This is a genomic window from Lactobacillus xujianguonis, from assembly GCF_004009905.1.
GTDB classification, from domain to species: domain Bacteria; phylum Bacillota; class Bacilli; order Lactobacillales; family Lactobacillaceae; genus Lactobacillus; species Lactobacillus xujianguonis.
Genome location: NZ_ML136879.1, coordinates 1 through 57,671, shown reverse-complemented (window position 1 = coordinate 57,671; position 57,671 = coordinate 1). Strand labels below are relative to the sequence as shown.

The 57,671-nt window shown below is 40.2% G+C and carries 55 protein-coding genes and 4 pseudogenes; 10 read left to right on the top strand and 49 right to left on the bottom strand.

Annotated features, from left to right (window positions below; all coding sequences use genetic code 11):
* Positions 1-61 precede the first annotated feature (61 nt).
* Both hflX and EJK17_RS05080 read left to right on the top strand, forming a co-directional pair.
* Entirely contained in the window at positions 62-1,345 is a 1,284-nt protein-coding gene (gene hflX / locus EJK17_RS05085) for a GTPase HflX (RefSeq protein WP_103661368.1), read from the top strand.
* Between the two features lie 8 nt (positions 1,346-1,353).
* Positions 1,354-2,388 carry a CAP domain-containing protein gene (locus EJK17_RS05080; RefSeq protein WP_210403765.1) on the top strand — a complete coding sequence of 345 codons (1,035 nt, stop codon included), beginning with the start codon at positions 1,354-1,356 and terminating at the stop codon, positions 2,386-2,388.
* A gap of 118 nt (positions 2,389-2,506) precedes the next feature.
* On the opposite strand, the gene EJK17_RS05075 is transcribed toward EJK17_RS05080, so the two are convergent.
* The 4 genes from EJK17_RS05075 to EJK17_RS05060 form a co-directional block, all read right to left on the bottom strand.
* Complete coding sequence (locus tag EJK17_RS05075; RefSeq protein WP_103661367.1) at positions 2,507-3,385, bottom strand: C40 family peptidase; 879 nt, start codon at positions 3,383-3,385, stop codon at positions 2,507-2,509.
* Between the two features lie 232 nt (positions 3,386-3,617).
* Positions 3,618-4,358 carry a C40 family peptidase gene (locus EJK17_RS05070; RefSeq protein WP_103661366.1) on the bottom strand — a complete coding sequence of 247 codons (741 nt, stop codon included), beginning with the start codon at positions 4,356-4,358 and terminating at the stop codon, positions 3,618-3,620.
* A 289-nt stretch (positions 4,359-4,647) separates the two neighbouring features.
* Positions 4,648-5,133, bottom strand: coding sequence for a C40 family peptidase (locus EJK17_RS05065; RefSeq protein ID WP_103661365.1), 486 nt, complete (start codon positions 5,131-5,133; stop codon positions 4,648-4,650).
* Between the two features lie 167 nt (positions 5,134-5,300).
* Positions 5,301-5,849 carry a guanylate kinase gene (locus EJK17_RS05060; RefSeq protein WP_103661364.1) on the bottom strand — a complete coding sequence of 183 codons (549 nt, stop codon included), beginning with the start codon at positions 5,847-5,849 and terminating at the stop codon, positions 5,301-5,303.
* Positions 5,850-5,944: 95 nt separating this feature from the next.
* Here EJK17_RS05060 and EJK17_RS05055 point away from each other — a divergent pair, with 95 nt between their 5' ends.
* On the top strand, positions 5,945-6,256 hold the full coding sequence (locus EJK17_RS05055; protein WP_103661363.1) for a DUF2187 domain-containing protein: 312 nt from the start codon (positions 5,945-5,947) through the stop codon (positions 6,254-6,256).
* A gap of 81 nt (positions 6,257-6,337) precedes the next feature.
* Entirely contained in the window at positions 6,338-7,843 is a 1,506-nt protein-coding gene (locus tag EJK17_RS05050; protein ID WP_103661362.1) for an O-antigen ligase family protein, read from the top strand.
* Positions 7,844-7,861: 18 nt separating this feature from the next.
* Here the strand turns inward: EJK17_RS05050 and EJK17_RS05045 are convergent, their stop codons facing one another.
* Positions 7,862-8,482, bottom strand: a complete 621-nt coding sequence (locus tag EJK17_RS05045; RefSeq protein WP_103661361.1) for an LVIS_2131 family protein — start codon at positions 8,480-8,482, stop codon at positions 7,862-7,864.
* 116 nt (positions 8,483-8,598) lie between these two features.
* Here EJK17_RS05045 and nrdI point away from each other — a divergent pair, with 116 nt between their 5' ends.
* Both nrdI and EJK17_RS05035 read left to right on the top strand, forming a co-directional pair.
* Positions 8,599-9,045: a class Ib ribonucleoside-diphosphate reductase assembly flavoprotein NrdI gene (nrdI, locus tag EJK17_RS05040; protein WP_127796256.1), complete on the top strand. Its 447-nt coding sequence runs from the start codon at positions 8,599-8,601 to the stop codon at positions 9,043-9,045.
* 2 nt (positions 9,046-9,047) lie between these two features.
* Positions 9,048-9,980 (top strand): ribonucleotide-diphosphate reductase subunit beta, encoded by a 933-nt coding sequence (locus tag EJK17_RS05035; protein ID WP_103661360.1) that lies wholly within the window; start codon positions 9,048-9,050, stop codon positions 9,978-9,980.
* Between the two features lie 69 nt (positions 9,981-10,049).
* Here EJK17_RS05035 and EJK17_RS05030 read toward each other — a convergent pair whose 3' ends face one another.
* Positions 10,050-10,601, bottom strand: coding sequence for a hypothetical protein (locus EJK17_RS05030; RefSeq protein ID WP_103661359.1), 552 nt, complete (start codon positions 10,599-10,601; stop codon positions 10,050-10,052).
* Positions 10,602-10,745: 144 nt separating this feature from the next.
* On the opposite strand from EJK17_RS05030, the gene EJK17_RS05025 reads away from it, so the two are divergent.
* The gene (locus EJK17_RS05025; RefSeq protein ID WP_127796253.1) at positions 10,746-11,459 is read left to right on the top strand and encodes a C39 family peptidase; all 714 of its coding nucleotides are present in this window, start codon (positions 10,746-10,748) and stop codon (positions 11,457-11,459) included.
* Positions 11,460-11,550: 91 nt separating this feature from the next.
* On the opposite strand, the pseudogene EJK17_RS05020 reads toward EJK17_RS05025, so the two are convergent.
* The 8 genes and pseudogenes from EJK17_RS05020 to EJK17_RS04990 all read right to left on the bottom strand — a co-directional run.
* Positions 11,551-11,850: pseudogene (locus tag EJK17_RS05020) on the bottom strand (PBECR4 domain-containing protein); the annotation flags it as partial.
* Positions 11,810-12,016: pseudogene (locus EJK17_RS12130) on the bottom strand (PBECR4 domain-containing protein); the annotation flags it as partial. The pseudogenes EJK17_RS05020 and EJK17_RS12130, both read right to left, overlap by 41 nt.
* A gap of 433 nt (positions 12,017-12,449) precedes the next feature.
* Positions 12,450-13,529: a Fic family protein gene (locus EJK17_RS05015; protein WP_168180739.1), complete on the bottom strand. Its 1,080-nt coding sequence runs from the start codon at positions 13,527-13,529 to the stop codon at positions 12,450-12,452.
* 264 nt (positions 13,530-13,793) lie between these two features.
* Positions 13,794-14,264 carry a threonine/serine exporter family protein gene (locus EJK17_RS05010; RefSeq protein ID WP_103661356.1) on the bottom strand — a complete coding sequence of 157 codons (471 nt, stop codon included), beginning with the start codon at positions 14,262-14,264 and terminating at the stop codon, positions 13,794-13,796.
* A 2-nt stretch (positions 14,265-14,266) separates the two neighbouring features.
* The gene (locus EJK17_RS05005; RefSeq protein ID WP_103661355.1) at positions 14,267-15,040 is read right to left on the bottom strand and encodes a threonine/serine exporter family protein; all 774 of its coding nucleotides are present in this window, start codon (positions 15,038-15,040) and stop codon (positions 14,267-14,269) included.
* A gap of 16 nt (positions 15,041-15,056) precedes the next feature.
* Positions 15,057-16,601 carry an ABC-F family ATP-binding cassette domain-containing protein gene (locus EJK17_RS05000; protein ID WP_103661354.1) on the bottom strand — a complete coding sequence of 515 codons (1,545 nt, stop codon included), beginning with the start codon at positions 16,599-16,601 and terminating at the stop codon, positions 15,057-15,059.
* A gap of 18 nt (positions 16,602-16,619) precedes the next feature.
* Complete coding sequence (locus EJK17_RS04995; RefSeq protein ID WP_103661353.1) at positions 16,620-16,991, bottom strand: hypothetical protein; 372 nt, start codon at positions 16,989-16,991, stop codon at positions 16,620-16,622.
* A 104-nt stretch (positions 16,992-17,095) separates the two neighbouring features.
* Entirely contained in the window at positions 17,096-17,995 is a 900-nt protein-coding gene (locus tag EJK17_RS04990; protein WP_103661352.1) for a prenyltransferase, read from the bottom strand.
* A 54-nt stretch (positions 17,996-18,049) separates the two neighbouring features.
* Here EJK17_RS04990 and EJK17_RS04985 point away from each other — a divergent pair, with 54 nt between their 5' ends.
* The gene (locus tag EJK17_RS04985; RefSeq protein WP_127796252.1) at positions 18,050-19,039 is read left to right on the top strand and encodes a polyprenyl synthetase family protein; all 990 of its coding nucleotides are present in this window, start codon (positions 18,050-18,052) and stop codon (positions 19,037-19,039) included.
* On the opposite strand, the gene ubiE is transcribed toward EJK17_RS04985, so the two are convergent.
* The 7 genes from ubiE to EJK17_RS04950 all read right to left on the bottom strand — a co-directional run bounded on the left by ubiE (position 19,019) and on the right by EJK17_RS04950 (position 27,974).
* Complete coding sequence (gene ubiE / locus EJK17_RS04980) at positions 19,019-19,741, bottom strand: bifunctional demethylmenaquinone methyltransferase/2-methoxy-6-polyprenyl-1,4-benzoquinol methylase UbiE (RefSeq protein ID WP_103661350.1); 723 nt, start codon at positions 19,739-19,741, stop codon at positions 19,019-19,021. The genes EJK17_RS04985 and ubiE overlap by 21 nt on opposite strands.
* Complete coding sequence (cydC, locus tag EJK17_RS04975) at positions 19,742-21,493, bottom strand: thiol reductant ABC exporter subunit CydC (RefSeq protein WP_103661349.1); 1,752 nt, start codon at positions 21,491-21,493, stop codon at positions 19,742-19,744.
* Positions 21,483-23,201, bottom strand: a complete 1,719-nt coding sequence (gene cydD / locus EJK17_RS04970) for a thiol reductant ABC exporter subunit CydD (protein ID WP_103661348.1) — start codon at positions 23,199-23,201, stop codon at positions 21,483-21,485. Before cydD ends, cydC begins: the two co-directional genes overlap by 11 nt.
* A gap of 3 nt (positions 23,202-23,204) precedes the next feature.
* On the bottom strand, positions 23,205-24,221 hold the full coding sequence (cydB, locus tag EJK17_RS04965) for a cytochrome d ubiquinol oxidase subunit II (protein ID WP_103661347.1): 1,017 nt from the start codon (positions 24,219-24,221) through the stop codon (positions 23,205-23,207).
* On the bottom strand, positions 24,222-25,658 hold the full coding sequence (locus tag EJK17_RS04960) for a cytochrome ubiquinol oxidase subunit I (protein WP_103661346.1): 1,437 nt from the start codon (positions 25,656-25,658) through the stop codon (positions 24,222-24,224).
* Positions 25,659-25,964: 306 nt separating this feature from the next.
* Positions 25,965-26,657: a DUF554 domain-containing protein gene (locus EJK17_RS04955; protein ID WP_103661345.1), complete on the bottom strand. Its 693-nt coding sequence runs from the start codon at positions 26,655-26,657 to the stop codon at positions 25,965-25,967.
* A 99-nt stretch (positions 26,658-26,756) separates the two neighbouring features.
* Positions 26,757-27,974 carry an LCP family protein gene (locus EJK17_RS04950; RefSeq protein WP_103661344.1) on the bottom strand — a complete coding sequence of 406 codons (1,218 nt, stop codon included), beginning with the start codon at positions 27,972-27,974 and terminating at the stop codon, positions 26,757-26,759.
* A 163-nt stretch (positions 27,975-28,137) separates the two neighbouring features.
* Between EJK17_RS04950 and pepF the strand changes: the two genes are divergently transcribed.
* Together pepF and EJK17_RS04940 are read left to right on the top strand one after the other, a co-directional pair.
* A complete protein-coding gene (gene pepF / locus EJK17_RS04945; RefSeq protein WP_103661343.1) occupies positions 28,138-29,934 on the top strand; it encodes an oligoendopeptidase F in 1,797 nt (598 codons plus the stop codon).
* 180 nt (positions 29,935-30,114) lie between these two features.
* Positions 30,115-30,681 (top strand): hypothetical protein, encoded by a 567-nt coding sequence (locus EJK17_RS04940; protein WP_103661342.1) that lies wholly within the window; start codon positions 30,115-30,117, stop codon positions 30,679-30,681.
* An 81-nt stretch (positions 30,682-30,762) separates the two neighbouring features.
* Here the strand turns inward: EJK17_RS04940 and EJK17_RS04935 are convergent, their stop codons facing one another.
* The 28 genes and pseudogenes from EJK17_RS04935 to EJK17_RS11785 all read right to left on the bottom strand — a co-directional run.
* Complete coding sequence (locus EJK17_RS04935) at positions 30,763-31,989, bottom strand: lactate oxidase (RefSeq protein WP_103661341.1); 1,227 nt, start codon at positions 31,987-31,989, stop codon at positions 30,763-30,765.
* A gap of 126 nt (positions 31,990-32,115) precedes the next feature.
* Positions 32,116-33,648 carry an L-lactate permease gene (locus EJK17_RS04930; protein ID WP_103661340.1) on the bottom strand — a complete coding sequence of 511 codons (1,533 nt, stop codon included), beginning with the start codon at positions 33,646-33,648 and terminating at the stop codon, positions 32,116-32,118.
* A 213-nt stretch (positions 33,649-33,861) separates the two neighbouring features.
* Positions 33,862-34,659, bottom strand: a complete 798-nt coding sequence (locus EJK17_RS04925; protein WP_103661339.1) for a metal ABC transporter permease — start codon at positions 34,657-34,659, stop codon at positions 33,862-33,864.
* A complete protein-coding gene (locus tag EJK17_RS04920) occupies positions 34,659-35,306 on the bottom strand; it encodes a metal ABC transporter ATP-binding protein (protein ID WP_103661338.1) in 648 nt (215 codons plus the stop codon). The genes EJK17_RS04925 and EJK17_RS04920 overlap by 1 nt, the downstream gene beginning before the upstream one ends.
* A gap of 20 nt (positions 35,307-35,326) precedes the next feature.
* A complete protein-coding gene (locus EJK17_RS04915) occupies positions 35,327-36,217 on the bottom strand; it encodes a metal ABC transporter solute-binding protein, Zn/Mn family (RefSeq protein ID WP_103661337.1) in 891 nt (296 codons plus the stop codon).
* 263 nt (positions 36,218-36,480) lie between these two features.
* On the bottom strand, positions 36,481-36,759 hold the full coding sequence (locus EJK17_RS04910) for an ArsR/SmtB family transcription factor (RefSeq protein WP_103661336.1): 279 nt from the start codon (positions 36,757-36,759) through the stop codon (positions 36,481-36,483).
* A 208-nt stretch (positions 36,760-36,967) separates the two neighbouring features.
* On the bottom strand, positions 36,968-38,944 hold the full coding sequence (locus EJK17_RS04905) for a PTS fructose transporter subunit IIABC (protein WP_103661335.1): 1,977 nt from the start codon (positions 38,942-38,944) through the stop codon (positions 36,968-36,970).
* A gap of 27 nt (positions 38,945-38,971) precedes the next feature.
* Positions 38,972-39,886: a 1-phosphofructokinase gene (gene pfkB, locus EJK17_RS04900; protein WP_103661334.1), complete on the bottom strand. Its 915-nt coding sequence runs from the start codon at positions 39,884-39,886 to the stop codon at positions 38,972-38,974.
* Positions 39,883-40,641 (bottom strand): DeoR/GlpR family DNA-binding transcription regulator, encoded by a 759-nt coding sequence (locus tag EJK17_RS04895; RefSeq protein ID WP_127796251.1) that lies wholly within the window; start codon positions 40,639-40,641, stop codon positions 39,883-39,885. The genes pfkB and EJK17_RS04895 overlap by 4 nt, the downstream gene beginning before the upstream one ends.
* 173 nt (positions 40,642-40,814) lie before the next feature.
* Complete coding sequence (locus EJK17_RS04890) at positions 40,815-41,177, bottom strand: hypothetical protein (protein ID WP_127796250.1); 363 nt, start codon at positions 41,175-41,177, stop codon at positions 40,815-40,817.
* A 6-nt stretch (positions 41,178-41,183) separates the two neighbouring features.
* Complete coding sequence (locus tag EJK17_RS04885) at positions 41,184-41,384, bottom strand: hypothetical protein (protein ID WP_103661331.1); 201 nt, start codon at positions 41,382-41,384, stop codon at positions 41,184-41,186.
* Position 41,385: 1 nt separating this feature from the next.
* Complete coding sequence (locus tag EJK17_RS04880; protein WP_103661330.1) at positions 41,386-41,598, bottom strand: hypothetical protein; 213 nt, start codon at positions 41,596-41,598, stop codon at positions 41,386-41,388.
* 219 nt (positions 41,599-41,817) lie between these two features.
* On the bottom strand, positions 41,818-42,039 hold the full coding sequence (locus tag EJK17_RS04875; RefSeq protein WP_103661329.1) for a helix-turn-helix domain-containing protein: 222 nt from the start codon (positions 42,037-42,039) through the stop codon (positions 41,818-41,820).
* 17 nt (positions 42,040-42,056) lie between these two features.
* On the bottom strand, positions 42,057-42,599 hold the full coding sequence (locus EJK17_RS04870) for a DUF2975 domain-containing protein (RefSeq protein WP_103661328.1): 543 nt from the start codon (positions 42,597-42,599) through the stop codon (positions 42,057-42,059).
* A gap of 129 nt (positions 42,600-42,728) precedes the next feature.
* Positions 42,729-43,256, bottom strand: coding sequence for a DUF3278 domain-containing protein (locus tag EJK17_RS04865; RefSeq protein ID WP_161494900.1), 528 nt, complete (start codon positions 43,254-43,256; stop codon positions 42,729-42,731).
* A complete protein-coding gene (locus tag EJK17_RS04860; protein WP_103661326.1) occupies positions 43,243-43,452 on the bottom strand; it encodes a helix-turn-helix transcriptional regulator in 210 nt (69 codons plus the stop codon). Before EJK17_RS04860 ends, EJK17_RS04865 begins: the two co-directional genes overlap by 14 nt.
* 2 nt (positions 43,453-43,454) lie before the next feature.
* A complete protein-coding gene (locus tag EJK17_RS04855; RefSeq protein WP_103661325.1) occupies positions 43,455-43,688 on the bottom strand; it encodes a hypothetical protein in 234 nt (77 codons plus the stop codon).
* A gap of 12 nt (positions 43,689-43,700) precedes the next feature.
* Positions 43,701-44,924: an ABC transporter permease gene (locus tag EJK17_RS04850; RefSeq protein ID WP_103661324.1), complete on the bottom strand. Its 1,224-nt coding sequence runs from the start codon at positions 44,922-44,924 to the stop codon at positions 43,701-43,703.
* The gene (locus tag EJK17_RS04845; RefSeq protein WP_103661323.1) at positions 44,917-45,813 is read right to left on the bottom strand and encodes an ABC transporter ATP-binding protein; all 897 of its coding nucleotides are present in this window, start codon (positions 45,811-45,813) and stop codon (positions 44,917-44,919) included. Before EJK17_RS04845 ends, EJK17_RS04850 begins: the two co-directional genes overlap by 8 nt.
* Positions 45,814-45,950: 137 nt before the next feature.
* Complete coding sequence (locus tag EJK17_RS04840) at positions 45,951-47,225, bottom strand: ATP-binding protein (protein ID WP_103661322.1); 1,275 nt, start codon at positions 47,223-47,225, stop codon at positions 45,951-45,953.
* 162 nt (positions 47,226-47,387) lie between these two features.
* Complete coding sequence (locus EJK17_RS04835) at positions 47,388-47,705, bottom strand: bacteriocin immunity protein (RefSeq protein ID WP_103661321.1); 318 nt, start codon at positions 47,703-47,705, stop codon at positions 47,388-47,390.
* Between the two features lie 135 nt (positions 47,706-47,840).
* A complete protein-coding gene (locus EJK17_RS04830) occupies positions 47,841-50,315 on the bottom strand; it encodes a mucin-binding protein (protein WP_161494899.1) in 2,475 nt (824 codons plus the stop codon).
* Positions 50,287-53,649 (bottom strand): MBG domain-containing protein, encoded by a 3,363-nt coding sequence (locus tag EJK17_RS04825; protein ID WP_103661319.1) that lies wholly within the window; start codon positions 53,647-53,649, stop codon positions 50,287-50,289. Before EJK17_RS04825 ends, EJK17_RS04830 begins: the two co-directional genes overlap by 29 nt.
* 54 nt (positions 53,650-53,703) lie before the next feature.
* Positions 53,704-54,356 (bottom strand): annotated as a pseudogene (locus EJK17_RS04820) (transposase family protein).
* Positions 54,357-54,516: 160 nt separating this feature from the next.
* A complete protein-coding gene (locus EJK17_RS04815; protein WP_236629317.1) occupies positions 54,517-54,975 on the bottom strand; it encodes a DUF234 domain-containing protein in 459 nt (152 codons plus the stop codon).
* 141 nt (positions 54,976-55,116) lie between these two features.
* Entirely contained in the window at positions 55,117-56,406 is a 1,290-nt protein-coding gene (locus tag EJK17_RS04810; RefSeq protein ID WP_127796249.1) for a transposase, read from the bottom strand.
* Positions 56,407-56,563: 157 nt separating this feature from the next.
* Positions 56,564-57,352, bottom strand: a complete 789-nt coding sequence (locus tag EJK17_RS04805; protein ID WP_342769165.1) for an AAA family ATPase — start codon at positions 57,350-57,352, stop codon at positions 56,564-56,566.
* Positions 57,353-57,525: 173 nt separating this feature from the next.
* Positions 57,526-57,671, bottom strand: a pseudogene (locus EJK17_RS11785) (IS110 family transposase); the annotation flags it as partial.

The window sequence follows — 57,671 nt, the reverse complement described above, 5'->3', positions numbered from 1 at the left end:
GCTTTTTAAATTGTAGATGTAATACAATTAATAATACATACTAAGTGAAAGCAGGTGGATTATGATTAATAACCAAATACCCAAAACTAAAGCATTTATTGCTGGAGTCAACTTAAAAGATCCTAACTTTGACTATTATATGGCAGAACTAGTAAACTTAACTGAAGCAAACAACATGGAAGTTGTCGGCCAGGCTCGCCAAAATGCTGAAAATATTGTTGTCGGCACTTACTTCGGACTCGGAAAAATTAACGAAATTAAAGCAATGGCTCACGGCTTAAAAGCCAAAGTTTTAGTTCTTAATGATGAGTTAACACCTGTACAAATTCGCAATTTAGAAAAATTAACAAAATTGCGCATCATTGATCGAACAGAATTAATTCTAGAAATTTTTTCTAATCGAGCACGTACTAAGAAAGCTAAATTGCAAGTTGAGTTAGCACGATTGCAATATGAATTACCTCGTCTGCACCCTTCCGAAAACACCTTAGACCAGCAGCGAGGCAATGGTGGTTCTACCGGTGGAGGATTTGCTAATCGTGGAGCTGGTGAATCCAAACTAGAATTGAACCGGCGAACCATCGGCAAACAAATCTCTGCCATTAAGAAAGAACTGAAAGCTGTCGCCAGCCAAGAAGAAATCAAAGCTAGTCGCCGTAATCAAAGCCGCCTACCCAAAGTTGCTTTAGTTGGCTATACCAATGCAGGTAAATCCACCACGATGAATGGGTTATTGCAAGTATTTAACAAGCAAAGTGACGAAAAGCAAGTTTTTGTCAAAAATATGCTCTTTGCCACACTTGATACAAGTGTACGTCGAATTGAGATGAAAAATAATTTCAGCTTTATTCTTTCTGATACCGTCGGTTTTATTTCTAAATTACCTCACAATCTGGTTGAATCCTTTAAAGCAACCTTACAAGAAGCTAAAGATGCTGATCTTCTTATTAACGTAGTAGACGCAGCCGATCCAAATATGATTCAAATGATTCGAACTACTCAAAATGTTCTAAAGGAAATAGGTGTTAAAGACATTCCAATGATCACAGCTTATAATAAAGCTGACAAAACTGAGCGCCAATACCCAGAAATTGAAGGGAATGATATCCTGTATTCTGCTACCGATTCCCAATCAATCAAAGTCTTAGCAGATTTAATTACTAAACGCGTATTTGCCAGTTACAAATCCTTTAACTTGAAATTACCACTTGATGCGGGAGATTTATTAGCTTATTTATATGAGCATGCCCACATAACCAAAAAAGATTACCACGATGACTGTATTTACCTAACTGCTAATATTGCACCTGCTGATCAGGCAAAGTTTAAAAACTATATTAGATAAGGACTATCATGAAATTAAACCAAAAATTATTCTTGCTAACTGCTATTAGTGTGCTTACTTTCATAATGCGATTAAGTACCCAACCTGTTTGTGCCGCAAAGTATTCTAAAAGCGAAGCTACACAGGTGCGATCTTTTCAAAAACAGTACCACAAACTAAGCCTGATCGTTTATAGCAAAGACAACCTGTATCAGACTCCACCTAATTTCAGTAGACCATTTCATCCTGGATTGCTAGAGGTACATTATATTTCAACTAGTATGGCCTTCATTAACTATTACCGCCAACTTTGTGGCTTACCTACTGAAAATAATTTTGCAAAAGATAATTTCGATGCTCAGCTTGGCGCAGCGAGCCTAGCAGCAGTCAACGCAGCTATTAACTTAAAGGCACATGGACTATTAGGATACAGGCGCCCAATCTATATTTCAAAAACTGATTGGTATACTGCCGAAAGTGCGACTTTAGGAAATATCAACTTTTTAGATACAAATTTTTCGGCTACTGCTGGTCAGATTGTGACTGATTTATTGCAAGATACTAATAATTTGGCAGGTCCAACCAATACGGGACACCGAGCTTTGCTTTTATCAGCTAAAGCCACACATATGGGGATTGGAGCAGCATATGGTAAAGATAACAATATCTTATACTCTGTGGAAAACGGCGTTTTTGCTGATGATATTTTGCGCCAACCAGCAAAGAAAATCGTTACTTTTCCAAGTAAAACGGTCTTTCCTTATGAATTACTTACAAATAAAACCCGTTGGTCTGCATATTTTGCCTACTCCCAATTTACGACTGTGCCAAAAATTTATATCACTGATTTAACTACAAATAAAAGGTACCGCGCTCAAGATGTGCAAAATTCCTTAACTTGCTTTTACAGTGATGGGTATGCAACTAGCTTATCCTTCACTCCAGGTAAGACTAAACTCATCAATACTCACAAATATCAAGTAAAAATTGGTAATTGGTATTCTTATTCTTTTAGATTATTCCGCGAAAAGAGTGTTTTGACCAAGAAACAGATAAGTAAATAATGCTACAGTGTTAACCTTTTAAGGCATATTTAAGTTGCTAATAAGAATAAAATTGGCTAGCAAAAAAATCTGAGAAAAATATTTTTCTCAGATTTTTACATCCGCTATTCCAGAATCACTAGATCACTCTCTTAGCTACTGTTGGATAATAATATGAGCTTAACTGTTGTAAAATTACTCCTTGATCTGGTGTTGCTGCATTGACATACTGATTATTGCCAATATATACAGCTACATGGTATGGAGCCGTAGTTGACCCCCAAAATAGCAAATCTCCTGGTTGTAAGCTGCTCATTGACACACTCTGTCCCATCTTGACTTGATCATAAGTAGTTCGCGGCAAAGTTACACCAGCTTTTTGATAAACATATTGCACTAAACCCGAACAATCAAAACTGTTTGGCCCTTCAGCACCCCAAACATAAGACTTGCCTACTTCTTTTTTAGCGGCATTAGCAATTGTTTTGGCTTTTTGGGCAGTATTTTTCTTAGCTGCCTTATTCAAAGTCTGAGCAACAATTTGCTTCGCTTTAATAATTTTCTCTTTTTTAGCAGCGGTAGCTGTTTTTTTCTTTTGACTAGACGTAAGCTTTACTGCTTTAAGCTTAGCCTTACTTGTTAAAGTTGCAAGCTTCGACTTTTTACTCTTAGTATCTACATTTGCAGTTTTACCAGCATTTTCAGTTCCAACATCAATAGTATAGCGAGCTTGAATCCATTCATTATCGCCTACCATGTACCAGAGCTTGCCACTCTTATCAAGGGCAGTTTTCACAACATTCCATTCTGTACCGGCTTTAGCACGAAAACCCATGAACCGCCCTTTTTCGTAGCTAGTCCAAATTTTAATACCTTTGCCTGGCAAATAGTTAATTTTTACACGTTTAATAGCCGTTTTAGAGGTGGAAGCAGCAACAAGCTTGGCATTAGAAATAGTACTCATCCCAGTAACAGTGATGGCCGCCGCTGCTCCTAGTTTAAAAAATTTATAGTTCATATGTCTTTCCCCTTTTGGTAGCGAAAACAGCGACTAACAACGTTAGCGCCTCCTATACAGAATCTATTCTAGCGGAAAAATCATTACAGTTGTATTACAAATCTTGAATTTTTCAAATATAATTCATACTGTTTAGCAAAATGCTCTTTGATAGCTTAATTCTAAACGGCAAAAAAATAACCAAGAACTTTCTTCTCAGTTATTTTTCTTAGATATTTCTGTTAATTGTTAATTAATTAAGCACACGTTTAGCAACTGATGGGTAGAAGTATGAACTTAAAGTTTGAACTACTACACCTTGTTTAGGAGTAGCTGCATGAATGTATTTGTTATTGCCAAGGTAAATACCTACGTGATATGGAGCAGTTGCAGAACCCCAGAACAATAAGTCACCTGGTTGAAGATTATCCATTGACACTGAAGTTCCTGATTTAACTTGTGCATAAGTAGTTCGAGGTAAGTTAACACCGGCAGCTTGTGAGAAAACATATTGAACTAAGCCTGAGCAGTCAAAGCTGTCTGGACCTTCAGCACCCCAAACATAATTTTTACCTGCTTCAGCCTTGGCTAAAGCAATAATCCCTGCGGCATCGCCAGTTGCTTGCACTGACTTCTTGTTAGTCTTAGCCTTCTTGACCTTAGCAGCCTTAGGAGAGTTAGCCTTAACCGTGTACTTAGCCATAATCCATTGGCCTTCACCAATTTCATACCAAGTTTGGCCCTTCTTATCAACGGCAGTTTGGATAACGTTCCAAGTAGTACCGTGTTGAGCACGATTACCAGTGAAGTGACCACCATTGTAGTTGTCCCAGATGTTAATGCCGTAGTGAGGAACGTAGTTGATCTTCACTTGCATGGTTGCAGCTTGGACATGGTTAGTCGTACCACTAGTTGCTGCATTAACTGCGGAAACACCGACAATGGTCAAAGCCGCCGCAGCGGTTGCTTTTACAAAATTACTCTTAATCTTCAAAATGTGTTCTCCCGAAAGTATGTCTTTTTTATTTGGTAGCGAAAATATTTAACTAGCTACATTCATTCTTGCTGTTATGCTTAATAAAAACTTATAAATGTTTACGTTTTCTATAATACTCCGTCAATGTTACATTTTTGTTACAATTTCGTTGCCTGCATGTAAAAAAGCCCTAAAACGGTTGTTTTAGAGCTTTTTCTTATTTGGGATTTAATTAAGAGTTTTATTCAATTGTTATTTAGTTGTTATTTAGTTGTTATTTAGTTGTTATTCAGTTTCAGACTCAATCTTATAAAACACGCTTAGCTGCTGATGGGTAGAAGTAACCACTTAAGGTTTGCTTGATAACGCCTTGGCCTGGAGTTGCGGCGTGAACGTATTGGTTGTTACCAACGTAAATACCTACGTGGTAAGGAGCACTAGCAGAACCCCAGAATAAAAGGTCACCCTTCTTAAGCTTCTTCATTGAAACACTCTTACCAACATTAACTTGTGCGTAAGTAGTTCTTGGTAAAGTAGTGTCGGCAGCGTTCTTGTAAACGTATTGAACTAAGCCTGAGCAGTCAAAGGCTGAAGGACCAGTAGCGCCGTAAACGTAACCCTTACCTACTTGCTTCTTAGCAAGCTTAACGATTGCGTCACGTTTGTCGTCTTTGGAATCATTTTCAGCGGCTTGAACAGTGTTGTTAGTAGTTGGGATGTTAATTGCGGAAACCCCAGTTAAAAAGACTAATAAAACTGCTGCGAACTTAACTAAATTACGTTTAAAACTCAAAATTATTTCTCTCCTTGATTTCTGTTCTTAATTTTCTTATTTCTGTGATAACAAATTGCTTTTGTATCAATCAACGATTTATATAATACCGGCTGAATGTTACACGAATGTTTCAAAAGAACTACCATCACGTTAAGAAAGAATACAAGGAGTGAAATATTTAGTAATCATTTGCCTTGAAGCCTTGCTACAATCGCATCTAGCGCCTTAGTTGTTTTTTCCCAAGAATCATTAATTAAAATATGGGCTGCTGGTTTTAAGTCACTTGGCAAGTCGTTCAATTGCGCGCCAGATAAGCGTTCGTTGACACTTTTCACATCATCCCCGCGGGCAATTAAACGTTCACGTAATTCATCCCTGGTCGAAGTTGTAATGTAAAGAAAGTACACTTCTGAACCTAATTGTTCCAAATATGACTTCACGCCGTTAATCTCAACAATTAAGGAAACGAGGTCACTTTCTTGCCAGGCCTTGTCTAAAGCTTCTTTACTAGAGCCATACTGGTGAGGGCCGTATTTTACATGTTCGAAAAAGTGCAAGTTAGCAAAGCTCTCATCTGTTTCAAAATAGTAACTTTTTCCATCAACTTCGCCTGCTCGCATCGGCCGCGTGGTGTGCGTAATGACCCGCGGAATGCCGTATTTTTTTTGTAAATAATTAGAAATTGTCGTCTTGCCCGCCCCACTTGGACCAGCAATTAAAATAATTTTCTTCATTATGGAGGTTACTTCCCTTGTAAAAATACAATTTTTATAATAGTATTCTACTATTGTAAAAGAACGAATTAAAAATGGGAAGGAAGACCGAGTCAATGAAAAAATCAAGTGTTAAATTGGGCGCCATTCTTACAGGTAAATCCGAAGAAGAATTGAAAAAGCCATTCCAAGGCAAAGTTGAAAAGATTTACGAAAATTCCGCTCTCTTAGCGATTACTTCTTATGATCCCGTTGACGAAACCGCCATTAGCGATTTAAACAATAAGATCGTTGTTAACTTCAAGAACTTAAAGCCAGGTAAGGCTGCTAAGAACAGTAAGACTGCTGCTACTAATGAAGTTAAGGTTGAACGCATGAAGGATACAGAAAAGAAAACCGAGACTAAGAAAAAGAGTAGTAAAAAATAATACGTTAAATTTTAGTAGGGACTTGCATCCCTGCTATTTTTTTGCCTAAAATTGAGAAACGAGATTTTTAGGGAGTTATTTATGAAAGAAAAAACACGCACCATTTTATTTTGGTTTATTCTCATTCAGCCCTTCTTAGACCTGTACTGGTTCTATAACGGCAAGTTAGCGGAAGTCTTGCCTTTCACCTTGCCAACCATTATCCGGATCTTAGCCATGCTGGTGATCTTCGGCTTGTATTTCAGTCAGAAACAAAACTGGCAAAAGCTCGGCCGGGACAAGTGGCTGATTGCCTATATTGCCTTATTAGTCATCTATTCGCTCTTGCACTTGTGGCATGTTAAAGACTTCAACCGCGTTAATCCCAATGACTACAACTATTCCACAGTTAGCGAATTGTTCTACTTAGTGCGGATGGTCTTGCCCCTGCTGGTGATTTACTTTGTCAAAGAATTGGAATTTAACCAAAAGCAATTACGGCAAGTGATCATGACCATCTCTGGGCTGTTCTCCGGCACGATCGTGGTTACCAACTTGTTCGTCATTTCTTTACGTTCCTACGAGACGGGCTTTATTTCCGCCAACATCTTTGAATGGTTTTTCAACCCTAACATCGGCTATTCTCACATGGCCTCAAAGGGCTTTTTCAACTTCTCTAACATGGTTTCGGCAGTTCTGTTCATGTTGCTACCGCTCATGCTCTACTACTTGTTCAGCCACTATAATTGGCAGATCGTGACCTTAACCAGCGTGCAGGCCCTAGCCATGATTGAGTTAGGAACCAAAGTGGCAGCGATCGGTTTACTCGGCGGCATTATTATTGGGATTTTACTTTACTTAGTGCACCGCTTCTTATTCCAAAACATCAAGAAGAACTTGAAGGCCCTATTAACGGCCCTGATCATTGAAATTGCGGCTTGCGGAATCTTACCCTTTGGCCCAGCCATTCAACGTTACAATTACGAAATTTACTTGGCTCAGCAGTCTGATCATGATTTAACGAAAGAAAATCAAGAGTTAAACGCGGGCCTAAAGAAATACCATGGCGCCAAACGGAAAGAATTTTTACGTAATTTTATTAAAGAAAATTACCAAGCTTATGCCTTGAACAAAAAGTTTGTCTTCAAGTCCTATCCGTACCAATATGACCCCGAATTCTGGCTCGGTGTGATGCGCGAAGATGGACAAACTCGGATGCAGAACCGCCACTTGGAACAAGAAATGTTAAACCGGGTGGTGGCCACTAACAACAACAAGTTAGATAAGTTCCTCGGCATTTCTTACACGCGGGAGACCAATATTTTTAACCTAGAGCGGGACTTTACCTCCCAGATCTACTCCTTGGGCTGGATCGGGATGGTGCTCTTCATCGGCCCTTATGTCGTCTTCATGCTGTACGGCGTTTATAAGTGGCTAACTAGTAAAAAACTACGCACCTACTTGAATTCCTCGCTCTTAGCAGCCGTAATCTTCATGTTAGCCGCAGCCTTCTTCTCCGGTAACGTGATGGACTTCTTAACGGCCAGCTTCATCTTGGCCTTTGTCGAAGGAAATTTGTTAATTCAGATGAAACAGAAAAAGAGTTGAGCCTTTGCTCAACTCTTTTTATTTAACTTGCTTAATGAAACTTTGATCAGGAACTCTAATTAAATAATATTTAGTGGCCAATCTCCCAGCGTGCATCCCCAAGCCATTTTGCCAGTTTTTCTTATATCTGGCGGTGTAGATGGCGACATAGGCGCGTTGATATTTTTGATCCATGGCTTTCAACTTTTTCTTCTGGTAAGGAATCCGAGCCGCATTGACATCACTAGGATGCTCGCCGTAAACAATGGACGCATCATTGCCCGACACCGTCGTCTTCGAGCCTGGCCGGTAGTAAGTATAAGTCTGCGAGCCCATCTTCTTTTTCGCTGAGCTCACCGTGACATAACTAGAATTACCCGTCCCCGTATTCATCACCAAGGGTTCATACTTAATATTAGCGCTAATCCGACTATTATCTTCGAGGTCTGGATTGTCCCACACGCAGAGGTTGAACATCCCCACCAGGGCCACGATAAAGATGACAATTTCGGCCAAATCAATGCCAAAATTCATCCAAGTGAACCGCTTATGCTGCTTAATGATCATCTTAATCCGGCGCCGGCGAATATTTTGCACAATAAAGACCAAGTACAAAATAATGACTACCCATAGTAAAACGCCTAGTAAGTTCCAACTCATGGCAATTCCTCCTATTAAATTAATTATAAGTGAAAAGCGCACTTTTTTGAATACTTAGATATATACTAGAAAGTGTGCAATGTAATTGTCGCATGACAGATATATTAGGTAAGATTATGGTAGCTATAGCATTTTATTCAATTACAGGACAAACGAAAAAGTTCGGCGTGAAAACTGGCCTTGAAGCTCATGAAATTACCGATGAGTTTCCACAGTACGACATGAAGGAAAAATTTATTTTGATTACGCCTTCCTACCAGGATTTCATGATGGATTCACTTGTTGACTTCCTGAATTACAAAGATAATAAGAAACTGTTAATAGGACTGAGTGGCTGTGGTAACCGAAACTTCAACGATTTGTTTGCACAAACCGCCAAGAAAATCTCGGTTACTTTGAACGTTCCGATACTATACCTCTTGGAATTTAGTGGTACGGAGAAAGACGTCCAAAATGTCCGTAAGATTGTTAAGCAACTTTCCGCTGGTGAAACGACTACTAGAAAAGTTGAGAAGCCGAAGGAATTACGCGGAAATATTAGCTTTTTGAGTGATTATAGGTAAAAATGACTGAAAAATTTGAAGCAATTAACTGGAACAAGATTCCAAATCGAGTTGATTACTCAGCTTGGTCACGTTTAAACGACTTTATTTGGGAACCTGAACGGATTCCAGTTAGTGAAGATAAACCAGATTTTAAACAATTGTCGCCTGAGATCCAAGATGCCTTCTTGAAGGCTTTAGCTTCTCTAGCTTTTATGTCAACCATCCAAGTGAAGATTGGTGACAGCGCAGTTAAAAAAGATGCGGTTACGCCACAAGAGTATTCTGTGTTCAATGCTTTGAACTATTTGGAATCAATTGCCAACAAGGGTTACTCAAACTTAATTCAAGCCTTAGCTAATCCGCTGAAGATTAACTCTTACTTTGATTGGGCTAATGACCAAGACGAATTACAAACCTTAGCCCACAAGTTAATCGACATTTATGAAAACGGCGCTGCTTGGCAAAAGAAGATTGTCCTTTCCTTCACGGAAATGGCCTTCTACCACATTGGCTTCTACGGTCCAACTTATTTGTTCGGACAGGGTAAGTTGGTAAGAAGTGCAGAGTTATTAAAATTAGCTGTCCGCAGTACTTCTTTTAACGCCATGTATCCTGGAGTTAAGTTCCGTTTGGAAACAGCTGACAAGCCGGCCGATGAGCAGAAGAACTTTGAAACTTGGACGAATGATTTTATTAAAGAAATTGCCCCAGTGATGGAAAAGCACATTGATAAACTCTACGGTAAGCTTGGTTCAACTGATGATGCTAAGCATTACTTCCACTACACGATCAATAAGAACTTCATGAACTTGGGTTATCCAACCCCGTATCCAGAAGATACTGATAGTTTGAGTGAAACTATCCAAAAAGGGTTAATCAAGAGCGCCAACTTTGAAGACTTCTTCTTCTACTCCAACGCTAACACTTTGACTAAGTTCCACGAAAATAAATAAGTGGAAAACAAAAAGTAACAGCTTTATACACATCTGTGTACAAGCTGTTACTTTTTTTGTGTTTTTTAACTATTTTTTCTTTGTTGTCCGCTTTTTTGCTGTGGATTTCTTTTTGGTAGTTTTAGTGGTGGTCTTCTTGGCAGCTGGCTTAGGCTCCGGCTTTTGGTACTCGCGCACGACTTTGAGCTTTTCCACCATGGCATCTGTTAACAAATCCACATATTTATCAGGATCGGCAACGAGTTCGCTATCTTTAGCTAATTCATCGATTCTGAACTTGGACACGTTAATGTAATCGGAGATGGTTTCAAAATACACATTGACCGGATATTCTGGTCCTTCATCAAAGAAGTTAGCCACCTTCTTATAATTGCTGTAAGGCAAGTTGATAATATTCGTCTCCAAGGCAAAAGTTACGGGACGTTGGCCAGCCACGGCGAGTTGCACTTGCACCAGTGAATTGTGCTTAATGCCAGTGACCGTTTCCTTAATCATCTTTTCGGCGTAGCCTTTAAGTTTAGTTTTTGATTTACTAATGTCGCCGTATTTAACTGTTTCTAGGTCTTGAAGATAATCTTGGTTTTCGATTTTTTCGGTTAAATCTTGTAAGTTGATTTTCAAAACAAATTTTCCTCGTAAACTAATTTTCTTTATCTCTATCTAACTGTAACTGATTCAAGCAAGAAATACAATTTTCTTTTTCCACGAAAACATGCTTTAATTGTTCTCATGGATACTAGAACACAATTACGGCAGAAGAAAAAAATGCGGCTCAAGTTCACCCTTTCTTCGCTCTTCATCATCTTATTAATAATTCTTTTGTTGCTGGTCATCAACTGGCGCCACATTGAAGATCAACTTAGTCAAAGCAATGACCAGATTGCGGAAATGACTTTGAAGCCGAAGCAGAAGCTAAATGTGCCTTTGTTTAATCAATTTCCGGATTTACCTAACGGCTGTGAAGTCACTTCGCTGGCGATGCTCCCGAACTACTACCAGATCAAGGTGACACCTAACGAACTGGCAGAAAAAATTGTTCACCAGCCTTTGACAACAGCTGATGGCAAGCGCGGCAACCCTAACTTGGGCTTTGTCGGGTCAATGAGCCAGCAAAATGGCGGCTGGTGCGTTTATAATCAACCCCTCTATCATTTAGCAAGGCAATACACGAAGCGGGCTGAGAATGCCAGTGGGCGCGATTTTATTCAAATTATGCACCTGGTCTCTGATGGCCATCCCGTGATGATTATTACGACTTTGAGTTTTACCAAGGTTAGTGATATGCAAACCTGGGATACTGATGAAGGTGAAGTTCATGTGACGCCCTCTTCACATGCTTGTGTGATTACTGGCTACAATAAGGACAAGGGCGTCATTTACGTCAATGATCCGTATGGGGCCAAGAATAAGGCGGTTTCGTGGCGCGGCTTGCAGGATAGTTATAATCAGCAAGGCAAGCAAGCGATTTATGTGAAGTAAGTGGTTGATAGTTTTAGATAAAAAGAAGCTCTAAAAGTGCTCAACTATGCACCTTTAGGGCTTTTTGCTTGTGCTATTTTTGCGTATTTTTTTAATTTCGAGATCTGTCAAAGAGTACTTCAACTTCATTTGAATTAAACTTCTTAGATTCAATCTTGATTACTGGTTCACCTTGTGCAAACTTTTTCATTTTATGTAAATTCAGCAATGATTGTGGAATTGCATGAAAACGGTCATCCCGATCAATTAAGGTTAAAGCTAAAACTTGTCGACGTGTTCTTAACGCATAGTCATAATCTAGCAGTAGAGATCTGCCTTTATTGGTTAAACGGACATTTTTGCTTATTAAATCAGGAAAAGAACTTAAAACCTGTAATTTCTGAAAAGTAGTACCGTCTTTTTTTGACTAATACTTTTCTTAAATCAATCTTTTCGTCTCTTGCATCTTCAAAAAAGTGACTACTGCCTCTTAGATAATAAATTCCACACAAATGCATAAAATTAGTATTATTAGCAATTACAGAAATTGAAGTGTTTCTAGTATAAAACGTAATTGTTTTATTAAGAAAAGTTGTATCGCAGCAGCACGATAAATATTGCTTATACTACGTCGTATTGCTGCATATTCTTTTCGTTTTAGTTTTCGATAATATATTTTGTTACTCATCATTCTCTCCAAAAAAAATGAGTTCACACGTTATATGTGAACTCATTACGGTCGGTTTAGTTTTGGTGTCTGCCACCCGTCAGGCCCTTACGTCCTGAATCAGTATCGAGTTTAGTTTTGGTCCTCGCGACCCGTCAGGCCCTTATGTCCTGAATTAAGTATCAGATTATTGATGAGCCGACCACTCATTAGGATTTATTCCTGTTGTCTATATTATAACTGATTATTTTCCTACGCACAAGTGTTTCACTGAGTGTTTTTCTTTCTTTGTCATCGAACATTCTTTCTTCGTCAAATTGGGTAAAATGACTAAGAATAAGATGCTAATGACTAAGAACGTATTTAGTATTTTTACCTGCACCAACAATTTTTATTTTATTCTCATCACGTAACTTTTTTAGATTACGCTGAATTGTCGTTTGACTATAACGCGGAATTAATTCAACTAATTCTGCACGCGACAACGGCTTCAACTGTTGCTGCAAAACCTTCAAAATTAACTTATCTGCCGCTAATTTATGCGTTTGATTATGAACTAACCCCATGCGCTCAATTAAATCACGATACGCTTTTACAATTACGCCTAGATAATAATCAACAAAGGCAGTATAAGAATTTTGATTATCATTCCATCCCTGTGAACTAGCAGCTAAGGCCTCATAATAACTCTCTTTACTATTTTCGATAATTTTTTCCAGACTAATATACTTCCCAACTTCAAAGCCAAGTTGATACATCGTCAGCAACATTAATAATCTAGACATTCTACCATTGCCATCACGAAAAGGGTGAATCGAGACAAAATCGAAGACAAAAGCCGCTGACAGTATTGACGGCGAAAATTTCTCATCTTTAACTGCTTGATTATAGCTGTTGCATAATTGATCAATTAAATCTGGTACTAAAAAAGCTTCCGGTGGATTAAACCTAATTTCTTCATGGTCATCTGCATACTTAGCAATAATTTTATTATTAATATCTTTAAACTTACCGCCCCAACTGTCACCAGAATATTTAAACAAGATATTGTGCATCCCTAAAATTGTCCTCGTTGAAATCGGCATGTACTGAGAATTCTCGTGAATCAAGCTCAAGACATCACGATAACCAGCAATTTCCTTCTCGTCACGATTATGAGGTTCAACCTTATCCGACATGATTTTATTTAACCGTGAATCAGAAGTAAAAATCCCTTCTATTCGATTGGAAGCATCAGTACTTTGAATCTTCGCAACTTCTACTAACTTTTGTAATTCTTCATGATAATCAATTGCATAACTACTAGTTTCACCACGCAATTGATAAATGGTCGTTAACTTCTTTACAATTTCACTGTTCAACGCTAAGTGATTTAAAGTTTGATAATCAAATTGCTTCACGATTTTCCCTTCTTTCTTCGTCATCGAACATTCTTTCTTAGTCATTTTACCTAATTTGACTACGAATAACCAGTAATGACTACGAATTTGATGAAGAAAAAAGAGCAAACCCATGGAAAGGTTCGCTCTTCTAACTCAAGGCCCATATTAAAAAATATCGGTGGGACGTCTTGTTCACATCAAGAGTTGCCCAACATCGGCACTTCCCGTGCTTTGACATTCAAGTCAGATGTCCTCTATCTCAAAATATACGCATCTCGCGTTGTTTTATCGACTCGTCAGCCAGTATTATAACTTATTCTTTCTGGCTTTGTAAAATTTTTTAGTTCGGTAAAACATTTCGGTAATCATCGTTGATAACAAAATCCCCAAGGCAATGGCACACGTCACTATCGCTACGCGCAAAATGGCTGCTTCCCCTTTGAAAACTTCGCCATTAACTAGGGCACGCACTGCTTGATAAGCGGGTACGCCTGGCACAAGTGGCACTAAAGCTGGAATGTTAAAGACAGTCACAGGACACTTCTTAATTCGGGCAAAAATTAGCCCTAAAATGCCGATGATAAAAGCTCCCATCAAGTTGGACAGCATTCGCCCCATCCCGGCACGAGCCGCAAACCAATAGACCATCCAACCAACAATGCCGCTAATCCCAGCTAAGTTCAAGGCGCGGTGCGGGACATTAATGGTTAAGGCGAAGCCCACCGAAGCAATGTAAGAAAAGGCAATATTGATAATTATTTCTAACCAAAATGGCATCTTCAGGCCCCCAAAAACTTAATCACAATTGCGCCCCCACCACCTAGCGCTAAGGCAGTTAAGGTGGCTTCAAACAAACGGACAACTCCAGACAACAAATCGCCCATGAACAAGTCCCGCAAGGCGTTAGTTAAAGCTAAGCCTGGAACCAAAGTCATCAAAGCTCCGACTAAGATATTATCGGTGATCATAGCTGGAAAAATGTGAGTAATCCCCACTGTCACTAATCCCATGACCATGGCCGCAACTAGCTCAGACAAAAAGCGGACATTGGTGAAACGTTTGAAGTAGACATAAGCTAAGTAGCCGACTGCTCCAACTACTGCTGCGGCGGGAAAATCGACCCAATCATAGTCATCCATGAACAAGACCATCAAGGTAGCACTTAAAGCAGCCGCCCCTAAGACTTGCAGCCACAAGGGAAAAGTTGGCGTGGCTGTTGCTACATCAATAATTTTTTGTCTTAATTCAGATAAAGAGATTTTCTTCACCGCAAATTGCCGTGATAATTCGTTAACCCGATCGACTAATTCCAAGTTAATGTTCCGGTCGCGAATTTGCTTCATCTGTGACAAATCCCCGCCATCTAAACTCATGAAGACACAAGTGGGCGTCGCAAATACCCGCGGATCTTCCACCCCGGCATTTTTCGCAATGCGCAACATGGTATCTTCGACCCGGTACATTTCACTACCGCCTTCAATCATCAGCCGGCCGGCATTTAAACAAATATCAAGTACCTCTTGGTAAAATTTGGCATCCTGTTGATTAGACATAATTTTTACCTATTAGTTAAGCATTGAGTTTTTCCAAATCAATGGTCTTATCAACCCAATCGCCACGGAAGAAGTCTCTTTCGTGGGAAACAATAATGACTCCACCTGGGAAGTTAACGATCGCTTTTCTTAAAGCATCCTTAGTATCGTTATCGAGATGGTTAGTTGGTTCATCCAGGAAGAGCAAGTTAGCTGGCTCAAATTGCATCTTAGCTAACTTAACTTTTTCCTGTTCACCCCCGGACAATTCCTTTAACGGACTCATGGCTTGTTGCGCCGTTAAGCCCATTCTCGCTAAAGCTTGTCGCAATTCCTTAGGCTTCTTGCGTTCAAACTCTTCTTGCAAATACTGCAGCGGGGTCATGTTGCCGTTAGGCCAAGTTAAATCCTGCTTGAAGTAGGCCAGTTTAGCCGTGACGGATAATTCAAAGGAGCCATAGATCGGCTTTAATTGACCCAGTAAGGTCTTCAGAAGCGTCGTCTTCCCGATTCCGTTAAAACCCGTAATGGCGACTTTTTCATCCCCACCAACAGAGAAGTTAAAAGCTGACTTCACCAAAGCCTGATCGTAACCAATGACCAAGTCCTGCGTCTGCAAGAGTAAGTTCGAGGCCGTAGCCACATAAGGAAATTCAAAGTGGACTTTACGGTTGTTCTTCGGTGGATTCAAAATATCCATCTTATCCAACTGCTTTTGCCGTGACTTAGCACTTTTAGCTCGCGTACCAGCCTTATTCTTGCGAATATAAGCTTCCGTCTTCGCGATCTTGCGTTGTTGGTTAGCATAAGCCTTCAAGTAAGTTTCGCGGTTAGCGGCTTTTTGCCGCATCGCCTGCTTTAAAGTCCCGGTATAACGGGTGATGGTCCCAAAGTCGATATCAATAATGCAATTAGTGATCCGGCCTAAAAAGTCATAGTCGTGACTAACGACGATAAAGGCGCCATCAAAGTCATTTAAGTAGTCTACTAACCAATCAATGTGGGAAACATCGAGGTAGTTAGTCGGCTCGTCCAGGACTAAGACATCAGGATTTTGCAAGAGCAACTTAGCCAAAATAATCTTGGAGCGTTGACCCCCAGAAAGCTTGGACACATCATGATCAAAGCCCAATTCAGCTAACCCCAGTCCTGAAGCTACGCGTTCAATTTCCGTATCAAGATCATAGAAATTATTTTCTTCCAGATAAGTCTGCACCTTACCGGCTTTTTCCAGTAAGACCTCATCGCCGTTTTCCGCGTATTTGGTGTAGAGCTCATTTAATTCCTTTTCTTTTTGGTATAAGTGATCAAAAGCGGTCCGCAAAAAGCCGCGAATTGTCACCCCTGGCACCAGCTTGGCGTACTGGTCGAGATAGCCGACATCGACCTTATTTTGCCACTTAACTTGTCCATCATCAGGGATAATTTCACCAGTCAAAATCTTGATCAAGGTAGACTTACCCACCCCGTTTTGACCAGTAACCCCCATGTGATCTTCTTTATTTAAGACAAAACTGGCATCTTCATACAGAGTCTTATCAATAAAGCTTTGACTTAAATCCTTAACCGTCAGTAAACTCAAATTCTTTTCACATCCTCATTACTTTTCTACTTGTTCGCGCTGTTGTTCATATTTTTGTAAAGCATCTAAAATTCTGGGCCAGTAACGCTTAGGCAAAATTAGCTGCAACTGATTATGATAAATGGGAAAATCACTAGCCTTCAATCCGGTAATTTGCGCCAAATCTTGGTCAGTTAATTGATACTTCGCAGTAATGCGCTTGATCTCGACGCTAGCATGTCCGCGGAAATATGACAGCCCAAAGAAAAAGATGGCTAAAATGCCGGCAATTAAAATACTGCTTGGCAATTGCAGCCGGAAGCTCCGCACACAGACGAAGAAGACAGCAATAAAGGAAATCAAAGCCGAAATGAGGCCGTAAATGACTGGAAAAAGTGACTGTTTTTTCATTGATTTTCCCTTTCTAAAAAATACTTACTTCCTATCTTAGCTTGAAAAAGAGCAGAAAAGAAGAAAAAAAGTGAATTTCTTCTGAAATTCACTTTTTTCACTTTCTAAAACAACATTCCAATAAAGAAGGTTACTAGTTGCGTGACCGAACCCACCAATAGGATCTTAACCCCGGTACTAAAGGTTTCGGTCTTAACTTGCTTCTTGAATAAAATCTTGTTCTGCTTGTAAACGAACGGTACAATTAAAAATGTTAACCAAACTGTTTTAGGTGCTAGGCCTAAAAATGGTAAGATTAAAATGATGGTAAAGGCTAAAACGTTCTTGACGGCAAAGTCAATGAGGCCCGCTTTTTTACCAATAAAGTGAATAATGGTCGTCCGGTGGTTGTCCTCATCTTCTTGGGCATCACACAAGTTATTAGCCAGCATCAAGTTGGAAATCCACAATTCATCGGCTAAGGCAACGAGGAAGATTCGACCCAGCGTCCCCCAGTCCCAAGTCATGACTTGGTAGGCGTTGATATAAACGCTCAGCAGGACAATCATAAAGCCCATGGTGAAGCCAGAAGCTAGTTCACCTAGGGGTAAACTAGAAATCGGATGCGGACCAAATGAATATAAATAGCCAATGACAAAACAGAAAATTCCCATCCAAAGAACTGGCAAGCCGGCTTTCGTTACCAGCCACAAGCCTAATAAAGCTGAAACAACGGTGAAGCTAATGATCAAGGTTAAAACCAGCTTAGGTGAGATATGCTCGCGGCCGATGATGTTGGTCTGCTGTTGATAACTAGCACTATCAGCGTGATAATAATCGCTATAATTATCAAACATATCTACTACCATGTTGAACAAGAACATGGCGATAAAGAAGACAATGGCCAGGCCTAAATTAAGCTGGTGGAAATAATACTGACTAAAGCACATCCCTAGTAAGAAGGGAATGACGCTGGCCGTCTTAGCCTTAATTTCAATTAATTCTAAAAAGACACTCAAGGACATTTACTTAACTTCCTTTCAAAGTTACAAAAAATTTATAGAAAGACTTATTTAATAATGAAAACATTTCAACCGTGGCATCAATATCCTTTAATTAGCAAACAACTAAAAAAAGTCAATCAATGTATTATGGACACGATTCAAACTTCCTATGCCGACTTACAAAATGCGCTGCTAGCAATGGCTGATAATGGCGGCAAGTACCTGCGGCCAAGTATGTTAATTTTGGCTGGTAAAGCAAGTATGCCCGAAAAGGAAACTTCAACTACCATTATCCAATTAGCTAGTTCGATTGAAGTTTTGCACATGGCCACCTTAATCCATGACGACATTATCGATGACTCTGACAGGCGCCGCGGCAAGATCAGTATTCAAGCCCGCTTTGGCAAAGATATCGCGGTCTACGCCGGTGATTTACTCTTCACCCACTTCTTTGACCTGATGCTTAAAGCCACTGACAATCATCAATACCTAGTTAAAAACGCTCAAACCATGCATGCCGTCCTGAATGGTGAACTAGGGCAGATGGATGAACGCTTTAACATGAAGCAAACTTTCAATGATTATTTAGCCGATGTAAAAGGTAAAACGGCAGCTTTATTCAAGCTGGCTGCCGAAGAAGGAGCCTTTTTCAGTGGCGCAAGTGCCGACCGCATCAGCGCTTTGGCCAGTTTTGGCGAAAATATCGGTATCGCCTTTCAGATTATTGATGACATCCTTGATTATACCGGTGGGACCAAATTAAATAAACCCGTCTTAGAAGATTTAGTGACTGGGGTTTACTCTTTACCACTCTTAGTGGCTTTGCAAGATGAGGCAGCTAATGAAAAATTAGTGCCCTTACTTGCTAAAAAGCGGGAAATGACCAAGGATGACATTAAAGCTGTGCAAACGATTATTCTGAACAGCTCCGCCATCGACAAGAGTCGACAATTAGCTAAAAAATATACGGACCAAGCGATCGCAGCCTTAATGACGCTGCCGGAAAGCTCAGCCCGTACAATCTTAATTAAAATGACCGATCAATTACTTACTCGGCGCATCTAATGGCTTCAAGCCAATATGAATCGCACCTACTCCTAGAGTTAACGGCGTCACCTTTACTTGGGTGAAGCCAGAAGACTCCAGGAGCTTTTTTAATTGCTCAGCGGTTAGAAAGGCCTGACTGGTCTTGGACAGATATTGGTAGTCGCCGACATGGGCCTTAGTTAACTTGGCAAAATATGGGAACAGCTTGAAGTAACCACGCCAAGCTTTTTTAATTAGTGGCTGTGTAGGTTGTGACATTTCCAAAATTGCCATTTGCCCACCTGGTTTTAACAGCCGATAAGCCGCCTGCAGAGTTTTACCAGCATCAGGCACATTGCGCAAGCCAAAGCAAATGGTAATGCAGTCAAAGGTATTGGGTGCAAACGGCGGCTTCATCGCATCCCCTTGCACTAATCTGATCTTTGGTTGCAAGTTCTTTTGCTTAATTTTCTTTTGCGCCAGCTTAAGCATGTCGGCATTGAAGTCGAGCCCGACGGCCAGCTTAACCCGCTTAGCTAAGGCAATAGTCGAATCGGCCGTCCCGCAGCACAAGTCCAGGCAAGTAGACTGGGGCGTTAACTTTAATTGATGTATAAAGCGCTGGCGCCAGATATTTTGCACGCCTAAACTGACGAAATTATTCATCACATCATATTTAGGTGCCACCCGGCTAAAGAGGGCGTTGACTTCTTCTTCAGAGAATTTGTTAGTTAATGACATTTACTCAAGTCCTTCATCTGCTTTCTTTAATTGACGATAGCGAGCTTCAGTCTCCCATAATTCTTGGGGACTGCCTTGCATTGACACTTGCCCGTTTTCGATAAAGACCACTTGATCCATGCGCTCAACCCCTTGCAAGTGGTGGGTAATCCAAATTAGGGTCTTATCCTGCAGTTGGGTTAAGAAGGTGTTGATCACTGCTTGCTCAGTAATGGGGTCAAGGCCAACGGTTGGTTCATCAAGTAAGACAATTGGCGTATTCTTGAGCAGTACCCGCGCTAAGGCTAGACGATGCCGTTCCCCACCTGAAAAACGCAGTCCGGCTTCATCAACCTTCGTCTCTAGGCCTTGAGGCAAGTTAGAAACCATTTCATCTAACCCCACTCGGCGCAAAACATCCCATAATTGCTCGTCAGTGGCTTCTTCATTCCCGAAGCGTAAGTTGTTAGCAATCGTGGTATTGAACAAGTATGGCGTTTGGTTAATGACGCTGAAGTACTTGGTGATTTGGTCCCCAAACTTGGCGGTTGGAATGCCGTTTAATAAGACGCTACCCTCATTAGGTTGGCGGTCACCCCGCAGTAAAGCAGCTAAAGTACTCTTTCCGGCCCCACTGCGGCCTAAGATGGCTAACTTTTCACCTGGCTTAATCGTTAAATTTACCCCCCGCAAGATCTCTTTTGTAGTCTTCGGGTAAGTGTAGTGCACATCAGTTAATTTTAATTCATAAGGCGCTTTAAGCGCAATTTCAGGATTTTTCTCAGTACTTGGTTCAGGTAAATTATTTAAACGGACCAAGGACTTTTGGTAAACATTCGTCTCTTGTGCTGCGGCTGGTAATTGTGCCCAAGCTTCGTTTAATGGGAAAAGAGTTAAAACAAAGGCGGCAATCCAGTTCGTTAACGGACCAAAGTGACCACCAAACTTTCCGGCAGCCCAGATGACAATACTAACGATGATTAACAAGAACAATAATTGTAAGCAAAAGTCACGTAAGCGGCCAAATTGGTTCATCTTTTTCCGGACTTCCACTAACTTCTTCTGACTATTAACGTGCAAGTCTAAGTATTCTTGCCCGCGACCAGAAAGGACCCAGTCGGTGACACCAAGGACATTATCAGTCAAATCAGTGTAAAGCTCATCCTGTAATTCTTTTTGATAAGCTTGGCGCGCGCCATTAATGATCACTGACCAAAATGGAATGGCAAAAATCATCAAGAAAAAGACAAGTAAGAGCCATAAACCCATCAGTGGTGACAGAATCCCGACGCCGACCACGATAATAGCATACAGGCCCCAGGCCACCATCATTGGGAAAATCGTCCGTAAGTATAAGTTCTGAATGTGACTAACATCATCAGACAAGAGGCCCAAAATGTCCCCTAACTGATACTTACTATTGAAGAACACGGCATCTTGTTCCAAAGAATCATAGAGCTTTTGCCGGAACTTAGAAGTCATTTTCAAGACCCAGTTGTGACTAACTAACCGTTCAAAATAGCGCACTGCTGGTCGGAAGATCCCAAAGGCTCTCGTTAAAACAATGGGCACATAAATTAGCAAAATGTTGGCTGGGTGGGTTGCTGCCCGGCTGATCAAGTAACCAGCACAGAACATCAAGCCCCCACCACAGATAAAGGTTAAGATTCCAAGAAAGATCGCTAAAATTAAGGTTTTACGATACCGCTGTAAAAAGGGCTTCACCCAGTGATCATGTTTTAAAGAATGAATAATTGGAATTCTATCGAGCATCGCTTTCACCTCGCATTTCTTGGGTTAACTTGACGAAGTAACCATTTTTCTTCGTTAAATCATCAAAGGTTCCTTGTTCCACTAACTTACCGTGGTCCATGACCAAGATATAATCCATTTGTCTGAGCCAGTGCAAACGGTGGGTCGCAAACAAGACTAAGTGCTTTTCCATTAGTGGTAACATCCGCTCTTTTAAGTCAATTTCTGTTTCAATATCCAGGTGAGCCGTTGGTTCATCGAAGATCATGACCCGCCGTTCTTGGTCTAAGAAGGCCCGGGCTAAGGCAATTCTTTGCACTTGTCCACCTGACAAGACCCGCTTACCTTGACCAATCATGGTGTCTAAGCCCTTAGGCAATTCAGCTAACAAGTCGTCAAGTCCAACCACGTGAATGGCTTCTTTGATTTCTGCTTCGCTAGCTTCTGGCGTATAAAAGGCAATATTTTCCCGCAAAGTCGCCGTAAAGACATATGGATGTTGCGGAATATAAATTAATTGCTTGTGCCAAGCTGGGATGTTCATCGTGTCCGCCGTGTGGCCTTGCACCCTAATTTGCTCCGCATTTGGCGTTAAGAAGCCAGCTAAGAGGTTAATCAAGGTTGATTTACCAGAACCACTCATGCCGACAATTCCGATCTTTTGGTAACCTTTAACTTTGACCGAAACTGGACCAATTTCAGGACCATCGGCATATTCAAAGTTAAGGTCCTTCAGCTCTAATTCATCGTCTGCTTGCCAACTAGTTAAATCGATCTCGGCTGCCTTTTCCTTTGGCATCTTGAGTAAATCATTAATGCGGTGAAAGGCATTCTTCCCGTTCAGCGTTGCGTGGAAGTCATTGGCAAAGTTCCGAATTGGTAAGAAGTATTCTGGTGCTAAAATCAAAATCCCCAAGGCCGGGAATAATTGCACCGTGCCATTCATCAAGCCAAAACCTAAGTAGACTGCCACAATCGCAATCGAAAGGGTAGTGAAAAAGTCCAAAGCAAAAGTTGACAGCATTGCCACTTTCAAGACAGACATGGTCTTCTTGCGGAAGTTTTCACTCGTTTTAAAAATACTCTTGGCATAACGTTTACTTAAGCCAAAATACTTCAAAGTATCAATTCCGCGCAAGGAATCAATAAAGTTATTGGACAAACGCTGGAAGTTACCAAACTGCGCTTCGGCTCTTGCTTGGGCCGCATAACCCAAAATAATCATGAATAAGACAATTAACGGGTACATGACCAGCAAGATTAAAGCTGATTGCCAATTCAAAAAGAGCATGCAGACAAAGACAAAGACGGGTACGGCCATCATCGTCAAGACTTTACTAAAGACTAACTTGATGTAGTTACGAACTTCATCAATTCCGTCTAAGGCCATGGTAATTAAACTACCAGTCCCCTGCTTTTGCACTAAAGCTTGGCCTTCATTGAAGACCTTAGTCAATAATTTTTGGCGTAATTCTTCAGTCACTTGTCCAGAATATTTATCTAGCCAGATACCTCTAAGCCAGTCGAGCCCTTGTCGACCAGCAAAGCAAAGCGCGAAAGAAAGCAACAATAACCAATCAATGGCATGACCCTGCCATAATTTAGTTAATACTGCACTTAGTGATAGCGCTTGCCCAATAATCAAAAAGGCTTGCAGAACCTCAAGTACTGCAAGTCTTCTTGTAATTGCATTGGCACCAGCAAGTTCAAAAAGGTGTCGATCAATCATTCTCTAATATCCTTCCCCAATTGCAGGCATTTCGATTCTCTTGCGGAAGATCCAGTATGTCCAAATGGTATAAGCCAAAACGCAAGGTACTAAAATTACAGTGGCGATAGTCATCACTACCAAAGTGTAATTTGATGATGATGCGCTTTGAATAAACAAATCATACTTACTACTAATTGATGAAATCATTACCCGTGGGAATAAACCACAGAAGATCAAAGCAACTAGTGAAATTAAGGTTAAACCACTAAAGGTAAAAGCATAGCCTTCCCGGCCCTTAAAGCTGGATACATGAGCAGCAACAGAGAAGCCAACAATCAAGACTAAGCAAAGCAAAGTCAAGAATGGGTGAACCTTAATGAAGTCGGTTTGAAACAATAAGAGTAAGGCAAAGATAACTTCACCAACATATAAGACCCAGTAAAGGGCGTTGGCATAGTTACGTGCCCGGTCATGAATTGGACCAACTGTCTTCAAAGAAATGTAGTTCAAACCATGTAAGTAAGTTAACAAGGTCAAGGCAATACCACCAACAACTGAGAACCAGTTGAAGTAGTCAAAGAATTGTGCAGACATGTTACCATGTGCGTCAATTGGCATCCCTTTAATCATAGAGATAAACATTACCCCTAAGAAAAATGGTGCGATGAAACTACCAAGTGCTAAAGCTACATCCCAGAAACGCTTGTGGCGCGGAGCACTTTCCTTACGGAATTCAAATGAAACCCCACGAATAATCAAACCAACTAAGATGAGTAGCAAGATCAAGTAGTAACCTGAAAATAGTGATGCGTACCAGTATGGGAATGAAGCAAACATGGCACCACCAGCGGTGATTAACCAAACTTCGTTACCATCCCAAACTGGCCCGATTGTAGCGATTACTTGGCTCTTTTCTTTTTCGTCATGAGCTAAGGTCTCAACTGCCATGCCGACCCCGTAGTCAAACCCATCAAGGAAGAAGAAGCCACTAAATAAAACGCCGATTAAAATAAACCATAGTATTTGCAAGACTGACATTTAGAAGGCCCCCTTTGCAAATGGATCCATTGTCTTCTTTTGCACTTCGTCTTTTGCAGCAAATTCTTCTGGATCGTTACGCAAGAAGCGAACTACCAAAGCAATTAAGACAATTGCCAAGAAGGTAAACAAGCAGAAGTAGACAATGTTAGATGTGAGTAGCGAAGCTACTGAAACATTTGGTGAAACACTTTGGGCAATGATGTATTGACCGTAAACAGTCCATGGGTCTCTCCCAAGTTCGGTAATAAGCCAACCAGCAGTGTTCATAATGAATGGTGAGAAGGTCATTAAGCCAATGACCCATAAGCACCAACGGTGTTGGTATAGTGATTCCTTACCTTTACGGGTCATAATCAATCCGACAAGGGCAACTAAGGCAGCTAAAGCGCCGAAACCACACATTAATCTGAATGACCAGAACAAAGTATTAACTGGTACATAGTAGTCCATCTTTTGACCATCAATCTTAGTACCAAACTTCTTCTTAAATTCTTGGTTCAATTCGGCCATCCCTTTAACTGAACCAGTTGTCTTGTGGTAAGAAAGAATACTTAACACATCAGGAATATCAATATTTCCTTTTAATTCATGAGTCTTAGGATCAACATATCCTACAACCGTCCAAGGAGCCTTGTCGCCAGTCGTCTTCATAACAGCTTCTGTTGCAGCAAACTTCATTGGTTGTTCCTTGATCAAGTATCTCATTTGCAAGTCACCAGCAAAGATGTTGAGGCAGGCAAAGAGAAGTACTAACCAAAGGCTAAGACGCATACTCTTGTGGTAAATGCGCTTGTCAGCTTCAGAAATCTCACGTTTCTTAAGAAGTTGAAAGGCAGTTAAACCAGCAAAGATTAATGAACCAGTAAGCAAAGCACCAATTACAACGTGTGAATACTCGTACATTAATTGTTGGTTAGCAAGTAAGGCACCGAAGTTAACCATCACGGCACGGCCGCCTTCAACCTTGAAGCCAACTGGGTGTTGCATGAAGGAGTTAGCCGTCAAAATCCAAAGAGCTGACGTCAAAGTCCCAAAGACAACCATCCAGACAAAGAACAAGTGGAGTTTCTTGCCCACTTTCTTCCAAGTGAACATCCACAAACCGATAAAGGTTGATTCAATAAAGAATGAGAGCAAGGCTTCAAATGCTAGTGGTGCACCGAAAATGTCCCCCATAAATCTTGAATAATCTGACCAGTTCATCCCAAACTGGAATTCCTGGATAAGACCGGTTACAACACCAACAGCAAAGCTAAGCAAAAAGACATTGCCCCAGAACTTCGCCATCTTCTTATAATCGGCATTACCCGTATGAACATAAATCGATTCCATAATTGCGACAACAAAGACTGTACCAATTGAGAATGGTACAAAGAAAAAGTGAAAAATCGTTGTCATAGCAAATTGGAACCGCGCTAAACTAACAATATTCATCGTTCACGCCTCCAAAAAGAAAGTTCTCCCACTTATAAAAGCTTTCTTTGTCCTAAAACAACATGCATTATTTAATTACATTCTTAGTGTAGAGCTAAAATTCAAAACTTTCAAGTGATCAATAATGCGCTTTCAACAATGTTATCTTATCTTACGGTAAGACTATACTTCTATTATACTATTTATCAGGCTCTGACGAGTTGTTTTATATACAGAACATAGCTTTTAGTAAATTTAAACAAGAAAAAAACGAACTAAAAAAATTTGCAAAAAAATTAATTTTTTTAGTTCGTTATTTATTTTTCTTTATAAAACGCCATTGAATAACGGTAAAACGATAAAAAAGATAATGGGAACTAGTAATGCTGGTAAAAAATTTAAGGCCTTTAAATCACGGATTTTTAATAAAGAAAAGCCCGTGCAGGCAATTAAAAAGCCGCCAATAATGGAAATCTCTGTAATTAACGGACCACTAAAGAAGCTAGCTGATAAGAATTTAGCCACTAAGTAGATCATCCCTTGCCAGCAAAATAGCACGGGGGCAACCAACAACATGGCCCAACCAAAGCTGGCGCCAAAGACCATTGAGGTAACAAAGTCGAGCGTGGCATTAGTATAAAGCATGGTATAGTCCCCTTTAACCGCGGCCATGACAGGTCCAACAATTGATAAAGCACCAATGCAGCAGAGCAAGATTTCAGTTGCCAGCCCCTTGCCAATTTCGGATTGTCCCATCTTATCAACTAAGTGGTTGAAATGACCGTCAATATTGAGCCAAGTCCCGACAACCACACCAATCGTTAAACTGACGATGAACAAGACGGGATATTTACTTTTAGGTAAATTATTAACAACGTTTTCAAGGCCTATTCCTAGCGCCGCTAAGCCCATGGCGGTATAGAGGACGTCTTCGTATTTCTTCTTAATGCCTTTTTTCAAAAAACAACCAATCGTCGTGCCAATTAATAAGGCTAAGGTATTAACAATCGTTCCCTGCATGCTCTTCATCCTTTCTCTTTTAATTTATTTTACAAAAAAAGAACCTGGTTTGCCCAAGTTCTTTTTACATAATCTATTCGAGAAGTTTTTGACCACTTATTATTTATTAAAAATATTAAACCAACTCTTCTTGCTTGAAGAAGACTGACTACTATTAGTAGTTGAATTATTCTGATTAGCAGTCTTACTTTCCGGACGATCCTGATTGAGCTCAAAGATCTGATAATTGGTAAAGGCATCAGGATTCTTCCAGTCCACATGATTGTTTTCCGTATTCAAGCGGTTTTGCCGCACTTCTTCATTCTGCAAGGTCTCAGTTGGTAAATCTAAATTCTTACGAATGCGGTTAGAAATCTTCTGTAATTCCTTAGTTGAAGCAACTTGAATTGATGACCCATTAATCCAGGCATCGTGGCCTTGAATATAACCACTCTTTAGATTATCCATACAACCGCGATATGACATGGCTAAGGCAAACATATCATTAAAGGTCAGGTTGGTTTTGACATATTTATTGAAGATTGTCACCAACTTACGGTAGTTAGAAAGCGTGTTGACTGACATGGCCTTATCTACAACGGCTTGAATTACCTGCCGCTGCCGCAGCTGACGGCCGTAGTCTCCACGTGGGTCTTCTTTCCGCATCCGGACATAAGCGACCGCATGCCGGCCATTCAAGTGCTGCTTACCTTTGTGGAAATCACACCAGTCATAGGAGAAGTCAAACGGCACTTGTACGTCAACCCCACCCACGGCATTAACTAAGCTCTTGAGGGCTTTCATGTTAACTTCCACATAATAATGAATTGGCACATTTAATAAGCCGGACACGGTCTTGACCGCTGTCTTATTACCACCAACTTCATAAGCTGAATTGATCCGGAACATAAAGTATTTATTACCCGGATCATCACGAATATCGGCTAAAGTATCCCGCGGAATTGAGGTCATTGTGGCACTCTTTTTACCCGGGTTGGCGGTTGCTAAAATCATCGTATCCGAATTACCTTGATCATGTCGACCTTCTAGTCCCTGGTCCACCCCTAGAATTAAGACCGAAATCGGTTGTCTGGCCGCAATTCGCCCGGAGGTAGCACTATTATTCCCGCTCGCACTATCAATTGCGTTATGCACGGTGAAATACATGTGCGCAGCCCATGCTAAAGAAAAGCTCACTAGTAAAACTGCTGCTAAGCCTAAGAGGCGCACAAGCAGATTTCCTTTAGGAGCTTTTGGTTCTGGCGCTACGAAAGCGCGATTGCGGTGCAAGTTCAAAGATGAACGCCGACGCATCCGTCGATTGGAGTTTTGATCCATGCTATATCTCGTTTCCCTTCGCAAATTCATACAAGCTTATTTGTATCACTTTTTTAACCACAATAAAATAAAGCAGAAAAAATTTAAAAATAATTTATTTTTTGTATTTTTCTTATTTTGCCCTTATTATTAGGCTATATCAAGTAGAAAAAGGAGAAAATTTATGGCAATTCCAAACCGAAACGAAGTTCCAGAAGAATTAACCTGGGATTTAACCCGTATTTTTAAAGACGATCAAGCCTGGGAACAAGCTTATGATCAAGTTAAGAATGATCTAACTGACTTAGCCAATTTAAAGGGCAAGTTAAGTAAGTCAGGTAAGGACCTCTATGAAGGTTTAACGACCATCTTAGCCGTTAAGCGCCGCTTAGAAAATGTTTATGTCTATGCCACGATGTCCAGCGACGTTGATACTTCTGACTCCCACTATTTGGGCTACGTCGCTAAGGTGCAAAGTTTAGCTAGTCAATTCAGCGCTGCCACGGCTTTTATTAATCCAGAAATTCTCAGCATCCCTGAGGAGAAATTAGCTGCTTTTAAAGACGAAGAACCCCGCCTGAAGGATTATGCCCACTGGCTTGATCAAATCACCAGTAAGCGTCCCCACACCTTACCTGCCGCTGAAGAAAAGATCATTGCCGATGCTGGGGATGCGCTTGGCGTTTCTGAAAGCACCTTTAACGTCTTAACCAATTCCGATATGGAATACGGCTATGTTCAAGATGAAAACGGCGAAATGGTGCAATTATCTGATGGGCTTTACTCACTTTTGATCCAATCTCAAGACCGCCGCGTCCGCAAGAACGCCTTTGATGTGATATATGCAGCCTATGGTCAATTTGAAAATTCACTAGCTTCGACTTTATCTGGAGTAGTTAAATCTCATAACTTCAACGCCAGAGTCCACAAGTATGACTCAGCTAGGGATGCAGCTTTAGCTGATAACGGTGTCCCAAGTGTCGTATATGACACCTTATTAAAGGAAGTTAACAGCCACTTAGACTTACTGCACCGTTATGTGGCTTTACGTAAAAAGATCTTAGGCTTAAAAGACCTCCAAATGTGGGACATGTATGTGCCTTTAACCGGTAAGCCAGCTCTTTCCTACAATTTCGAAGAAGCTAAAGCTGAAGCTAAGAAGGCCTTAGCACCACTAGGTGAAGACTACTTAAAGCATGTTGACTACATTTTCAATAACCGGGTGATCGATCCCGTTGAAAACAAGAACAAGGTCACTGGCGCCTACTCTGGTGGGGCTTACGATACTGATCCTTACGAATTGTTGAACTGGGAAAACAACATTGACTCCCTTTACACTTTGGTTCATGAGACTGGTCACTCCGTTCACTCTTGGTACACTAGACACACTCAACCTTATGTTTACGGTGATTACCCAATCTTTGTCGCCGAAATTGCTTCAACGACCAACGAAAACATTTTAACTGAGTACTTCTTAGATCACATCACTGATCCCAAGACTCGGGCCTTTGTCTTAAACTACTACCTTGATTCCTTCAAGGGGACCTTATTTAGACAAACGCAATTTGCGGAATTTGAACAATTTGTGCATGAAGCTGACGCTCAGGGTGAACCATTAACCGCCGACAGCTTAGACAAGTTCTATGGCGACTTAAACCAACGTTACTATGGCGATAGCGTTGAACCAGGTGGCGATATTGCCAAGGAATGGTCGAGAATTCCGCACTTCTACTACAACTTCTACGTTTACCAATACGCTACTGGTTTTGCGGCCGCTACTGCTTTAGCTAACAAAGTCGTTCACGGCACTGAAGCAGAAAGAGATGCCTACATTGGCTACCTTAAGTCTGGTTCAAGTGATTACCCAACAGAAATTATGAAGCGGGCTGGCGTGGATATGACTAAGCCTGACTACTTAGAAGATGCCTTCAAGACTTTTGAAAAGCGCTTGAATGAATTGGAAGAATTAATCGCTAAATAAACAAAAAAGCGGTTGACTTAATTAGCCACAAAATATATAACATAAAAGGAAAGTAAAATTTCTCACATCAATCGAACTGCTTCTGTGTAGAAGCAGTTTTTTTATTGTAAAATCCTTTTATTTTAGGCCTAAACATTGTTAAATAGAGGTAAAGGTAGAAAAATACTTGGAGGTAAAAATATGAAGAAGAGATTAGGCGCAATCTTACTTGCGATGATCGCTTGCAGTTGCTTCATGATTGCCACCCCTCAAAGCACGCAAGCCTCATCCAAATACGGCAAAATTGGTACAGTAATTACTCCGACTAACATGCGGGGCAAATGGCGTTATCAAGGTAGTTCAATACTTGGGCAAAAGACCTACCGCCACTACAAAGTTAGAATTGGTAAACATCACGTTAATGGCTTGCGACTATTTCAAGCTGACACGGCAATTACTAGTAAATATGCAGCTAACTACAAGAAATATCACTTCATCATTGATCAAACCATGAATTGGGGTAACGCTACGATCTTTAACCGGAACGGAATCCAATGGTTGAATGTTAACGGTTGGACTGCTGGTGCTGGTAACGGTACTTTCTATGGTTTAACTACTCATGAACATCATGGCAAGATGGAGCCGGCTTTGGCAATTGCGATTGGTTATAAGCCAACGATTGTTGCTTATGCCTACCGGGTTTCAAAGTATCACCCAATTAAACCATACCGTGAATTTAATCGCACAGATTTAGAAAATCAATATTAATAGCGTAAAAAAAGACTGGGAAAAATTTCCCCAGTCTTTTTCTGTATTCAATGTCAGCGGATATTACGGATTATTACCAAATTAGTGGTGAGAAGCACCTGAGGTAGCATCAGCACTACCCTTAATTTGGTTTTCTTCAGTCTTAGGATATGGTTTCATTCTTGAAGGATCAGTGTTTGACTTCAAGTTATCTGCAGTATAAGGGATGTGATCAATCTTAGCATGCTTAACATCTTCAATGGTCTTGCAGCCAGTTAATTGCATATCGATCTTCAATTCCTTGTTGTATTGTTCAATAACTGATTCAACACCCTTAGCACCACCAAGAGCTAAACCGTAAAGGTATGGACGACCAATCCCAACCATATCAGCACCAAGTGCCAAAGCCTTGAAGACGTGTGAACCACGACGAACACCAGAATCGAAGATAATTGGTACGCGGTGATCAACGGCCTTAGCAATTTCTGGCAAAACATCGATAGTTGCTGGCGCACCATCAACTTCACGACCACCGTGGTTAGTGACATAAACACCGTCAGCGCCGGCGCCGATTGCCTTGAAGGCATCTTCAGCACACATTACACCCTTAACGATAACTGGTAAGCCAGTTTCTTCCTTAATTCTTCTTACGTCTTCTGGACCAATCTTTTGAGCAGAAGCAGCGTACATTTGAGCAACACTTTGCCCTTCACCCTTAGCACCCATGTAACGAGTGAAGAAGTCCAATGGAACTGGGTAAGTAAAGTTAGTTCTTAAGTTAGCTTCACGGTAACCTGATACCAAGGCATCAACGGTTAAGAAAATACCCTTGTAGCCAGCCTTCTTAATCGCATCAAAGACCATCTTGTTGAAGTTCCAGTCTTTACTTAAGTACAATTGGAAGAATCTTGGTGCATCTGGAGCAGCAGCCGCAATATCTTCAACACTCTTGTTAGCGTAAGTACTTGATGAGAATAAAGCACCAGCAGCTGCAGCACCCTTTTGGGTAGCAACTTCGGCATCCTTATGAGCAATTCCGTGACAAGCGATTGGTGAGATCATTACTGGCGTCTTCAGTTTCATCCCGAAGAACTCAGTGTCAGTTTGAGGATCTGACATGTCAGTCAATGCCCGTGGCACAATTTGGTAGTGATTAAAGGCTGCGGTGTTGTTCCGCCAAGTCCATTCATTTTCTGAACCAGAAGCGATGTAGTAATATGCACCTTCTGGCATAATTTGCTTAACTTTTTCCTCTAAATCATCCACATTGACCATATTAAGTTTTTGATCACGTTCACTTTGTGGAAAACCATTGTAATAATAAGTCATTTTTAAATTTCTCCCTTTTTCTATTTAATCGAGCTCAATCTCTATCATAGTTGAAAGTGGTTTCATTTACCAGCAATAACTGTTCAATTATTATTAAATAACGTATAGTGCCATTTCTAGACCAATTTATAAAAATCCAGCGATAAAGCCCATGGCATATAGCATGAGGCAAATAACAACTAGGTACAAGAGGCACCATTTCATCACTTGCTTCAAAATTGTCGCTTCAGAACCTTCCTGACCAATGGCAGCTGAAGCAACAGCGATACTTTGCGGTGAAATCATCTTACCGGCGGTTGCTCCGACCATGTTAGAGCCAACTAACCAGTACTTATTCACCGCTAAATCCTTAGCTGCTGATAATTGTAAGTTACCGAATAAGACGTTGGCTGAAGTGTCTGAGCCAGTGATAAAGGTCCCTAGTGCCCCAATTAATGGCGCAATGATTGGGTAAACTGGCCCCATGACTTTAACTAAAGCAGTCGCTAAGGCAGCCGTCATCCCGGCATAACCCATTACTTTGGCTAAAGCCACGATAGAACAGATCGTAATTGCCGTCTTCCAGATGCCCTTAATGGTCTGCCATAAAATTTGCATCATGTGGGCAAAACTCATCTTTTGAATAAAACCACCAATGATAGTGGCAATTAAAATCAAAGTCCCTGGTGAAGATAACCAGTTAATCTTAAATAATTCTGCCCCGCTACCGGTATAAACTGGGAAAGCAGTCGTCACTTTCGCTAACATTTGGTGTAAACCTGGAAAAAGTGATGAAGCTAAGATTACGAAGAAGAAGACCAAAATAAATGGTGAGCTAGCCCGCAAGAATTCACCAGCAGTATGATGTTTAACTTCCGGTTCTGCCGTTGCGGCGTCTTGCTTTTTATTCATCATTTTGGCCATTACCACCGTCACGGCGATACAGCAGATCACCCCAACAATAGCTGGTAATTCTGGACCAACTAGCTTAGCCACGGAGATTTGTGGTAAGGCAAAAGCCACACCAGATAACAACGTAATCCAGAAAACACCCTTGAGGGCTTTAAAACTGCCATCCGTTAAACCAACTAAAATAAACGGAATAATGATAATTAATAAAGCCAGCTGCAAGGTCACAATAAAGGACAAGTGGTTAACAGGTAAGCCGGTCACGTCACTTAAAGTAATGACAGGCAGACCGATTGCCCCAAATGCGGTTGGTGTGGTGTTGGCAATTAAACAAATCACCGAGGCTTTAATTGGTTCGATGCCAAAAGCAATTAAAATCCCAGCTGGAATCGCCACAGCAGTTCCAAAGCCGGCAATGGCTTCTAAGAACCCGCCAAAGCCCCAAGCAATGATCAACACCAAGATGCGTTGATCAGTCGTAATTGATGACAAAACATCTTGAATAATTTTAATCCCGCCTGATTCATTACTGACATTGTAAGTAAATAAGGCAGCAACAATGACATAAACAATCGGCCAGATCCCCATTAAGGCCCCTTCTAGAGTTCCCGTTAAGGTATCAATTAACGGCAACTTAAAGGCAAAGATCGCTAGAATAATCGTCAATAGTAATCCAATGACACAGGCTTTTGCGGCCGGCATTTTAATAATTGCCAATGCGAAAATAAGCCAGACAATTGGAATTAAGGCTAGTAGAAAGTTAGTCCACATTTCAATTCCCCCATTCTCGTAGTTCTCAATTCCAAGTATATCTAAAATCGCTTACAAAAGATAGTGAAATATTAAAATTAGTGTTGCTGCAATAAAGCTTGTATCAAATTTCACTTTCACAAAGTTATGAAAATGAATCATCAAAACTATCTATTCATAGAAAAAAAGAGTTAGGATTCTTCTTCCTAACTCTTACTTTGTGAATAATAATTTTTACAGCTTATGTCTAACCACATGGACGAAGTAGGCAATCAAATAAATGACCACTTCAATTAATGAAATAAAGAAGGTTACGGGCCAATTAGTTAAAAAGCCGAAGTAAAGTCCGGCCCAGACACCAATTAAGGCAATGCCAACTGACCACGCAATCATCGACGGAATCGTCCGTCCTAAATAGCGAGCCGTCGATGACGGCAGCGTTAGCAGAATAAAGACTAACAATGAACCGACAATTTGTGACCCAATGGAAACTGACATGGCCAAGGCCACTAAGAAGATCACGCCGATCAAGCCAGTTTTAATCCCATGAGCGACTGCCCCAATGTGATCAAAGGAATCAAAGTTCAATTGTCCCTGCACTAAGAAAATTAAGAGCAAGACGATAATCGATAAAATTACCAGTTGAATTACGCCTTGCCGATCAACCCCAATAATGCTCCCGAAGAGGATATTGGTGGCATAACGACTATTTGATCCTGAAATGGCTAAAAAGAGCACACCGAGCCCAATAAAGAGCGCTGAGATGGCACTGATCGCACTTTCCTTCTGGTCACTGTGCATGGAAAGTTCACCAACACTAATTGAACCAAGTAAGGTGAACAAGAGCATCCCCCATAACGGTGCAATTCCTAAGAAAACCGCAAAAGCAGCACCAGCAAAACCAATTTCTGACAAAGTGTGGGCCAAAAAGCTAAAACTACGCGCTACTACGTAGACGCCAACTACACCACAGGTAATCGCAATAAAGGTACTAGCTAAGAAGGCGTAACGCATAAATTCATATTGAAACATTATTCGTAATCCCCCTCAAATTCACTCATCTTCCCCTGTTTAATGGTCTGATGGTTCAAATACAAGTACTCATCCATGTACTTTCTAGCCAGCGGGACATCGTGGGTGACGAATAAAACTGTCATCCCGTGTTCCTTGTTCAAGTGCTGGATTAACTTCATCAAGTCTTCTTTGGCAACTGGATCAAGACTGGCCGTTGCCTCATCCAAAATAATCATATTGGGATGGTCCAGCAAGGCTTGAGCTAAATAGGCGCGCTGCTTCTGCCCACCAGAAGCTTCCCCCATGCGCGTATTTTGAATCTCAAGCAAGTGCGTTTCTTCAAGTTCATGCTTAATCTGAGCTTTAATCTTGCTGGTCTTAATTAACGGTGCATTCAAGCCGATAAAGGACTTAATCGAAAGTGGGTATTCTGCATCAATATTTCTAAACTGCGGCACGTAGCCTAAGCGCACTTGATCTCCGAATTTAAAACTGCCACTAGTGGGCACTAATAATTTCATCAAGATATTAATTAACGTCGTCTTCCCGGTTCCATTAGGTCCTAAAAGAGCCGTCATTGAACCTTCCTTTAAGCTAAAGTTCAAATCTTGAAAGACCGTCTTGGTATCAAACCTCATCGTGAGGTCTTTGACGTCTAAAATCATTCAACTTCCCCTTTTAGTATTTATTTCATTTCAGCTAATTTTTGGTAGTTTGCTCTCATCCATTGTAAGTAAGTAACACCGTTAGGAATAGTTTCGCGGACATTTAGGACTGGAATCTTTTCCGCCTTAGCTTGCTTCACAAAATTCTTCACGGTTGAACTGCTGGCTTGCGTGTTATTAACAAAGAAAGCAATCTTCTTGGCCTTAATCTCATTAATCATTTGGTTAATCATTTTTGGACTTGGATCAGTCCCATTTTCAATTGCTTCTTCAAAGTCCTTGTCACCAATCTTGTAGCCGGCTTCTTGCAAAGCATAATCAAAGACTGGTTCACTGACAAAGACAGGCTTGCTCTTTTGGCCGTCAGCTTCTTTGGCTAAAGCCTTAATCTTAGCCACCTTAGCTAAGTACTTTTCACCATTAGCCTTAAAGTAAGCAGCATGCTTCTTATCTAACTTGGACAAACGCTTCACTAAATAATCAACATACTTAGTTGGCATAGTTAAATTGTACCAAATATGAGGGTTATCGCCCTTCTTAAGTCCCATTAAGTCTTCCCCAACTAAGACAGGCTTCTTGCTGACAGAGCTAGCTAACTTATTCATCCAGCTGTCATAACCTAAGCCGTTAGCCACCACGATATTAGCGTTAGCCAACTTCTTAGCGTCCGCAGTGGTTGGTTCAAAGTCATGGGGATCAGTATTGGCATTAGTGATAATCGCAGTGGCAGTACCATATTTACCGACCACATTTTTAGCGATATCGGCATAAACATTAGTAGTTGTGACCACTGAGATTTTTCCTGTTTGCTTAGTAGGCTTATTTGCACATGCTGAAACTAGCAGCATAATCAATCCTAGTAAGCTCACAATAAAAATCGGTTTTGTAATTCTAGTTTTAAATTTTGGCATTAAAAAATCCTCCGTTTAAATTTAGCATCTAAATTAGAAAATTCAGTTTTTTTTCTAATTAAAAACTAGGATAGGTCAAAAAGCCCATTCTGTCAATCTTTTTAGGACAGACAAATAGCACCAGAGTCGCTGAGACTTGGTGCTATCAATCATACTTACGAATTATAAGAATTGTTTAAAATAATAAAATGTGCTGAATTTTATTTAAATGCCTTTTCTAGAATTACATCATTATATAAACATATTTTTATATGCTTGTCAAACTAAAATTCACCTTTAGCGTGTTCACGTAAGACATCTAAGATCTTAATGATGTGGTTATCAAACAAGTAATAATAGCGGGCTTGCTTGACGCGGCGGCTTTTAACTAGTCGAGCCTCTTCCAAAATATGTAAATGGCGTGAAATGGCTGGTTGACTGACATCGAATTGGTCAACCAAATTGTTCACGCTGCTTTCTTGATGATCATTTAAGTAATAAAGAATTTGAATGCGAATGGGATGATTAAGTGCGCGCGTTATGCGGATAATTTCTTCATTCATGAGCTTCACCTGTCTATGTAGTTTCTGGTCTCTATTATACCGTAATTTGAGCATCAAAAAACGCCACCTAACGGTGACGCAAAACATAACAGAGTATCTTGATCTAAGTAGAGATTCATCAAGATATTTATATATTATAGCATTTTAGGCTAAATGTACAGGCCTAATTAATATATAACATCCATTATTATTTTTCTTTATAATTTCTTTACTTTTCGTTAACTGGCTTCTTCCAAAGACTAAGGATCACACCGGCAACAATAGAACCGATAATGGTGGCCAAGAAGTAAAGCAAGATGTGGTTGGCAAGTGGAGATACCCAAAGACCACCGTGAGGTGCAGGAACTTGAATATGCCATAAACCAACTAAGAGTCCACCAACAGCTGAACCGATCACACATGAAGGAATAACGTGACCTGGGTCACCGGCAGCAAATGGGATGGCACCTTCAGTAATGAAGGAGAAGCCAAGGATCCAGTTAGAAACACCGGCCCGACGTTCTTCAGCGTTAAACTTGTTCTTGAAGAAGGCAGTACCAATGGCAGTAGCAAATGGTGGAACCATCCCACCTACCATAACGGCAGCCATCATAACTTGAGCAGTAGCTGAACTTGGATCGTTAGCAAAGGCACCTGAAGCAAAGACGTAAGCAGCCTTGTTGAAAGGGCCACCCATATCGATGGCCATCATACCAGCCAAGATCGTGGTTAATACTGCCAAGTTTGCAGTACCCATGCCGTTTAAGAAGTGGGTAACTAGCATGTTAATGGTACTGAAGATTGGGTTGATGATGAAGTACATGATGAGGGCGATGAAGAGCAGACCCAAGATTGGGTAAAGGAGCATTGGCTTCATCCCTTCAACAGACTTAGGAAGTTTAGCAAATAATTTCTTAAGACCAACCATCATGTAACCGGCAATGAAACCTGCGGCAATACCGCCAAGGAAGCCGGCTGGAGAAGTGGCATGAGCTTGGACGTTAACGGTTAAACCATTGGTGCCGTTAACGATCGCAGCCATGTAACCACCAACTAAACCTGGCATCAAAGCTGGCAAATCACCGATTGATTCAGCGATGTAAGCAGCTAAGATTGGCACCATGAAGGCGAAGGCCAAGTTACCAGCTGAGTTCAAGAAGATGAAGGCTGGAGACTTAGCACCACCGGCATAGTTTTCCACGATGAAGGAAATGGCCATTAAGATACCACCACCAATAACGAATGGAAGCATGTGGCTAATCCCGTTCATCAAGTTTTGGTAGATTGAATGCCAGACACCGCCGCCAGAAGTGTTTGCTGAACTTTCTTCCTTGTCAGCAGCACTTGCGTGGTAAATATCAGCCTTGTTGTTCATGATCGTATCGATCAATTCATCTGGCTTGTTAATCCCGTCAACAACTGGGTGATTAGTTAATTCCTTACCATCAAACCGTGGCATGTCAACTTTCTTATCTGAAGCAATGATGACACCCTTGGCACGCTTAATTTCGTCTGGAGTTAATTGGTGCTTAACCCCTTCAGAACCGTTAGTTTCAATTCTAACTTCGATTCCGCGCTTCTTACCAGCATCGATTAAAGCTTGTTCAGCCATGTAAGTGTGGGCAATCCCGTTGATACATGCAGTAACCCCAACGATTAATGGCTTTTCATCATCTTTGTTTTCACTAGCGGCCTTCTTAGCAGCTGCAGCCTTCCGCTTTTCTTCGTCAGCCTTGTCTTGGGCATCCTTAGCAGCTTCAGCGTCAGTGAAGAACTTAATCACTTCATCTGGAGTAGTAGCTTGCTTCAACTTTTCAACTAAATCAGGGTTAACTAATAAACCTGAAAGCTTAGCTAAAGCTTGAAGGTGAGTATTATCAGCACCAGCTGGAGCAGTGATCATGAAGAATAAGTGAACTGGTTGACCATCAAGTGAGTCGTAGTCAATTCCTTCCTTACTTTTAGCAAATAATACTCTTGCCTTGTTAATGTATTCGTTACGAGCGTGAGGCATCGCAATTCCGCCACCGATACCAGTGGTTGATTCCTTTTCACGAGCCCAGATTGACTTGATAAATTCGTCTTCGTTATTAACGATGCCCGTCTTAACTTCAAGGTCAGCCATTTCTTTAATGGCATCTTCTTTATTAGTGGCCTTGAGTTCCATGATCATGGATTCAGGGCTTAAGATATCCTTGATTCTCATTTACCTTATATCCTTTCTGTCAGAAAATTAAGAGATTTGTTCAACCTTAATTTGTGGAAGAACAGCTTCGATTTGACTCTTCACCGCAATATCTTCAGTGAAGGCAGTTGCACCACCACAAGCCATGCCGATTCTGAAGCTTTCTGCAGGATCGTGAGTCTTGAAGTAAGTTCCAACAAAGCCGGCGATCATTGAGTCCCCAGCACCAACTGAGTTAACAGCAGTACCAACAGCACCCTTAGCGTGGTAGACGTGGTCCTTAGTTAAGAGGAAGCCACCTTCACCCGCCATGGAAACCATGACGTTTTGAGCACCCTTGTCAAGCAACTTTTGTGCATATTCAAGCATGACATCGCTTGAGTCAAAAGTTGTGTGGAACAAGTCAGCCAATTCGTGGTGGTTAGGCTTGATGACTAATGGCTTGTATTCCAAAGTATCAAGCAAAGCTTGACCAGTAGTATCCACAACAAATTCAGCGCCAGCTTCTTTAATAGTTGGCAATAATTGTTGGTAGAAGTTAGTTGGCAAGTCTGGAGTTAAAGAACCGCTCATCACAACGATGTCGCCTTCCTTAAGGTCGTTTAAGCGATCCTTGAAAGCAGCGATTTCTTGGTCAGTAATGTGGGAACCAGCAGCGTTAATTTCAGTTTCCTTTTGGGCGTGAATCTTAACGTTCACCCGAGTCACATCTGAAATCGTCACAAAGTCACTGACAATGCGCTTTTGGTTCAATTGACGGATCAATTCCTTACCAGTAAAGCCACCAACAAAGCCCCAAGCAGTGTTATCGACATCTAATTGGTTAAGAATTTGGGAAACGTTAATTCCTTTTCCCCCAGCTAAAAATGAATAATTCTTGGTTCTGTTAACTTCACCAGCATTAACTTTTTCCAGTTGCATGACATAGTCAAGCGCTGGGTTAACAGTGACAGTATAAATCATTCTGTTGCCTCCTTTATTTTTATCCCGGCAGGTAGTGCCTGTTTTTGACGTTTGGTTAATTTATTCGTGATCACAGTAACTTCTTGGCTATTACCGAAAACAGCGAAAGCTTGCTCGCCGATCTTAGTTGGATCAACTAAGACATAGGCCTGTGCAGCTTGACTGATCTCGGCGCTTTTCACGGCAGCTTCTTGGGTATCAGGAGTAGTTAACTTGCCATCCTTGTCTAAGCCATTAGCCCCGATAAAACTAGCTGAGAAGTTCATGCTCTTGATCTGCTCTAAAGCATGCGGTCCCACTGCAGCGTGGGTGTTGTCCTTGAGCTTGCCGCCAATCAAAATGGTATCGATCCCATGATTCAGGCCGCAAAGCGCGGTTTCAACCCCGTTCGTCACAATGGTGAGATTCGCCACCTCTGCTAAGAACGGCACCATCTCATAAGTTGTCGTTCCGGCATCGATAAAGATATCGTCACCATCATGGACAAAGTGCTGCGCCGCATAACGGGCAATCTTGAGCTTGGCTTCGTGATTCAGATTGAAGCGAATATGCTGTGACACATCGCGAGAAAAGTTTTTAACTGAACGAGCGCCACCATGCACACGCTTGACGGTGCCTTCAGCTTCCATTTGGATTAAATCGCGCCGAATGGTTGACTCTGAAGTTTTGGTTAATTTGCATAGCTCTGCGACGCGGCAGAGACCGTGTTGATTCACATAATTTTCGATTATGCTTTGACGTTGCTCGGTCAGCATTTTTCTCACCTCAAGCAATATTGTATTCGCTTTCGCCGTCAAAAGCAATCACTTTTCGTCAAAAATATTCATTTTTATGCAAAATAATTCATAAGTAATCGAATTGATGCTAAATAGGTTATTAGCATGCTCTATTACAGAATTATCGTGGTCAAAAACAAAAAAGCAGTCAATTAAGACTGCTCAATAATCTGATTCATGCTAAATCCCGCTACCGCTAAGGCGTACAGGAAATAATAAATCAATAAGGTGAAGTTGGAATTGGTGGTTAAGAGATAAAAGATCGAAAAGACGAAGATCAACAGGCCAATGATTAAGGCGAGCGAACTTTGCGATCTGGTTAAGGCATAACCGCCACCAACAATTAACAGAATGTACACGACAATGGATAGGAAATAAAATTTATCCTGTAAGTTGCCACTAACTAAGAAAATGTCGATATTACCAGCAAGCTTTGCCAGCATCACGAGCGAAAGAATTAATGAGAAGAAACAAACTAACGGATAAACGATGACTTTCCAGCTACTTTTCATCATAATCACCTATTCCCAATTGAAAATATCTGACCAATGTGTTGGTAAATTATTGTTTTTAGCAAAATATTTCTTAAAGGCTTGCGCAAAAGTTAACTGATCGGCCGCTTGATACTTGAAGATATCATGAATGGCCAAAAAAGCTGTGACAGCGCAATCAACCACTAAGATGATGATAATTCCTAGCAAAATGTAAAGCAAATAAAGCATCTTATCTATCCCCCACTAACTCTTGTAAAGATGTTTGACCAAAGCTGACACACTTGACCAAATATCTGACGAAGGCTTGCGCGAAAGTCATGCCTTGACCTTCATAGACGAACCACTTTTCACGGTGCGTAGTTAAAGTCTTAAGTCCAGCGGCCAGGTTGCAAACCAGTAAGAAGCTGATTAAAGTAATGAATAAAATTTTGATGATCAACATGTGTCATCCCTCCTTTGGTTATACTGTATTATTCACTTAATACACTAATATGGATTAGCCAAAAAGTCAATAGTTTTGGTAAACATTTTCATTATAAAAGACTTATTGCCGCAATGGACAAAAGTGTCAAATTCGGTCGTTTTCGGGTCCGATTTGGTAATTTTTGGTACAAAAAATACGGCTCACTCTCATTTGAGCCGCATTCTGTGAAAACGACGACTATTTTTCATCATCTTCGTTATCAGGTTTATACTGCAGTAAGTCACCAGGTTGGCAATCTAATTCTTTACAGATCTTATTTAAGGTCTCAAAGCGCACGCCGTGAGCTTTTCCGGTTTTTAAAATTGATAAGTTAGCTTGGGTAATGCCGATCCGCTGAGCTAATTCTTTGGATGACATTTTCCGCTTAAGCAGCATAAAATCTAAGGTTACTTCAATCATCTACTATCATCTTCCTCTTAAATAATTGAATTGGAGTCATCTTGTAATTTTAACCCAGATTTGAAGACTAAGTAAATTACATAGAAAGTTGCTAGGTATGTTAGACCGGACGTCAGATTGAAGGGATAGATGAAGCTTTGATCTGTTACTTTAGCAATTGAATTAAAGTCTGCCTTCACAAAGCTAAAGGTGATAAACATCAAGATATTCGCAACTGTGTAAATCCCAATTGCAATCAACATTTTCTTGAGTAATGCCAAATTTTGCTTATCAAAGTAAATATCTTGCTTAATATGTTTGATGATTTTCTTCACATAACCACAAATAAAAAATTGCGTAATAGCTAAAACTACAAAGAAAATCGCTAGAATCAATACGATCAAACCGAAATTAGGATTTGCAATCTTAAATTGACTAAAAACTTCTTTTTTAATACCAGGTTGACTAAAAGCAATACCACCTAAAACGCCAAAAATAACTATTCCAACGAGATCAACTACAATCAAAACTTGATAAATCCAAGCACAAACCGTAATCAGGTTTAACATAAACTTTTTCATATCTTTCCCCTCCTAAAGATGATCACCTTTCTTTATTAATTATTGTAATTCAATAATTAATATTTGCAAATAAATATTTTATCAATTTTTTGCAATAAAACAGCCCAAGTTAAAGCTCAGGCTATTTATTTACTCGTCATCCTTTACAACTTTAATCCGCGAAACATACATTGCTGCCGCAAAAGCACCAAAGAAGAGCGCGCCACCAACACCGGCAATCAACAGATTTAGCCATAATTCAAAACTATCCATGTGAATGTTAGTCAAAAATTCAAACAAAAACATCAACACACCAAACAAAACTCCAGACAGCAGCCCTCGTTTGATGGCATTTTTCCTAGCCTGCGGATAATCCTTAGCCGATACTTCATTCTCAGTTAACTTGAACTTCCTCGTCTCCCGCATCACATAGAAGTCGATCACAATGATGATCAGGAAACTTTCTGCCAGTAAAACTCGATAAGCTACAACTGCTCCAAAATTTGCAAACAAGATTGATGAAATAATGAATAGCGTTGTCAATGAGAGAAAAGCGATGAAAAAGGCGCGATTACCAATATGATCGATCTTAGCTTGCCGGTATTCATCAAGCGGACCCGAAATTCCGTACCAAAACTTCATGTACCGATCTAGCCAATTTTCTTTATTTTTCTTCATTATCAACATCTCCATCCCAAAATAAACTATTTAAATCTGTCCCTAAGGCATGCGCTAAATTCAAACATAAATCTAGCGACGGGTTATACTTATCATTTTCAATCAAATTAATCGTCTGCCGCGCTACCCCAATCTTGTCTGCCAGGGCCATCTGTGACAAGTGCTGGGCTTTGCGGTATTCTCTTACTCGATTCATGGTTATTTACTCTTCATTTCTCTTACAATGAAATAGAGCATGCCGCCTAAACACAAACCGCAAACCACTCCAGCAAACAAATACACGCCAATCACAATCGGTAAATTCTCACTAGTAAACAACCGTACTAGCCGCTCAGGGCCCACTTTAGCCAAAATTCCCAAAGTCAAAATAAGCCAAGTCCCGATCAAACTAATGAGAAAACAGCCCAGAAAGCGTAAAACTTTTTTCTTCATTCTTTCATCCCCCTATTTACTCTTCAATGCCCGCTTGAAGTTATTTACCAAGCCGCGATCATCTGTCTGTAAAATCAAGTTTGGATAAATACTTCTAATTAGGATCATTAGCGCTGCTAAGAAGGCCAGTAAAATTACAGCTGAGATTGCAGCTTCAAGATTAGTGGCATTCCCGTTGATCACTCTGAGGGGCATGACATATGAAGAAAAGAATGGGACATATGACAAAATCCGTGAAGCCAGACTAGTTGGTGAATTTTGTAAAAACATCGCCGCAAAGAAGCCAATAATCGCTAAATAAGATACTGGCTGCACAGCCTTGTTGGCGTCTTCCGGCTTAGAAGCAAGAGCTCCACAAAAGGCCGCGCAAACTACGTAAAGAATTAAACCTAAGACTGCAAAGACTAAGCTCCAAGATAAGAAACCTGCTAAAACCTGGTCAATAACTGGCTTTAATTCTTTAAAAGCGTCCCCGATTCCTGGCAACTGTGGTGCCGCCAAGTAAAAGGCTACCCCACCCAGGGCATAAATCACTACTTGGGTAATGATTTCACCAATGATACCGATGATTTTGCCGTCAAAGTAAGTTTTACCCGGCATACTGGAGAAAATCATTTCCATAATTTTCGTTCCTTTTTCGGTTGCAATATCCTGTGCGGTGACTTGGGTATAAGTCATGATCAGCATGTACAAGATAATAATTAAAGCGAAAAAGGCCAAGTATTGCGGTGAATCAGTCTTAACTTCGCCGCTCGCCTTTTCTTTGATGACTTTTTCATGGAAAACCGGCTTAATCTGCAAAGCCGCTTGTTGCGCCTCAGTTAACTTAGCTTGCTGGAGATTAACTACTTGCTGGATCCCTTGCAATTTTTGCAACAGTTTAGCTTTTACTTCATCATCTAACTTTTCAGAAGCATGATAATCAGCTTGCAGCTGGCCGTCATCCTCTTTAATTTCCACATAGCCGTCAATGTCGTCATTCTTTAACGCCTGCTTAGCTTTGGCGAGACTAGCATAATTTTCAAAATCATCACTGTCTTTAAAGGCGGGCTTAAGTTCCTTGACTTGGGTGACGACGCCAACATAATCTGTGTCACTACTACTGCTACTGGTGAAATAGCCGACTAAAAAGGAAATTGCCAAAAAGATAAACGGTCCGATAACCATCGCCAAGTAGGACCAGCTCTTTACTTCTCGGCGGTAGGTTTCTTTAGCAACTAAAAGGGTCTTATTCATGGCTGGCACCTGCTTTCATCTTAAAAATTTCATTGAGAGTTGGTGGTTCCTGGTCAAAAGTCTGGAGATATTGTCCTTGGCTTAATTGCTCAAAAATTGCGCGACCAAATTTAGCATCAGATAGTATCAGCTTGAACTTGCCGTCATTTAATTGGCTAACTTCAGTCACCCCAGGCAGTTGGGCTAAGTCATCAGCTGACTTGTCGACTCTGACATAAAGCCGGGTTAAGCCGAACTCTTGCCGAATGTCATTCACAGGACCATTGAGGACGATGCGGCCGTCATTAATCATCACGACATCGTCACATAATTCTTCCACATTGCGCATGTCATGATCGGAAAAAATAATGGTGGCTCCTTGCCACTTTTGCTGCAAAATCACGGACTTCATGATTTCCACATTCACCGGATCCAGCCCACTGAAAGGTTCATCTAAGATGATTAACTTTGGTTGGTGAATCAAGGTCGCAATCATTTGTACTTTTTGTTGGTTACCTTTGGAGAGACTTTTAATTTTGTCACTCAGCACGCCTTTAACTCCTAAGCGGTCCATCCAATCAGGCAAGGCAGCGTTAATTGCCTTAGGTGACATCCCCTTCAGGCTGGCTAAGAATTGCACCTGTTGCTGGATCGTTTCCTTGGGCATCAGACTGCGTTCTTCAGGTAAGTAGCCGATCTGGTTGTAGTCCTGCTCATTAAAGGGATGCCCAGCAATGGTGATTTCACCGGTGTAGCTGACGAACTTAAGAATGCTGTGAAATAACGTGGTCTTCCCTGAGCCGTTTTTTCCGATAAGGCCCAGAATTCGACCTGGATGGGCGGTGAGATTAACGTCAAACAGGACTTGTTGGGTCCCGAAACTTTTGTTAAGCTGTTTTACTTCTAACATAGAGATCCTCTCATTTTATCAATTATATGTGACATTTGTTTGAGTTAAAGATACTACATTTTAGGTAATAATGTCAATTATATATGACAAAAATTAAAAAACCGCACTTGCTCTTTTTCGGAACAGATGCGGTATTTTTATAACCCCAACATCGCAATCGGTACAACTTGCACCTTATCTTCTTGTCTTTGATAGGCCACTTGACCTGTATTTAATAGCACTTTACTAATTTGATATTCTTCGCCAGCCAGCTCTTCGAACCAATTCAGATGTCTGACATAACTATCCTTCACATTCGGATTAGTCTTCACTTCAAAAAGCACTAACTTACGACCTTTTTGTAAAATAAAGTCAATTTCATGCCGACCCTTGCTGTCTCTGAAATGATATAGATGCGCATCTAGGGCGTCTGCATAAACAATCAAACTTTGGTAAACGAGGCTCTCCATCAATTGACCAATCAAATCGCTGTTAATCTTACCAACATGCTTATCAACATCAAAATCAGTTAATTGTTCCTTAGTTACGTCTAACAGACTCATAGCAATCGCCGGATCCAGCATGAAGTGCTTGGGTGCTTTAGTTAAAGCGGGAAAGAGTTTACCCATGCCAATAAAAGATGGAACATCATCAATTACGTATAAAATTTCTAACGCATCCCGATAAAAATCAGCAGTTGGACGACTCGGAGATTTTTCATTATTTGCCATAGCAGTATCGATTATCTTTTTATAACTAGTAGTTGTCCCAATTGCTGCCGCATATGCGCGCATCCATGAGCGTAAAGTTTCTGGTTCCCTGGCTGTAAATCCATTTTCTTCAAAATCATGTTGAATAATATTATTCACATAGTCTCGAATGAGTAATTCTCTTGCTTTAGAAGAACGATTCCTAATTCCAGGAAATCCTGAACGGAAAACTTCATCTAAATAATTATCCAACTTCTTAGTGCTAATTCCGCCAGCTTGATAACTTGGATCATTTAGTAACTTATCTACAGAGATAAAGCTATCTGACATTTTTCGCTCTTGAACAGAATATGGCCGCATCTTCATTCGAATAATCCGACCAGCTCCGCTATGAATCCGAGAGTTCACACGCACACTACTCCCAGTAAATAAGACACTACCGGCAGATAAGCCAGCATCAACTTGATGACGAACATAGGACCATAAATTAGGTTCAAGCTGCCATTCATCAATCAAAACAGGTTTCTTAGCACTCAAAATTGCCTCAGGGTTATTACGTAAAAGCATCTTGATCTGGGGATTATCTAAACTCATCATGGTCTTAGCCAATCGTGAGGCCGTTTCAGTTTTACCTACTGCTTTAGCACCTTCAATCAAAATTGCTGGCAATTCTTGTAGGTTTTCAGCTAGAGGCTGATCAATGATTCTTTTTTCGTAGTCCATAACGTTCCCTTTCAACTGCTAAATTCATAATTTGCACTTTCAATTTTAACATTTTTCCACTCTGAATTTGCAAACTTTTCCACTCTGAATTTGCAAGCTTTTCCACTAAAAAACTTCCAGAAGCAAAACTTTTGGAAGTCGTATTTACCAATACCGCACTGACTACAAAACCTCAGTGTAGAATTTTAATTCTTCTTGTAATTTTCTTACGCCAACTGAAGCCTTGAAGTGGTTCTTCAACAAGTAACCTGACAATTCATCATCCAATGCCTTGGCAACTTCAGTCACTGGTTCGCCGGAACTAGTTCTGAACAAAGCCAGCTTCAAGAACTTCATGACATCAGGGTTAGCCACGACTTCAGGATTAGCATTAATCAAGCTTCTGATTTTAATGACAAAATCGTTATTCTTCGGACTTAAATCATTGAGGACGCCAACACCAAGCATTGGCTTGCCTTCTGGATATTTTCTTTTGACCATTCTCATCAATCCTTTTCAAATTCTCTTACTACTATTCTACCATGCCTCGCCCGCCGTCACCGCGATGAGGCTATTTTTTCTTTTTTGGGTAAAACAAAAGCCCCAGTTTCCTGGAGCTTTCGTTAGGAAAGATGATTATTCGGCGTCTCTCTTTTTACGTTTCTTAGCACCGATTAGGCTGAAGAGGCCTAGACTTGCGAGTAAGCTTCCTAACCAACCCATGCTGTTTTCTTCATGCTTTTCACCAGTTTGTGGTAAAGCATTCTTCTTAACATTGGCAACATTTGCGCCCTTCGGAGCGGCAGCTTGATCCATATGAAGCGGAGCATTGTCCGTGACATTGTTTGGCTTAGCTGGAGCATTCTTGCGAACTGTGTCTTCAGCTTGAACTTTCGTAGTGATTTTACTCTTCTTAACTGTCTTGATCGGCTTAATTGGCTTCAATTCAGGTTTAGGCTTGATGCCTGGAGTAGTGCCTGGGACATTTGGCAGGCTAGGCTTGCCAGTCGTGTCGCCAGGTTTACCCGGAACAGGTGGAGTTGTTGGAGCAGTAGTTGGTTGACCGCCATTGCCTGGTTCAGTAGGACCTGGGTTAGTTGCAGGTGGAGTATCTGGACCTTCTGGCTGATCATCACCACCGCCACCAATTGGCTTGTAGATAATGGTAATTTCTACATTGCCAGTATCTACACTTACTGCTTTTGCAGCAACGCTAGCAGGATCAGCTGTGTAACCTGAGATAGCTGCTGGAGTGTAAGCATCCCATTGTGACTTAGTTGTATCACTTGCATTAGAATCCTTAAACTTCCAGTCAGTGTATGTTACATCACCAGTTACTTCATCAAAGGTTGCAGTTCTAGTGAAGGTTACCTCTTGAGAAACAACTCCCTTAGTACCATCAGGTTTGATGATAGTAATTGTACGAGTTGGCTTCTTAGTAAGGTCTTGCAATTTTGGATAAGTCTTAGCTGGATCGCCTGGAACCTTGCCAGTTGGAATCTTACCTTCAGGTGTTTCTGGAGTTACTGTGACTTTCTTATGTTGGATCTTCACAATAACAGTTGGAATTCCATCTGGAGTAGCTGTTACAGTCTTAGGAATGTCTTGATCTGGAACAATTTCCCAACCTGCTGGTACATCCTTAGTTGGATCAACCTTAATCGGTTCATCGGTCTTACCCTTTAATGGTGAAGTTCCAATTTCATTACCATCTTTGTCTTGGTAAGAAATCTTACCAGTTTGTTCAACTGGACTGTAGGTGATAATAATCGTCACATTCTTTTGACCATCCTTAACAGTAATTGCAGGAACAGTTTCTTTAGATGGAGTATAACCATCAATAGTTGGAGTAGTAAATTTCTTCCAATTAGTTGAATCTTCAGACCAAGTACCATAAGTTACGTCTCCAGTGACATCATCGTAACTTGCGTCACGGTAAATGTGAGCTGTTTGAGTAGTTGTATCAGTTGTGCCATCTGGATTCTTCACATTAATGGTACGAGTAATGGTTTGGTTCAAATCATCCTCGTGGGCACCATCAATTGGCTTACCTGTTGGTGTCTTACCATCTTCTGGAACTGGATCAGTGTGTTCAATCGTCTTCTTGATGTGAGTTAACTTAATGAAGACTGTTTGTTGCAAAGTTTTACCAAATGTGTAATCACTTGGCAAACTCTCACCCGTAGCTAATTCATAACCAGCTGGAACGCTTAAACCAAGATTCTTAGCTATTGAACCAGCAACGCCAGTCTTAGTAACTACATCTCCAACTTGCTTGTTATTTTCATCAGTATCCTGGAAAGTAAATGTTACCGTTGCATCCAAAGTAAACTTGCCACCAGGTTTGATGTTCAACGTGTAGTTTGGATTTGCATTCTTAAGAGCAGTTTGACTAGTTGGACTCAAAGCAACTTGGTAAACGCCAGATTCAGTTGGCGTACCGTTAGCAAAGTCATAAGTCATGCCATTAGGAATTGTTACACCTGCAGGAACATTTAAACTGAACTTGCCATTATTAATGGCTGTGTCAGTACTTTCTTGACCACCTTGAACAGTAACGTCAACTTTTTTAGGACTAATGACATATGCAAACTTGCCGCTTTCGCTGACATTGTAGTTTGGATTATCTTTTTGCAATTGATCTTTACCAGCTTGAGTCAAAGCAATGTAGTAAGTACCAGCATCAGTTGGAATTTTATCTAACTTCTTGCCATTTTCATCAACCCATTCGTAGTCACTAGGTGTTAAGTTTGCAGTATTCAAACTTTCGCCAATAACTAAACCATCTGCGGTAAGTTGAGCATCGTTGTCATCAATTGTTGCTGGATCACCATCATAAGTCTTACCAGGAATGGTATTTGGCTTCTTGTCCAAAGTTACAGTTAAGTCTTTTTGCTTAATTGTAAAGCTTGCTTGACCCTTCAAGTTATCTTCACCAAGAGTGACATTACCTGCACCTGCGTACTTAGCGATTCCTGCGTTCAAGTGAGCAAAACCAGTATTAGTTAATTTAACTATGTAGTCACCTACGTTAGCTGAGTTATTCTCAATAGTGTAATCACCTGCTTGCAACTTGTAAGTGTCAGCGGTAGTGCGTAAACTTAACTTCAATATCACCATCTGGACTGTTCAAATCATCAAGTGACACATCCTTACCATCGTAAGTCTTGTAAGCTGAACCACTCAAAGTTGCAGTACCAGTTGCTGGATTAATGGTAAATGTAGCACTACCAGTTAAATCATCAGCACTAATACCAACATTACCCTTCCATGCAGGATCTGCGGCAATTGCAGCTTGTAAACCTGCTAAAACCTCATCCTTGTTAAGCGTAAATGTGTAAGTGCCTTGATCAGTTGGAGCTACATGATCTGGCGTATCCCAAGTGTAATCGTCATTTTTCAAAGTGTAGCTAATAGTCTCGTTACTATTTGGAATAGCAATTGTAACTGTGATATTACCGTTAGTTCCAGCATATAAGTCATCAGTTGAAACAGCTAAGCCATTGTAATCTCGACTATTTTCACCAGATAAAGTAGCCTTAGCTGTAGCTTCAGTGATCTTGTAAGTACCAGTACCTGAAATCTTAGCTTTAGCCCAATCAAGGTTATTAGCGTTGGCAGTCGCATTCTTGATGGCATTCTTTCCAGTATCAGTTAATTCAATTGCGTAGTTGCCAACATTAACTGGAGCAGTTTTAATTGCTTCACCAACTTTATGACCTTGAGCATCAGTTGCGTACCAAACATAGTCAGTACCGGCAGTCAAAGTAATTGAATTCTCACCAGCATTTGGTGCATCAGTAATTGCAAGGCCAATTGGCGTAGTGTAGTTATTAATTGCTGTACCATCATAAGTCTTGGTACCTGCGCCTTGGAAGGTAACATTTGGCACAGCCTTATTAATCTTGTAAACAACATATGAAGTCTTAGGATCATAGTACCACGTAAAGTCAGGATCAAGATTTTTAAACTTATTAATACCATTTTGATTCAAAATGATGTGATAAGTTCCAACATTGACCGGAATGTTAGTAAGAGCCGTACCATCTTCATTAGCAAATGAGAAGTCACTATTATCAAGAGTTACATCCTCAGCACCCGTTGGCCAAGTTATACGAGAATCAGTCTTATCAATTGCATGCGTGATGTCATTTGGAATCGTAGTTTCAGTAGGATCACCAGAGTAAGTCTTATCAACTTTGGCATGATTGATTGTAATCGTACCAGCATTCTTGATATAAGTTACATTAACTGTAGCATTTGACATATTAGGATTTACAGTTGAATCTGCCGCAACTTCAGTTACAGCCTGGTCATCAACAATTGCTGTATAACCTGGCTTAGTAACATCTACTCTGTTCCAAGTGCCAGTTGGAATACCATCTTTATCCGTTGACTCGTGATTCCAAACATTATCGCCAAATTCACGTTTATAAACATTATTATCGACAACTGCAGCTAATACTATTTCTGTATCATCAGCATTAATAAAGGCCGTTCTATAGAAAGTGACCTGCTGTGTAATGGGCTGATTCTGACCTTCAATGTTGATAGTTCTAGTAATCGTCTTCTGTAATAAAGAATTTGGAACATAGAAAGTGGTTGTACTATTTCTGTAATACCATGGACCGGTCGTTCCGGTAAAACTTTCTGAGCCACCATTAATTTGACCTACATTGTAAGTAAGAAAACCCAAATCACTAGATTGAGAAACAACTGTATAGCCAGGTAATGACGGCATATTAATTGAGCCTTGACTTCCAGCAGTTAAATTATCAGACCAGCTGCCAGAAACAACCTTTACACCTAAATTACCCCGGGTTGTATCCACATTCCAATCACCATAAGAAGTGGTCCACTTAGAAGGATCAGTACTACCATTGGTAGCAAATCTAGTTGCTTGCCTATCGTAGTAGATATCAATTTGACCGTAGTCTTGCTTAGTACCATCTGAAAGAGTAATTACATCGGCTGCTTTATAGGTATTAGTAGTTGGATCATAAAGCTTAAAGTACTTTTTAACAGTTCTAGTTTCAGTTTGTTTAGCTGGAACGTAGTAGATTGTGTGGTTTGCGGTAGCTTCATAAACTATAGCAGCATCAGTATAAGCAATTGAGTTCTTACCTGAAATAGTTTCGCCGCCTTCACCAGCTGTATTGTAAGCTGGATTGACAAATTCATTAGCAGCCACTGTACTTACATTACTACCAACTTTAGTCCAATCGCCAGAAGTAAATGCTTTGTAACCATCAATAGTCGGCACACTTGCAACAACGTTAGCCCAATTGGTTGGCAATTGACTCCAATCACCAGAAACAACTTTATAACCATTCTGATAGCCATCTTCATTGTAGCTTGAATCAAATAGCCATGGCGCATCAGCAGCCATTGTATTAGTTACTAAATCAGTATCACCTGTTCTCTTATAGTAAATATCAAGAACGGCATCTTGAGCAGCTTGTTCACCTGCGTGTTCACCAGCACCATAAACGTAGTGAACAGTGATTTGACGACTAGTGTATTGACTAGTTACACCATGAGCGTGAACCAAGTGAATCTGTTGTACTAAATCAGCATCAGTAAAGTCTTCTGGCAAAGAGTAACCTGTCGGAATACTTTGATCTTTAGCTAATTGATAATTTTTTGGCAAGCTTAAAGCTGGAGTAATGGTTGTATCAACCCCCTCAATGAAGACCTGTGATTGTGACTCAACAACCTTACCGCTTTCATCATCATCGACAAATTCAAAGGTAACCTGTTGCCCCTTAGTGTAATTAACTGTCACTTCTGCTGGTGTATCATTAGCACTTACAGAATCTGCTAGGACAGTATTATCAGTACTTCCTGCAACTACCATCTGTGTTGGGGAATCTGGTGTACTGAGTAAGATCGGCGTAGTATCTTCTTGCGTTGTCACCTTTGATTCAGCAAACACTTTAGCGTCAAGCTTGCCTGCATTAGCTTTGTCGAGCTTTAAGGTGGTTGTTTCTATTTCCGTTTGGTTTTCTTTGTCTAAATTAGCTGGGGATACTGTACTCTTCTGTTCTTCAGTTGGCTTTTTTACCTGAGTTAATTCTAGTTCAGATTGCTTTTCTTCAGTTTTATCAGAAGATTTAACTGCAATTTCTAGGTCTGTCTTGTTAGTCTTAGTTTGTGCAAGATCTTTAGTTTCAGAAACTTGAGTATCAGCTGCTTCTGATCGTGACTGAAATTGATTTTGTTCAATATGTGAAGTTGATTTACTATTTCGGGCAGATTGTGGATCTCGAGTAACTTCGGTAGTTTGGGCACCAGTATTATTCTTATCAGTACTATCTGCATGAACAAGTTGGTTAGTATTAAATGTCAAAAATAAAGTAGATAATAAGACAGAACAAACACCAACGCTTAATTTTCTAATCCCGAAGCGTTGCTTAGTGTCTAAGTCTCTTCTATTAAAAATCATCTTTGCCACTCCACTTAAAAAATTTCAAATTGTATACCACTTATACGCGTGGTGCTAGTTAAATCGTTCTAGGCAATATGCCATATTGTAAGCCAAAACTGCAACCTCAAGCCGTTCTTGAAAACCTGTTAAGCTTTGTTTTCATCATTGTAGTAGCTTAGTAAGGAAAAGTTACTCTCGATAGTTCTTCTGATAGCCATTAGTCGATGATCATTATGTCTTTTAGCACCTTGCATGTTTTTGCGATACGGAGTCCAAAGCTTATAGCCCATTTGATTTAACTTTAAGGCCATAATAGTAGACTTTTTTCGTTCTTTATAGCCAATATCCGCTATATTGCGAAAGATTTTAACGCGATAATTGTGGACAGGTTGGCAGACCGGAACCGGAAAGCTGTCAATGATCAATATCTTGCCTGAAAGATCCACTTCCTGATTCAAAATATGGCGAATCAAATAGATTAAAGCGGGAATGGGATAATCCTACAAAGAACCTGCAGAATCTTCTTTGGGATTCGATTCCTAATTCTGCTTACCAGATAAGCATGGTCAATATTGAACTATCAGACATCTTGGCCTGATCAGTATTTCTGCGATGCTTCAGGGAATCTGGTGCATACAGTTTGTACCAAGAACGACAGATTACATTTAAACGAGCAAAGCTAACTTGTAAATGGTGAAAAAACGCTTAAGCTTAGGGCAGTTCAATTGGATCAGACTCCTTTTTATTAGTACTTACAACTTGAGTCTAGTCCGATTGGACTTTTTATTTAACTAAAACGATTTAATTAGCACCACGCGTACCACTTATACATATTATTTTACACCAAAAGAAACCCAAGTTACAGCAATAAATCCGTCGCTTTCATCAAATCATTCTTATAGTTATCTTGAGTTGGTGGGCTAATTTTTTACATTCATCGGTAAAGCCAACTTTTGAGAAAAAATAATAGTACTTCTTAGGATAAGCAAATAAAGAACTGCGATACACCAAAGTTTCTAATACCGATTTACTAATTGGTTCATTCTTCCACTTACATAAACCTGAAAAGGCAAAATTATCAACTGAAATTCCAACAATATCCATTTCAACTGACTCTCTCTTCTTTTTATCATTGCCCCACCAATAGCCTAATCTTCTAAAGTATTCCGGCACGATGTCTTTATCCATCATGTGGTTCCAAAGATATTCTTGACTAAGCTGCTCAAAAGATGGCCCTAAGAAGTGTGATAGTCCCTGCTTAACTTGATCAACTACAATGGCTGCATAACCAGCTTCAATCAAGCTAATGTTCTTGCTGACGAAAGTGTACCAAAAGCGAAACATCCCATCACTAATCACATACAATGTCATTAAGTTAAGATATTGACAATTGAGATTAGACTTTTAAAGCACTGATTTAACATTTAATTGTTTAGATTGGTGCTTTTTTTCGTACGTCAAATAAAGAATAACTTAGTCCAATTTTTAAGCTACGCGATATAAATAATATACAGCTGATTTTGATTTTATGTTTCTCTCATCTTTTCGTCCTGGTCTGATTGGAACCGTATAATAACTGATTTGAATCAGAATCCTTTCATAGTCGCGTGATGAAGAAGTTAAATACATACTCTGAATAATCGAGCATGATTGTTTGAAGTTAACAGCGTATTGATACTTGCAATGCCTTTGCGGAATATAAACTTGCGCATCGATTTGACTGATGGCATTAAACATGATCATATGAGCATAGATTTCCATTTCGATGAATTTATCTTGTTTGGAATGGAACTGTACACTGCCTAAAGAATACTTTATCTTCTTGAAAGAGGTCTCAATGCCCCAATGAAGATAATAAAGCTCTTTGATTCTTTTTAGTGGATAATTTTCACGATCAAGATTAGTTAGAACAACTTCCCATTCTTCTTTATTAGAGTCAGGATCATTAATTCTTAATTTACAAGCACGGAACTTTACTGTACAAAATTTTTCAAAATCCCAACTGCGATCTATGGTATTTTTAGAGCGATACTTAAGATACTGGTGGTAATGGTGCTGGACATAATGAATATTCTCACTAACTTTATGCGTGACGTAATATTGGTGAGAAGTAGTTACGCGACAGGAAATATCACGATCACATTCTTGATCCGGCAATGTCTTTAAATCCCCCATAGCCTGTCTTGGTTCGAATAAGATACTGAAGGGACCGCAATTCAAAGTTTTAAGCAGTTGAATTGCGGCTTTACGTTCATCCATTTCCGCTTTAGGTTGAAAAATACAATCTTGATAAGTATTATTAAGCAGGTCATACAAGGCATTGACATGAATTTGGCAATAAGGCGTCTTTTTATGAGGTGAAGATTGGACGATATTCTTTGATTTTGGGTTCCAAATTTGATTAAAATCGGAGCCATCAATGGCAAATAAACGATATTGGTGATCAAAAAGTTGAGTACTAAATAGATTTTGATTAAAAATAGTCAGAATATGTTTAAAACAAGCAGGCGAAAGTTGGCCTTTTCGTTGAACATAAGTAGAAGTACTAACTACTTTGGACTTCATGTGAGTTGCACTTTTGCCAAAAGTTCTAAACAATTCACTGGTTAAATCTTGTCCCTGCATATTAATTGTAGTTTTAAGGACTGTAGCTGTATCCAAAGTACGTTTTCTAGTAAAAGCATGAGGATCATCAATAAAATCATGAATATGTTTGCCAGTATCATTGATAATTTGATCAAGACGCTCTAAGATATTCTTATGAAGGGCTTTCATAATTAACACCAGCTTTCAGGTAATAATTTTGAAGGTTTAAATTTTTATACGTGGGCGAAAAGAGAGAGCTTTTCGCCTTTATTTTATGCAAAAAAAAGGAATCGAATCCAAATGATTCGATTCCTAAAAAAGTATCTTCAATTGTCAATATCTTAACTTAATGACATTCAATCACATAGATAGTCTTTTTCTTTTTCGGTTTATCCATTTCCGTTACTGGCACCTTCTTGGAGATGATCCCTAATTCAATCAAGCTCTTGAGGTATGGGGTAATGCCACCTGCTTCAAGCCCAGCCCTTGAAGCAATTCGCGTCATCTGAGAAGCACCGGACGCAATCGCATTAATAATTGAATTATAAGTCGCTGGTTCACGTAATTCTTGCTTTAACAAATTACTTGGTTCTTCAAAAAGCAATGAATCAGGATTCAAAAAAGTAGCTTTGATATTTTCCATGACGGGAATACGATCCGAAATCAAGTTCAAATACTTAGGGACACCACCAACAATGGAATTAATCACAAAGACGTCTTTTTTACTATAATTCGGCAGCAGCTCTTCCGCCCCTCTTAAAGTAAAAGGCTTAAGTTTATATTGTACCGTCCGTCTGCCATATAATGGACTCTTATAACCTAAAACCTGGTACTCCATAAACGAAATTGATGAACCACAAAGAATCAAAAACATATTTGTCTTTGCATATTCACGATCAATGTACGACTGTAGCATTGAACTAATTGGCGGATAGACTTGAGCTAGATATGGATACTCGTCAATGACTAGTACCACTCGCTCTTTTTTAGCTAATTCTGCTATCTGCTGAAAAGTAATTTCAAAAGATGAAAATGATGAATTATCAATGGTCTTGGGATCCATGAAATGATGAATAGCAGTTGAAAATCTTTGCAAGTTATCTGCTTTATTTTCTTCGAAGGCTCTAAAGTAGATTGCTTTTTTCTACCTAAAATCAAGTATTATCAAAGATTTAAAGAAGAATTTTTAGTCTTTTGATGAGGCGAATAAGATTAAAGTCAGTCTGAGAACCCAATACAGGGCATGACAAAATAAGTCTCCACTTTAATCATTTTGTGCAGACTGATATACTTATAAATGATTAATCATTAACTTTGATTATGAAGAGATTTACGGTAATCATATGGTTGATCATTAATAATTAGAGCATAGATTGTCCGAATCAGTTTATGCATAGATGCAATAGCAGCTTTCTTGTAGCCTCTGGCTTTCGAAAGCTGTTTTTTGTAATCAT

Coding starts and splice junctions, on each gene's coding strand:
- EJK17_RS04920 (WP_103661338.1), bottom strand. CDS start 35,306: ATGATTTTAGACGTCAAAGACCTCACGATGAGGTTTGATACCAAGACG.
- EJK17_RS04885 (WP_103661331.1), bottom strand. CDS start 41,384: ATGCTTTATTTGCTTTACATTTTGCTAGGAATTATCATCATCTTAGTG.
- EJK17_RS04955 (WP_103661345.1), bottom strand. CDS start 26,657: ATGCAGGGAACGATTGTTAATACCTTAGCCTTATTAATTGGCACGACG.
- ubiE (WP_103661350.1), bottom strand. CDS start 19,741: ATGTCATTAACTAACAAATTCTCTGAAGAAGAAGTCAACGCCCTCTTT.
- EJK17_RS04985 (WP_127796252.1), top strand. CDS start 18,050: ATGAAAACATTTCAACCGTGGCATCAATATCCTTTAATTAGCAAACAA.
- EJK17_RS05015 (WP_168180739.1), bottom strand. CDS start 13,529: ATGACGAAGAAAGAAGGGAAAATCGTGAAGCAATTTGATTATCAAACT.
- EJK17_RS05060 (WP_103661364.1), bottom strand. CDS start 5,849: ATGAAGAAAATTATTTTAATTGCTGGTCCAAGTGGGGCGGGCAAGACG.
- EJK17_RS04990 (WP_103661352.1), bottom strand. CDS start 17,995: ATGTCCTTGAGTGTCTTTTTAGAATTAATTGAAATTAAGGCTAAGACG.
- EJK17_RS04895 (WP_127796251.1), bottom strand. CDS start 40,641: ATGCTGACCGAGCAACGTCAAAGCATAATCGAAAATTATGTGAATCAA.
- EJK17_RS04890 (WP_127796250.1), bottom strand. CDS start 41,177: ATGATGAAAAGTAGCTGGAAAGTCATCGTTTATCCGTTAGTTTGTTTC.
- EJK17_RS04910 (WP_103661336.1), bottom strand. CDS start 36,759: ATGAATGAAGAAATTATCCGCATAACGCGCGCACTTAATCATCCCATT.
- EJK17_RS04930 (WP_103661340.1), bottom strand. CDS start 33,648: ATGTGGACTAACTTTCTACTAGCCTTAATTCCAATTGTCTGGCTTATT.
- EJK17_RS04860 (WP_103661326.1), bottom strand. CDS start 43,452: ATGAATCGAGTAAGAGAATACCGCAAAGCCCAGCACTTGTCACAGATG.
- EJK17_RS04950 (WP_103661344.1), bottom strand. CDS start 27,974: ATGGATCAAAACTCCAATCGACGGATGCGTCGGCGTTCATCTTTGAAC.
- EJK17_RS04810 (WP_127796249.1), bottom strand. CDS start 56,406: ATGAAAGCCCTTCATAAGAATATCTTAGAGCGTCTTGATCAAATTATC.
- EJK17_RS04960 (WP_103661346.1), bottom strand. CDS start 25,658: ATGAATATTGTTAGTTTAGCGCGGTTCCAATTTGCTATGACAACGATT.
- pfkB (WP_103661334.1), bottom strand. CDS start 39,886: ATGATTTATACTGTCACTGTTAACCCAGCGCTTGACTATGTCATGCAA.
- EJK17_RS04935 (WP_103661341.1), bottom strand. CDS start 31,989: ATGACTTATTATTACAATGGTTTTCCACAAAGTGAACGTGATCAAAAA.
- EJK17_RS05080 (WP_210403765.1), top strand. CDS start 1,354: ATGAAATTAAACCAAAAATTATTCTTGCTAACTGCTATTAGTGTGCTT.
- EJK17_RS04815 (WP_236629317.1), bottom strand. CDS start 54,975: ATGTTTCGCTTTTGGTACACTTTCGTCAGCAAGAACATTAGCTTGATT.
- cydC (WP_103661349.1), bottom strand. CDS start 21,493: ATGCTCGATAGAATTCCAATTATTCATTCTTTAAAACATGATCACTGG.
- EJK17_RS04835 (WP_103661321.1), bottom strand. CDS start 47,705: ATGGTCAAAAGAAAATATCCAGAAGGCAAGCCAATGCTTGGTGTTGGC.
- EJK17_RS04840 (WP_103661322.1), bottom strand. CDS start 47,225: ATGGACTACGAAAAAAGAATCATTGATCAGCCTCTAGCTGAAAACCTA.
- EJK17_RS05075 (WP_103661367.1), bottom strand. CDS start 3,385: ATGAACTATAAATTTTTTAAACTAGGAGCAGCGGCGGCCATCACTGTT.
- nrdI (WP_127796256.1), top strand. CDS start 8,599: ATGGTAGCTATAGCATTTTATTCAATTACAGGACAAACGAAAAAGTTC.
- EJK17_RS04865 (WP_161494900.1), bottom strand. CDS start 43,256: ATGAAGAAAAATAAAGAAAATTGGCTAGATCGGTACATGAAGTTTTGG.
- cydD (WP_103661348.1), bottom strand. CDS start 23,201: ATGATTGATCGACACCTTTTTGAACTTGCTGGTGCCAATGCAATTACA.
- EJK17_RS05045 (WP_103661361.1), bottom strand. CDS start 8,482: ATGAGTTGGAACTTACTAGGCGTTTTACTATGGGTAGTCATTATTTTG.
- EJK17_RS04925 (WP_103661339.1), bottom strand. CDS start 34,659: ATGTTTCAATATGAATTTATGCGTTACGCCTTCTTAGCTAGTACCTTT.
- cydB (WP_103661347.1), bottom strand. CDS start 24,221: ATGTCAGTCTTGCAAATACTATGGTTTATTTTAATCGGCGTTTTATTT.
- hflX (WP_103661368.1), top strand. CDS start 62: ATGATTAATAACCAAATACCCAAAACTAAAGCATTTATTGCTGGAGTC.
- EJK17_RS05005 (WP_103661355.1), bottom strand. CDS start 15,040: ATGTCTAATCAACAGGATGCCAAATTTTACCAAGAGGTACTTGATATT.
- EJK17_RS04880 (WP_103661330.1), bottom strand. CDS start 41,598: ATGTTGATCATCAAAATTTTATTCATTACTTTAATCAGCTTCTTACTG.
- EJK17_RS05050 (WP_103661362.1), top strand. CDS start 6,338: ATGAAAGAAAAAACACGCACCATTTTATTTTGGTTTATTCTCATTCAG.
- EJK17_RS05055 (WP_103661363.1), top strand. CDS start 5,945: ATGAAAAAATCAAGTGTTAAATTGGGCGCCATTCTTACAGGTAAATCC.
- pepF (WP_103661343.1), top strand. CDS start 28,138: ATGGCAATTCCAAACCGAAACGAAGTTCCAGAAGAATTAACCTGGGAT.
- EJK17_RS04845 (WP_103661323.1), bottom strand. CDS start 45,813: ATGTTAGAAGTAAAACAGCTTAACAAAAGTTTCGGGACCCAACAAGTC.
- EJK17_RS04905 (WP_103661335.1), bottom strand. CDS start 38,944: ATGAGAATCAAGGATATCTTAAGCCCTGAATCCATGATCATGGAACTC.
- EJK17_RS04850 (WP_103661324.1), bottom strand. CDS start 44,924: ATGAATAAGACCCTTTTAGTTGCTAAAGAAACCTACCGCCGAGAAGTA.
- EJK17_RS04995 (WP_103661353.1), bottom strand. CDS start 16,991: ATGAAAAAACAGTCACTTTTTCCAGTCATTTACGGCCTCATTTCGGCT.
- EJK17_RS05025 (WP_127796253.1), top strand. CDS start 10,746: ATGCGGCTCAAGTTCACCCTTTCTTCGCTCTTCATCATCTTATTAATA.
- EJK17_RS04870 (WP_103661328.1), bottom strand. CDS start 42,599: ATGAAAAAGTTTATGTTAAACCTGATTACGGTTTGTGCTTGGATTTAT.
- EJK17_RS04875 (WP_103661329.1), bottom strand. CDS start 42,039: ATGATTGAAGTAACCTTAGATTTTATGCTGCTTAAGCGGAAAATGTCA.
- EJK17_RS05010 (WP_103661356.1), bottom strand. CDS start 14,264: ATGCCATTTTGGTTAGAAATAATTATCAATATTGCCTTTTCTTACATT.
- EJK17_RS04915 (WP_103661337.1), bottom strand. CDS start 36,217: ATGCCAAAATTTAAAACTAGAATTACAAAACCGATTTTTATTGTGAGC.
- EJK17_RS04825 (WP_103661319.1), bottom strand. CDS start 53,649: ATGATTTTTAATAGAAGAGACTTAGACACTAAGCAACGCTTCGGGATT.
- EJK17_RS04855 (WP_103661325.1), bottom strand. CDS start 43,688: ATGAAGAAAAAAGTTTTACGCTTTCTGGGCTGTTTTCTCATTAGTTTG.
- EJK17_RS04940 (WP_103661342.1), top strand. CDS start 30,115: ATGAAGAAGAGATTAGGCGCAATCTTACTTGCGATGATCGCTTGCAGT.
- EJK17_RS05035 (WP_103661360.1), top strand. CDS start 9,048: ATGACTGAAAAATTTGAAGCAATTAACTGGAACAAGATTCCAAATCGA.